The organism is Shewanella psychropiezotolerans, assembly GCF_007197555.1.
Taxonomy (GTDB): Bacteria; Pseudomonadota; Gammaproteobacteria; order Enterobacterales; family Shewanellaceae; genus Shewanella; species Shewanella psychropiezotolerans.
In genome coordinates this window covers 2,474,803-2,532,473 of the sequence record NZ_CP041614.1, presented here as the reverse complement: position 1 = coordinate 2,532,473, position 57,671 = coordinate 2,474,803, and the positions used below count along the sequence as shown (strand labels likewise).

At 45.0% G+C, this 57,671-nt stretch carries 46 protein-coding genes and 2 pseudogenes (2 of these 48 only partly in view); 12 read left to right on the top strand and 36 right to left on the bottom strand.

Annotated features, from left to right (window positions below):
* The 3 genes from FM037_RS11250 to FM037_RS11240 all read left to right on the top strand — a co-directional run.
* Window positions 1-700 carry the 3' end of an aldehyde dehydrogenase (NADP(+)) gene (locus FM037_RS11250; RefSeq protein WP_144046077.1) on the top strand. The gene continues 866 nt to the left of window position 1, outside the view, so only the last 700 of its 1,566 coding nucleotides appear in the window; the start codon falls outside the window, past its left edge; it ends in the stop codon at window positions 698-700.
* A gap of 117 nt (window positions 701-817) precedes the next feature.
* The gene (locus tag FM037_RS11245; protein WP_144046076.1) at window positions 818-1,489 is read left to right on the top strand and encodes a GntR family transcriptional regulator; all 672 of its coding nucleotides are present in this window, start codon (window positions 818-820) and stop codon (window positions 1,487-1,489) included.
* A 94-nt stretch (window positions 1,490-1,583) separates the two neighbouring features.
* A complete protein-coding gene (locus FM037_RS11240; RefSeq protein WP_144046075.1) occupies window positions 1,584-2,648 on the top strand; it encodes a ketoacyl-ACP synthase III in 1,065 nt (354 codons plus the stop codon).
* 347 nt (window positions 2,649-2,995) lie between these two features.
* Here the strand turns inward: FM037_RS11240 and FM037_RS11235 are convergent, their stop codons facing one another.
* From FM037_RS11235 to FM037_RS11160, 16 genes are all read right to left on the bottom strand, one after another.
* On the bottom strand, window positions 2,996-3,175 hold the full coding sequence (locus FM037_RS11235) for a hypothetical protein (protein ID WP_144046074.1): 180 nt from the start codon (window positions 3,173-3,175) through the stop codon (window positions 2,996-2,998).
* A 408-nt stretch (window positions 3,176-3,583) separates the two neighbouring features.
* Window positions 3,584-5,614 carry a PhoX family protein gene (locus FM037_RS11230; protein ID WP_144046073.1) on the bottom strand — a complete coding sequence of 677 codons (2,031 nt, stop codon included), beginning with the start codon at window positions 5,612-5,614 and terminating at the stop codon, window positions 3,584-3,586.
* A gap of 274 nt (window positions 5,615-5,888) precedes the next feature.
* The gene (locus FM037_RS11225; RefSeq protein ID WP_144046072.1) at window positions 5,889-6,875 is read right to left on the bottom strand and encodes an XdhC family protein; all 987 of its coding nucleotides are present in this window, start codon (window positions 6,873-6,875) and stop codon (window positions 5,889-5,891) included.
* Window positions 6,862-8,094 carry a c-type cytochrome gene (locus FM037_RS11220; RefSeq protein ID WP_144046071.1) on the bottom strand — a complete coding sequence of 411 codons (1,233 nt, stop codon included), beginning with the start codon at window positions 8,092-8,094 and terminating at the stop codon, window positions 6,862-6,864. Before FM037_RS11220 ends, FM037_RS11225 begins: the two co-directional genes overlap by 14 nt.
* Window positions 8,091-8,624 (bottom strand): (2Fe-2S)-binding protein, encoded by a 534-nt coding sequence (locus tag FM037_RS11215; RefSeq protein ID WP_152831367.1) that lies wholly within the window; start codon window positions 8,622-8,624, stop codon window positions 8,091-8,093. Before FM037_RS11215 ends, FM037_RS11220 begins: the two co-directional genes overlap by 4 nt.
* Window positions 8,621-11,461: a xanthine dehydrogenase family protein molybdopterin-binding subunit gene (locus FM037_RS11210; protein WP_144046069.1), complete on the bottom strand. Its 2,841-nt coding sequence runs from the start codon at window positions 11,459-11,461 to the stop codon at window positions 8,621-8,623. The genes FM037_RS11215 and FM037_RS11210 overlap by 4 nt, the downstream gene beginning before the upstream one ends.
* A 414-nt stretch (window positions 11,462-11,875) precedes the next feature.
* Window positions 11,876-13,276, bottom strand: coding sequence for a Re/Si-specific NAD(P)(+) transhydrogenase subunit beta (gene pntB, locus FM037_RS11205; protein WP_144046068.1), 1,401 nt, complete (start codon window positions 13,274-13,276; stop codon window positions 11,876-11,878).
* A 14-nt stretch (window positions 13,277-13,290) separates the two neighbouring features.
* On the bottom strand, window positions 13,291-14,835 hold the full coding sequence (locus tag FM037_RS11200) for a Re/Si-specific NAD(P)(+) transhydrogenase subunit alpha (protein ID WP_144046067.1): 1,545 nt from the start codon (window positions 14,833-14,835) through the stop codon (window positions 13,291-13,293).
* 467 nt (window positions 14,836-15,302) lie between these two features.
* The gene (locus FM037_RS11195; protein WP_144046066.1) at window positions 15,303-15,878 is read right to left on the bottom strand and encodes a hypothetical protein; all 576 of its coding nucleotides are present in this window, start codon (window positions 15,876-15,878) and stop codon (window positions 15,303-15,305) included.
* 87 nt (window positions 15,879-15,965) lie between these two features.
* On the bottom strand, window positions 15,966-16,649 hold the full coding sequence (locus FM037_RS11190; protein ID WP_144046065.1) for an exonuclease domain-containing protein: 684 nt from the start codon (window positions 16,647-16,649) through the stop codon (window positions 15,966-15,968).
* A gap of 338 nt (window positions 16,650-16,987) precedes the next feature.
* A complete protein-coding gene (locus FM037_RS11185; RefSeq protein ID WP_144046064.1) occupies window positions 16,988-18,835 on the bottom strand; it encodes a DUF294 nucleotidyltransferase-like domain-containing protein in 1,848 nt (615 codons plus the stop codon).
* Between the two features lie 133 nt (window positions 18,836-18,968).
* Window positions 18,969-19,820: a tetratricopeptide repeat protein gene (locus FM037_RS11180; RefSeq protein WP_144046063.1), complete on the bottom strand. Its 852-nt coding sequence runs from the start codon at window positions 19,818-19,820 to the stop codon at window positions 18,969-18,971.
* Window positions 19,821-19,864: 44 nt separating this feature from the next.
* On the bottom strand, window positions 19,865-23,299 hold the full coding sequence (locus FM037_RS11175) for a DNRLRE domain-containing protein (RefSeq protein ID WP_144046062.1): 3,435 nt from the start codon (window positions 23,297-23,299) through the stop codon (window positions 19,865-19,867).
* A gap of 289 nt (window positions 23,300-23,588) precedes the next feature.
* Window positions 23,589-24,230, bottom strand: coding sequence for an amidohydrolase family protein (locus FM037_RS11170; RefSeq protein ID WP_227993405.1), 642 nt, complete (start codon window positions 24,228-24,230; stop codon window positions 23,589-23,591).
* 111 nt (window positions 24,231-24,341) lie between these two features.
* On the bottom strand, window positions 24,342-26,060 hold the full coding sequence (locus FM037_RS11165) for a sodium:solute symporter family protein (protein WP_144046061.1): 1,719 nt from the start codon (window positions 26,058-26,060) through the stop codon (window positions 24,342-24,344).
* A 29-nt stretch (window positions 26,061-26,089) separates the two neighbouring features.
* Window positions 26,090-26,356, bottom strand: a complete 267-nt coding sequence (locus tag FM037_RS11160; protein ID WP_005502042.1) for a DUF4212 domain-containing protein — start codon at window positions 26,354-26,356, stop codon at window positions 26,090-26,092.
* A 983-nt stretch (window positions 26,357-27,339) separates the two neighbouring features.
* Here FM037_RS11160 and FM037_RS11155 point away from each other — a divergent pair.
* A complete protein-coding gene (locus tag FM037_RS11155; protein WP_185977012.1) occupies window positions 27,340-28,125 on the top strand; it encodes an HNH endonuclease in 786 nt (261 codons plus the stop codon).
* Window positions 28,126-28,219: 94 nt separating this feature from the next.
* Complete coding sequence (locus tag FM037_RS11150; protein ID WP_144046059.1) at window positions 28,220-29,251, top strand: hypothetical protein; 1,032 nt, start codon at window positions 28,220-28,222, stop codon at window positions 29,249-29,251.
* 152 nt (window positions 29,252-29,403) lie between these two features.
* Here the strand turns inward: FM037_RS11150 and FM037_RS11145 are convergent, their stop codons facing one another.
* Genes FM037_RS11145 through FM037_RS11135 form a run of 3 tightly spaced genes read right to left on the bottom strand, consistent with a single transcriptional unit; the run spans window position 29,404 to window position 32,932 of the window.
* Complete coding sequence (locus FM037_RS11145) at window positions 29,404-31,905, bottom strand: host specificity factor TipJ family phage tail protein (RefSeq protein WP_144046058.1); 2,502 nt, start codon at window positions 31,903-31,905, stop codon at window positions 29,404-29,406.
* Window positions 31,902-32,309: a hypothetical protein gene (locus FM037_RS11140; RefSeq protein ID WP_144046057.1), complete on the bottom strand. Its 408-nt coding sequence runs from the start codon at window positions 32,307-32,309 to the stop codon at window positions 31,902-31,904. The genes FM037_RS11145 and FM037_RS11140 overlap by 4 nt, the downstream gene beginning before the upstream one ends.
* Complete coding sequence (locus tag FM037_RS11135) at window positions 32,309-32,932, bottom strand: DUF1833 family protein (RefSeq protein ID WP_185977011.1); 624 nt, start codon at window positions 32,930-32,932, stop codon at window positions 32,309-32,311. The genes FM037_RS11140 and FM037_RS11135 overlap by 1 nt, the downstream gene beginning before the upstream one ends.
* Before the next feature lie 371 nt (window positions 32,933-33,303).
* Here FM037_RS11135 and yegS point away from each other — a divergent pair, with 371 nt between their 5' ends.
* Window positions 33,304-34,236 (top strand): lipid kinase YegS, encoded by a 933-nt coding sequence (gene yegS, locus FM037_RS11130; RefSeq protein WP_144046055.1) that lies wholly within the window; start codon window positions 33,304-33,306, stop codon window positions 34,234-34,236.
* A gap of 76 nt (window positions 34,237-34,312) precedes the next feature.
* On the opposite strand, the gene FM037_RS11125 is transcribed toward yegS, so the two are convergent.
* The gene (locus FM037_RS11125; protein WP_144046054.1) at window positions 34,313-36,436 is read right to left on the bottom strand and encodes a phosphocholine-specific phospholipase C; all 2,124 of its coding nucleotides are present in this window, start codon (window positions 36,434-36,436) and stop codon (window positions 34,313-34,315) included.
* Between the two features lie 594 nt (window positions 36,437-37,030).
* On the bottom strand, window positions 37,031-37,354 hold the full coding sequence (locus tag FM037_RS11120; RefSeq protein WP_185977010.1) for a hypothetical protein: 324 nt from the start codon (window positions 37,352-37,354) through the stop codon (window positions 37,031-37,033).
* Between the two features lie 492 nt (window positions 37,355-37,846).
* Here FM037_RS11120 and FM037_RS11115 point away from each other — a divergent pair.
* Window positions 37,847-38,028 (top strand): annotated as a pseudogene (locus tag FM037_RS11115) (IS4 family transposase); the annotation flags it as partial.
* Window positions 38,029-38,102: 74 nt separating this feature from the next.
* A complete protein-coding gene (locus FM037_RS11110; RefSeq protein WP_144046052.1) occupies window positions 38,103-38,813 on the top strand; it encodes an SDR family NAD(P)-dependent oxidoreductase in 711 nt (236 codons plus the stop codon).
* A gap of 36 nt (window positions 38,814-38,849) precedes the next feature.
* Here the strand turns inward: FM037_RS11110 and FM037_RS11105 are convergent, their stop codons facing one another.
* Window positions 38,850-39,365, bottom strand: coding sequence for a chemotaxis protein CheW (locus FM037_RS11105; protein WP_144046051.1), 516 nt, complete (start codon window positions 39,363-39,365; stop codon window positions 38,850-38,852).
* Window positions 39,366-39,750: 385 nt separating this feature from the next.
* Complete coding sequence (locus tag FM037_RS28525) at window positions 39,751-39,921, bottom strand: hypothetical protein (protein WP_185977009.1); 171 nt, start codon at window positions 39,919-39,921, stop codon at window positions 39,751-39,753.
* A 608-nt stretch (window positions 39,922-40,529) separates the two neighbouring features.
* Here FM037_RS28525 and FM037_RS11100 point away from each other — a divergent pair.
* Complete coding sequence (locus FM037_RS11100; protein ID WP_144046050.1) at window positions 40,530-40,751, top strand: hypothetical protein; 222 nt, start codon at window positions 40,530-40,532, stop codon at window positions 40,749-40,751.
* 44 nt (window positions 40,752-40,795) lie between these two features.
* Window positions 40,796-41,206, top strand: coding sequence for a response regulator (locus FM037_RS11095; RefSeq protein WP_144046049.1), 411 nt, complete (start codon window positions 40,796-40,798; stop codon window positions 41,204-41,206).
* A gap of 72 nt (window positions 41,207-41,278) precedes the next feature.
* On the opposite strand, the pseudogene FM037_RS11090 reads toward FM037_RS11095, so the two are convergent.
* A pseudogene (locus FM037_RS11090) lies at window positions 41,279-42,474 on the bottom strand (cation:proton antiporter).
* 117 nt (window positions 42,475-42,591) lie between these two features.
* Here FM037_RS11090 and FM037_RS11085 point away from each other — a divergent pair.
* Window positions 42,592-43,458: a universal stress protein gene (locus tag FM037_RS11085; protein ID WP_144046048.1), complete on the top strand. Its 867-nt coding sequence runs from the start codon at window positions 42,592-42,594 to the stop codon at window positions 43,456-43,458.
* A 46-nt stretch (window positions 43,459-43,504) separates the two neighbouring features.
* Here FM037_RS11085 and FM037_RS11080 read toward each other — a convergent pair whose 3' ends face one another.
* Together FM037_RS11080 and FM037_RS11075 are read right to left on the bottom strand one after the other, a co-directional pair.
* Complete coding sequence (locus tag FM037_RS11080) at window positions 43,505-44,290, bottom strand: 2OG-Fe(II) oxygenase family protein (protein WP_144046047.1); 786 nt, start codon at window positions 44,288-44,290, stop codon at window positions 43,505-43,507.
* A gap of 73 nt (window positions 44,291-44,363) precedes the next feature.
* Window positions 44,364-45,695, bottom strand: coding sequence for an aldehyde dehydrogenase family protein (locus FM037_RS11075; protein ID WP_144046046.1), 1,332 nt, complete (start codon window positions 45,693-45,695; stop codon window positions 44,364-44,366).
* A gap of 115 nt (window positions 45,696-45,810) precedes the next feature.
* Between FM037_RS11075 and FM037_RS11070 the strand changes: the two genes are divergently transcribed.
* A complete protein-coding gene (locus tag FM037_RS11070; protein ID WP_144046045.1) occupies window positions 45,811-46,167 on the top strand; it encodes a winged helix-turn-helix transcriptional regulator in 357 nt (118 codons plus the stop codon).
* A 172-nt stretch (window positions 46,168-46,339) separates the two neighbouring features.
* On the opposite strand, the gene FM037_RS11065 is transcribed toward FM037_RS11070, so the two are convergent.
* From FM037_RS11065 to FM037_RS11020, 10 genes are all read right to left on the bottom strand, one after another.
* The gene (locus FM037_RS11065; protein WP_144046044.1) at window positions 46,340-46,879 is read right to left on the bottom strand and encodes an isochorismatase family protein; all 540 of its coding nucleotides are present in this window, start codon (window positions 46,877-46,879) and stop codon (window positions 46,340-46,342) included.
* A 93-nt stretch (window positions 46,880-46,972) separates the two neighbouring features.
* Window positions 46,973-47,566 carry a thiol:disulfide interchange protein DsbA/DsbL gene (locus FM037_RS11060; RefSeq protein ID WP_144048923.1) on the bottom strand — a complete coding sequence of 198 codons (594 nt, stop codon included), beginning with the start codon at window positions 47,564-47,566 and terminating at the stop codon, window positions 46,973-46,975.
* Window positions 47,567-47,754: 188 nt separating this feature from the next.
* Entirely contained in the window at window positions 47,755-48,609 is an 855-nt protein-coding gene (locus FM037_RS11055) for an SDR family oxidoreductase (RefSeq protein WP_144046043.1), read from the bottom strand.
* A gap of 66 nt (window positions 48,610-48,675) precedes the next feature.
* Window positions 48,676-49,881 carry an HD-GYP domain-containing protein gene (locus FM037_RS11050; RefSeq protein WP_144046042.1) on the bottom strand — a complete coding sequence of 402 codons (1,206 nt, stop codon included), beginning with the start codon at window positions 49,879-49,881 and terminating at the stop codon, window positions 48,676-48,678.
* A 722-nt stretch (window positions 49,882-50,603) separates the two neighbouring features.
* Complete coding sequence (locus tag FM037_RS11045; protein ID WP_144046041.1) at window positions 50,604-51,119, bottom strand: DUF2919 domain-containing protein; 516 nt, start codon at window positions 51,117-51,119, stop codon at window positions 50,604-50,606.
* 130 nt (window positions 51,120-51,249) lie between these two features.
* The gene (gene ligA, locus FM037_RS11040) at window positions 51,250-53,286 is read right to left on the bottom strand and encodes an NAD-dependent DNA ligase LigA (protein WP_152831395.1); all 2,037 of its coding nucleotides are present in this window, start codon (window positions 53,284-53,286) and stop codon (window positions 51,250-51,252) included.
* 241 nt (window positions 53,287-53,527) lie between these two features.
* A complete protein-coding gene (locus FM037_RS11035; protein WP_144046040.1) occupies window positions 53,528-55,102 on the bottom strand; it encodes an EAL domain-containing protein in 1,575 nt (524 codons plus the stop codon).
* A gap of 641 nt (window positions 55,103-55,743) precedes the next feature.
* The gene (locus FM037_RS29380) at window positions 55,744-56,106 is read right to left on the bottom strand and encodes a group II intron maturase-specific domain-containing protein (protein WP_229381160.1); all 363 of its coding nucleotides are present in this window, start codon (window positions 56,104-56,106) and stop codon (window positions 55,744-55,746) included.
* A gap of 2 nt (window positions 56,107-56,108) precedes the next feature.
* Window positions 56,109-56,414 (bottom strand): reverse transcriptase domain-containing protein, encoded by a 306-nt coding sequence (locus FM037_RS29375; protein WP_229381159.1) that lies wholly within the window; start codon window positions 56,412-56,414, stop codon window positions 56,109-56,111.
* A gap of 1,035 nt (window positions 56,415-57,449) precedes the next feature.
* Window positions 57,450-57,671: the 3' end of a beta strand repeat-containing protein gene (locus tag FM037_RS11020; protein WP_144046038.1), read on the bottom strand. 3,906 nt of this gene lie beyond the right edge of the window; the window shows 222 of its 4,128 coding nt (coding positions 3,907-4,128); its start codon lies beyond the right edge, outside the window; its stop codon occupies window positions 57,450-57,452.

The following is a 57,671-nucleotide window of genomic DNA, read 5'->3' as shown; positions in this document are numbered from 1 at the left end:
GATGGCACAGACTCAAGTCCAGTCGATGATGATGGGTCATGGTCAGTTTTGTACCAGCCCAGGCGTTGTGGTCGCAGTAAAAGGTTCAGCACTCGACCGATATATTGCCACTATGTCCGATACAATAGCTGCACTGCCAGCATCAGCGATGCTGACCCCAGGCATTGCCGCAGCCTATCAAGCCCAAGTTGAAGCTTTGCTTAAAGACACCTGTGTGGCGTTAGTTGCACAGGGTCAATCGGCACAAGCGAGTCATTTAACCAGACCAACGACAGTACGAGTCAATGCCGACGATTACCTGACAACGCCTGAACTGCAGCAGGAGATCTTTGGTCCATGTGCAGTAATCGTAGAATGTGAAGATGAGGCGCAGATGCTCAACATAGCAACTGAATTGGAAGGCCAACTCACGGCCACCATTCACGGCCATGAAGCTGAATTAATCCAAAATCAGCAACTGATTGAGGCGGTAGCCTTCAGCGTAGGCCGTATCATCTTCAATCAGATGCCAACGGGAGTCGAAGTCTGTCACTCGATGAATCACGGTGGGCCTTACCCTGCGAGTACGGACAGCCGCACAACGTCCGTAGGCAGTCAGGCCATGAAGCGTTTCGAGCGTCCAATCTGCTATCAGAATATGCCTGCATCCTTGCTTCCCGATGAATTAAAAAGCGGCGCTTCTAAAGTCATCCGCTTTTAATCCTGCTTGAAATGAGAAAATAAATAGAGGGAAACACAGTTTCCCTTTATTTTAACAAGCTTTAACGGTAATCTTAGTCGGATAAAATAGAATAACGAACAGATAAAAACGGGAACTATGAGCCGATCTACACCAATTATCCATAAAACACGAACTCAAGTCGTTGTTGAGGTGCTTAGGGAAAAAATTCTTTCTGGTGATATCGCTGCCGGTGAACCCCTTAGACAAAGTGCACTAGCCGATGAATTAAATGTCAGCCGTATCCCGGTTCGTGAAGCGCTATTGCAACTTGAAGCCGAAGGTTTAGTCAAATTTGAGCCCCATAAAGGTGCTACAGCCACCGAACTTTCTGTCGAGCAAGTCACAGAGTTATTTGAGCTGAGAGCCCTGATTGAAACCGATCTACTGGCTAAAGCGATTCCCAATTTACAAGATGAGCATCTGCTTCAGGCTGAAAAAGTACTCGATGAACTCGAGTCGGCATTCAAACAAGAAGACGCTGTAGCGAGTTGGAGCGAACTCAATACACAATTTCATACCTGCCTGTATCAGGCTGCTGATCGTCCACACACGCTAGAAGTGGTTCACGGACTCAATACCAATTGCGATCGTTATATCCGTTTACAGCTTTTGCTTGCTGGGGGAATACCCCGTGCTGAACAAGATCACCGAGATCTGCTGACCTATTGTAGAAACAAAGATACAGACAAGGCTATCGAGCTTTTACGCGCACATATTTTGCATGCAGCCGAAGCAATACGTGATCTCGTCGCTCAGCAAGTGGAATGAGTCACGGTTGTTAAGCTTAAGATGCACTAAGCTGAGTTAATTTTGTTAGATGAGGCAGAGCTCAGGTTCTGCCTTTTTATTTGAGAGAAAGCACATGCAGTACGCCACGATTACAGGTTGGGGAAAATGCGTTCCACCAGCCACATTAACGAACCATGACCTATCCACTTTCATCGAAACCTCAGACGAGTGGATCAAATCACGTACCGGCATTAGCCAACGTCATATTAGTCACGTGAACACCTCAGAGCTGGCTTCAGTTGCTGCGCAGCATGCACTTGCCGCTGCGGGCATAGAGGGTAGCGAGCTGGATATGATTATTCTTGCTACTGCCAGTCCAGATACCTTGATCCCGAATATTGCCTCTACGGTTCAAGCCAATGTAGGCGCGACCTGTGCTGCTTTTGATATCAATGCCGCATGCAGTGGCTTCTTATATGGCGTAGGCCTGGCGAGTTCTCAGATCAAGAGTGGTCAGTGCAAGAAGGTACTGGTTATCGGTGCCGAGCGCTTGTCATTCTATTTAGATTGGTCACGTCGTGATACCGCCGTGCTGTTCGGTGATGGTGCGGGTGCCGTCGTGTTGGAAGCAACAGATGAAGAAATCGGCGTTTTAGGCTACGAGCTAAGCAACGATCCTGCCGGACGCGATATACTCAAATCAACCTTTGGTACGGCAATGGACAGGTTTGAAGCTTCATCATTGGACTTCTATATTGAGTTTAATGGTCAAGAGATCTTCAAACGTGCTATCGCCGGCATGGGTAAGTTAAGCACTAAGGTACTCGAGAAGTGCGAAATATCTAAAGATGATATCGATTGGGTTATTCCTCATCAGGCCAACGAGCGTATTATCGATACCCTCATCAACCGCATGAAGATCCCGAAAGAGAAGGCCATAGTAAACATAGCTAACTATGGTAATACCTCGGCGGCAACTATCCCTATCGCCATCTGTGATGCTTTAGCACAAGGCAAGATTAAGCCTGGTCAGACGATTTTATCTTGTGCCTTCGGCGCAGGACTCACCTCGGCGGCTGCATTAATCAAATGGGGTGACAGGGTCACGCCTATTAACGAGAGTTATGCCGAGCTTCCCCCTTGTGATAAGACAGGTATCGAACTGGTCAGCAAAGCCGTTAAGCACTTCTGTGGCTAACCGCTAACTTAGCGATCAATAAGCTTCAACGAAAAACACCAGCCTAGGCTGGTGTTTTTGTACAGGGATGTACTTATCCCCGGACACTATGGATGGTGTTAGAGGGGGTTTGTACAAGGCTTCCTTACCTGAAAAGTTATCCCCGGACACTATGGATGGTGTTAGAGGGGGTTTGTACAAGGCTTCCTTACCTGAAAAGTTATCCCCGGACACCATGGTCTCAGCGGTTCCCTACAGCTATAGACATTTCCTCCATCCCTAGAGGTCAGATGGTGCTAGAAGGGGATCAACCGACATCTAGCTCCTAGTTTCCTAGCTCCCGAATCTAATGCCTAGTGAAATGAAGCCTAGTTATAGCCGCGCACATAGTTCCAGGTCACATCGTCGCTCATGTTAGCCTCGATATTATAAGCTTGATATTCTTTCTTACTGGCACTCATCACTGAAAACTCTCCAAAGCCTTCTATCTGGTCATTCAGGTGATTATTTTGATCGTTCTTTAAGATTATTTTTTTTGAATTATTCATAATACATCCTTTATATACCTATATATTTTTCCCACGAAGTCAGCTTGAGGAAGATTTAGCGTTCGCTCTTATACCAATAGATATTAGGTACTAAATAATTCCAACTGATAAAATAATTAGACAGTAAATTCATCTGTTGTTAAATATCTAACATTAAAACTTGAGTTTGAAGACAATAAAACTTAAGTGTTAGTCACAACGAGTGTCTAATCAACAATACATCATAGTATAAAATATTCAACAGTCTATTTTAAGTAGTCTGTAATGGGGAAGGTGATCGAGTGACCCTCTAGGGTCTAGAGAGAATAAGCATAGGCAGATATGAATGAGCAGGAAGGAGAATCGCTAATGGCAGTGGCTAGTTACCAGCACCATTAGCTTTTTACTATTAACGGTTACACTAATGTATTAAACACCAATCTCACCGCCATCATTTTTGCGTATGATCACAGTGGCAGAACGAGGCCTAACAAGCAGCCCCTCAGGGGTCTCAGCAGTGGCATCCATACTATAAGGCCAGTTTCCAGGATGCTGAACATTCAAGAAGCAGTTCTTCTGATCTGGTGTGAAAGTGAGACCCGTGATCTCACAGCCATTTGGCCCGACGAAGAAACGTCGCAATTCGTTTTGATTATCAGTATGGATTATATCGGCTTCGCCACTGGCATCGACCAGATTAGTCGGAATAACCGCCAGCATCTGATCGTTAGTCTTGTCTTTAACTTCCATCGCCCCGCTATTATCGGTTTGTACCCAAAGAATGCCCCGAGCATCGAATGCCAAGCCGTCGGGACAGGCAAATTCATTAGACTCTGTCAGACCAGATAGATTGATATCATCCGCACCATCTGAGGGTGCGCCGAATACAAATATATCCCAGCTAAACTCATTACTATCTTGGCTATCGTTCCAGCGAATGATATGACCGAACTTGTTATCCACCCTAGGGTTGGCCACATTCACTTCATCACGCTTGGTATTATTTGTCAGAGTCAGATAGACGGTGCCGCTGATTGGGTCTACGGTTGTCCACTCGGGACGATCCATAGGAGTTGCACCAACTAAGTCTGCCGCACCAGCCGTATTGAGAATAATCTCAGCCAGAGAGCCGAAATGATCACCCAGAGTACCGCCAGTTTTAGTTTCACCCTCTAAGGTTAGCGCCAGCCAATGGCCTACACCATCTTCACTGAAGCGCGCCACATACAGGGTGCCTTTATCCATGTACTTAGCACCGACAGTTAATCTATCGCTGCGATCTGCATCGGCAGGATCCCACAAGGCTTCCGAGACAAATTTGTAGATATACTCGAAGCGAGCATCATGCCCCGAGTAAAAAGCAATTGGCTTGCCCTCTTCCACCTTGCCATAAGCACAGCCTTCATGGCGAAAACGTCCCAGTGCGGTACGCTTAACGGCGACAGACTGAGGATCGTGAGGGTCTATCTCGACGATAAAGCCGTAACCATTGGCTTCATTTCGATAATCTTCCCGCGAGTTATTCCCTATTGGCGTAATATTGAAGCGGGCAAACTCACTTTCTTGCTCACTTTCATCTCCGGCAAGATCTTCCCAGCCATAACGACCACCACTGGTTGAAATGCCAATTCTTTGTTGTTGCTCAGTTAACTCACCCTTGTTGACGAAATAACCAGGCCAATTTTCTTCACAGGTCAGGTAAGTGCCCCAAGGAGTGAAACCATTGCCACAATTATTAGATGTGCCTCGGGTGCGCTCGCCCGTTGGAGAGAAAGGTGTAACGAGTTCAGCGTGTCCAGATAAAGGTCCTGCAATCATCATTTCTGATGCTGCAGTAAATCGGCGGTTGTGCTCATCGTTTTTAATGACTTGCCAACTGCCATCAATAAGCTGAACGCGAACAACACTTATCCCGTGGGCATTGATCTCTTTTCTGATCTCTTCGACGCTATTTCTTAGACCTGAGGTAGGATCGACACTCGCTCCATTCGGGTGCAGTGCAGCTTGCTGAATATACTCGTGATTAATACACAACAAACCATCTGTAGACGATTCATTTAGCGGGTAAAAGTACATGCCATCATGATTCTGACCGACCGAGTTAGCTTGATCTAATGCAGTATTACTGCCATCACTCTGCCACTCCTGAGCCATATCGTTGAGCGGTGTCCCCCAAGGGGCCAGTACCTGAGCCGAGTATCCATTCGCAATCATGACACTGTCTTTCTTGGCACCTGCGATGGAGTCGAAGCCTAATTTAAGTTCTGGTATTGGATCAGGCTTAGTATCACTGCTGCTAAAACAGCCCGTGAGGCCTATTCCACTAAAGAGTGAAAAACCCGCTGCGCCTAAACCGGTTTTTAGCATGCTTCTTCTTGAGATGTGCTTATCTAAGACCTCAGAAAAGGCTTCATTATTGCTTTTGTTATACACATTTCCATCGTGGGTTGCTTTACTCATAATATCCTCAGTACGACTAATTGCTGACATATTCTGAGCTGAACTCTAATGAGGATAGATGACACTAACATGACGGAAAGAAAACAGATTTATGACGTAAAAATAAGTATGCGCTCTCTTAGTGAGCTTAATAATATGAATTCAGCTTGCAGAGCGCTTAGGCTGTAGACAAAAAATGCCGACCTTGTGGGTCGACATTACATTCAACTAAATATTATTAGCCGCTTTGCTACAAGATAGAGACAGGTAAAACCAATATCGGCTTTAGCTAACCTTAACTAACCTTAGCTAACTTAATACCATTACGTTTAGCTATCACCTCGGCCATGATAGAAATTGCAATCTCCACAGGCGTTTTACTGCCTATGTCCAAGCCTATGGGCGCATGCAAGCGTGAGATATCCTGCTCGCTGTATTCACCGATACGCTTTAAGCGTTCTATTCGCGTCGCCGTGGTGCGTTTGGAGCCCATGGCACCGATATAGAATGCATCAGACTCCAGCGCCGCCATCAAGCCTAAATCATCCACCCTAGGGTCATGTGCTAAAGCAAGAACCACAGAGCAGGAGTTAACATTTTGCTCGACAAATTGATCAGGTGATTGCCAGCTCACATCCACCCCACCATTAACTGAAGCATATTGCCAATCACCGGCAAGATCTTTGCGAATATCACATATCTTGACCGTGTAACCAGCAAGGCGTGCCAGTTGAGCCAGATGCTGACTCACCAGGCTTATCCCCAACAACAAGACATTCCAGGCTTGAGCGTAATGCAATGATACTGATTTATCTTCCACTGACACGGCTTGGTTTGAACATTGACCTTCTGCTTCAATTTGGCTCAAACCTGACTCCAGGTTAACCCGGCGACAATAGCTCAGACACGATTGCTCGGCCTTAAGCCAAACCGACAGCTGATTGATCGAATCTGGGCTCGGCGTCAGCTTCTCTATGAGCAGACGGATAGTGCCACCGCAAGGAAGCTCGAATACACTGCCCTCTTCGTTATGGTGTTTGCCATAGTCAAATAAGCAGGCAGGTCCGGTAAACTCACCTTGATTAATCATCTTAAGGAATGCCTCTTCGAGACATCCCCCAGAGATAGAGCCCGCGCGAGACTGACCGTCGGTCGCAAACAAGGACCCTATGGGTCTTGGTGCAGACCCATAGGTACTCACAACTGTGCAGAGCCATACCTGACGGTGATCAATAAGCCAATCAGATACGGTCTCTAATACCGAGATATCAGTGAGCTGCATCGGCAATGCTGTCCTCTATCTTATCCACCCAGCCCTGGACCTGAGACTCAGTTAAATCCGATGACTGCTTCGTCCATACCTTACGAATGTAGTTAGTCAGCTCGGTTAACTGCTTCACATTCAATGTGTCACGATAAGACGGCATGGCATAAAAACCATGAGTATGACTGTATCTCTGCTCCTCTACGCCATTGAGCATCACAGACAGGGTATTGATTGGCACCACCTTGTCTATGGTGGCATTAGCAATCAATGCAGGGCTCACATTGGGCTTTCCTTCACCATTGATGCCATGACAACCGGCGCAATACCCACTGTAAAGCTTATATCCTGGATCTGATTTATCGTGGCCATTGAAGGTATCACTCTTAGCCGTGACTTCAGCGTCATTATCCAATAAGTAACTGGTCACAGCCGACATATCATCCTCGGTTAGGTGACTAAAACTGTGGAAGACAACGGGATACATGCCGGCAAACACAGTGCCTTTTCTCGAGTAACCTTTACGTAGCACATCGTCAAGGTCTTGCTTAGTCCAACCCTGACGGTTTAACTCTTTCGGGGTAATGTCGGACGCTTCAGCGCCACCAATAAGCTCACCTTCAAAATGCCTGGACTGATCCATAGCAAACATGACATCTCTTGGAGTATGACACTCACCGCAATGGCCTAGGCCATTGACGATGTAGCTGCCTCGATTCCACTTCTCGCTCTTATCAGCATCAGCCTCGAAGACCTTTGAGTCGTGATTCACCAAGTTCCAGGCCTTAAGCCCAAAACGAATATTGGTTGGGAACATCAGGTCATTGTCCCTGTTTTTCTGTTTCACCGGCTTAGTGCTCAAAAAATAGCGGTACAGGGCCTCGATATCTTGGTCCATCAGCAGATGATAAGAAGTGTAAGGCATGGCAGGATAGAGATTCCCCTTAGGTGCTACACCGCCCCGCATCGCATCGGTAAAATCTTCCAAGCTGTAATGGCCTATACCAAACTCTTCATCTGAGCTGATATTGGTGGAATACACTATGCCAAAAGGAGTCGTAAATGGCAGACCGCCACCATTGGCCTGGCCCTCATCTATGGTATGACAGGCGGTACAGTCGCCAAGTTTCGCAAGATACTTGCCCTGCTCGACCAACTCATCCTGCGCGGCATTGACTGTCAGAGGCAAGGCCAGAAACAGCGCCGATAATGTAAATGCATTTAAATTGATCTTCATGAGCGTGTGAGTCCTTCTGTCGATAAGATTAACTCTTTCACCGCTTTGTAGTATTTAACATACCCAGTGCAGCGACAGACGTGATCGCCTAAGGCTTTCTCGATTACGGTTTCAATCTCACTCACACGAATTGGCATCAGCTTTAATCGCTCAACCAAGACAGTCGTCTCATTGACGAAACCTGAGGTACACCAACCGCACTGGAAGGAGAAGTTCTCGATAAAGGTTTCCTGCACCGGAGACAGCTTAATGATCTCACCAAATTCATTCTCCTTGGCGTGACCTTCGATAGTTCTGATCTTCTTGCCATTAAATCTCGACACACCATTGATACAGGTACGCACGGATTCACTGGAGCCATCTTCGTTATCGACGATCACAGTACAGGCATGACAGACACCCACACCACAACCGAATTTGGTCCCTGTCATATTCAGATGCTCATGAAGAAATTCAATCATCATGATATCGTCACTGGTCTCAATTGGACCTATGGCTTTGTTGTTAATACTCAGTGCAATAGTGCTCATGATAATGCCTTCTTAATCTCTTTCTTACTGATAGGTAGATGATAGAAACGCGTCCCTATAGCCTGATAAACCGCTTCCACGATGGCCGGAACGATAGGGATCATCACCACTTCCGCCATGCCTTTGGTCGGATCTGACTCCGACAACGGCGGCAATATGGTATGGGTTAAATTCCACACACCCACATGCTTAGCCAGCGGAACCTGATAACGGTTGAGGTTCCAGGTGCCGTTACCCGCGCCCTCTTCACCCAATGGCAGGTACTCATGCAGCACATGGCCCAGCCCCATCACCAGGCCGCCTTCTATCTGGCCTTCGACTAATTTCTCGACAATTACCCGACCACATTCCAGCCAAGTATGGGTGGCCAATACTTCGACCTCACCGCTGCCTTCTTGCACGGCTATTTCACATAGGGTGGCGCACGGTGCATAGTAAGTCACCATGGCATGATTCATAGCCGTCGCTGGGTAGCTCACTTGGGTTCTATCGAGTAAGTGATAGCCGCTCTTGGCCATCAAGGCTTGCTTACTTTCACTGGCACCACTGCCGTATTGAAGGGCTAAGGCATCGATGGATAACTTGTTACTCTTGCCTTCGATGACAAATTCACTCTCGGCCCAAGACCAACGGTTAAATGCGTGAACCATCACCCCGGTCACGAGTCCCATGGTGTGGGCTTTATGAGCAAGAATATCGATAGACAGTGGTGGGTAACCTGCCGCCGTTAACTTACCGTCAACCCAATGGGCATTGTTAACATCGGTAAAGTCAGGAGCCGCGTGGTCATTATTGAAAAATTGGGTTCGCCAGATCTCAATTGCCGCGGGCCATAAGCCTTGTTCGAAAACAATTTTGGCGGCAATACTTGTGGTGTGACTCTGAAAATATGAAGATTGAGACGCCGAAGAGGCCATCGCGATAGACGGCGTCCAGCGAGGATCTTTCTGCATCTCATCTTGCTTATCTTGCGAGATAAAATAGGGAGAGTCGGTCTCTTTGAGCTTCATCACATCCCAAAGCGTCACTTCACCGAGGAATACCTCATCGGCCATATTACCCAAATACTGCTGAACGAGCGTGCCTTGGGAGGTGTCTGTGCCGGTTCCCATCTCCATCGAAGCGAGACGGATAATAATCTTGCCTTCTTTAGTGATAGAAACTTGGGTCGAAGGTGCATTAGCCCCGGTGCCATAATCTTTGGTGACTATGCCAAAGCCTACACCGTATTTTTTGCCTGGATTTTTCGCTTCAAACTGCTGTTTTTTCTGTTCGCGGTTAACCCAGATATCGTGCTTTTGCGCCAGCTCCAACATCTCCTGATAACGCAGCGCCCCATTGGGAATAGCACCCTGGGTGTTACGATAGCCTGGCTGCATGAGATTGGCGAGCCTGAGCTTGAAGGGGTCAACATTGAGTTTCTCTGCCGACTCGTTGACCATCATCTCCATAGATGACATAGACTGTAAGGTGCCATAACCTCGCATCGAACCACAGTCCGGATTTTGCGATGGATGCGCCACGGCGGTGATGTCATTTTGCGGCAGATAATACACACCTTGCAGTGCACTGGCACCCACCATAGTCACAGAGCCGGTAAAGTTTAAGCGTCCACCACCATCAATCACCATGTCCGAGATTAATGTCTTAAATTTAAGGGTTTTCTTATCGATGGCCAGCTTATGGTGCATCTTAAACGGATGGCGTTTCAGCCCCGATTGGAATTGCTCAAATCTATCGTTGGCGATATGCACAGGTTTGTCAGTGAGCAGAGATGCCATCAGGCCATAATAAGGAAATATGGAATGATCTTTTGCACCGAAGCCGCCGCCAATAAAGGGAGAATGCACCACTAGCTTAGTGATCTGACCTTTATATTGGCTGTGTTCAATCATCTCACCGGCTTGCAGATAAAAATCATGGGGAGATTGAATAGTGAGCACTGTGTGTAGAGTGCCACTGGCACGATCGAACCAGCCATTGAACGCCTCAGGCTCCATCATCATGGGCTCGATAGACTGAGTCTGATAATCTTGCTCGAAGATAAACCAGTCTTCTTCGTCCATCTGTTTCGCCATTGCATTAGCATAATAGATAGCGCGCTGATCCGTTGAACCGGATTTATCACCATCTGTAGGCCAGACCGCCTGATGATCGACATAATTAGGGAAAAACAGACCATCACTCAAGGTGCTGTAATTATCCACGCCATTGGCACCATTTTGCCCTTCAGAGCGAACGATACGCCAACTGGCTAAGGGATCTTTGCTCTCACTGGTTAATGGCGTTTTCTCACCATAAATAACGGCGCTATCGCTAAACTGCAATCTGGTCTTAGCGGCTTTAAAAGAAGCAAAGTTATTGAATATCAGCAGGGCAACGGCGTGACCTAAGTAATCAGGCGTTTGACCTTTAGCTAGCAGCATCTTATCGCCGAAAAAGCCCGGCAATTTAATGCCCGCATCTTTAAGCGTTGCAGAGGTAATGATCAGGCTTGGCTTGGCACTTTCCGGAATAGCGGAAAGATCTATGCCTTCAAAGCGGTGATCCGCTTTATTAGCACGTAAAATAAAGCCATAGTGCTGAATATCTGGCCAGCCATCCATGTCCATGGCGCGATAATCGCGACCATAAATCTTCTGCCCGGTGACTTTGGCGACACCATCTAGGCGAAACTTAGGCTTACCCGTCCCTTTCCACTGCTCCATCAACTCATCAGAAATCATTGCCGCGTTCGCCTTGCCTGCGTTAAACAGCATAGGCGCGCTGTAGACGGCGACTCCGCCCACCACACATTGTTTGATAAACGAGCGACGCGAAAGATCGAATCTAGACATAGTCTTTCCTTTTGTATTGATTTTGTTCAGGCATGCCTAATCCATCGAATGAACTGTAAGTAGTAAATTCAAAAAAGTCTTTAATCGGAAAAGTTCATCATGAAGCTGACGGTTAATTTTCTATAGGATTGGCATAGTAAATATTCGTGCTTAACGTTAGAGATCTAAGTTAGAAAACGTCGAATACCAAGTAAGTATATTGATATAAATCACATTTACCAGTAAAAACACGACATGAAATAGGCGTGATTAACTCAATAAGAATAGGCGATATCTATTGAGTATTGATTTAAATCAATTTTTTAAGGTTCAGTTAATAAAAGATATTGTAAATTTTATTGCAATAAAAAATGCCAGTCATCTCTGACTGGCATTTATCGATTAACACTTAGACTAACAATTAGGCAGAAGCTCTTAGATGCTGGCTAAAATCTTAGACACTGTATCCTTAGCATCGCCAAACAGCATCTCAGTGTTCTCTTTGAAGAATAGCGGGTTCTGGACCCCGGCATAGCCGGTCGCCATAGAGCGCTTGAAAACCACCACGTTATCGGCGTTCCACACTTCGAGTACTGGCATACCGGCAATCGGACTGCCAGGTTCTTTCGCGGCAGGATTTACAGTATCGTTAGCACCAATAACCAGCACCACATCCGTATTGGCGAAGTCATCATTGATCTCGTCCATCTCCATCACTATGTCATAGGGCAGTTTTGCTTCGGCCAACAAGACATTCATGTGACCAGGAAGACGACCCGCGACAGGATGGATGGCAAAACGAACTTTCACACCTAGATCACGCAGTTTCTTGGTTATTTCAGCCACTGGATATTGAGCCTGTGCCACCGCCATGCCATAACCTGGGGCTATGATGACTGTGCGCGCATTCTTGAGCATCTCAGCCACATCTTCAGCCTGAGTTTCACGATGCTCACCTTGCTCACCATCGCCAATAACCACAGTACCACCTTCGGCACCGAAACCACCTAAAATCACCGAGATGAATGAGCGGTTCATCGCCTTACACATGATGTAGGACAGGATGGCGCCCGAACTACCCACTAGGGCACCGGTTATGATCAAGAGATCGTTACCTAACATGAAACCAGCTGAAGCCGCGGCCCAACCCGAATATGAGTTAAGCATGGAGACAACCACTGGCATATCCGCGCCACCAATGGCCGATACCAAGTTATAACCAAATACAAACGAGATAGCCGTCATGATAACCAAAGCAGCTATGGCATCGGTTTGCATGTAATAAATACCAAGAGCAACAGAGGCAACTAACATGGCAAGGTTAAGCCAATGAGCACCAGGAAGAGCTTTAGGGGTACTCTTCACCAAGCCACGAAGTTTGGCAAAGGCGACGATTGAGCCGGTAAAGGTGACACCACCGATAAAGATCCCCAGGAAGACCTCCACATCGTGGATAATCTTAGCCACTGGATCAATTTGCCCCGTGATAGCATCCATCAAAGCGCCGTGATCTATGGTGCTCGAGAAACCCACTAACACTGCCGCCAGACCCACGAAACTGTGTAAGATAGCCACAAGTTCTGGCATCTCGGTCATCTCGACTTTTAACGCTAAACGGATACCAATCACGGCACCGATAGCCATGGCGCCGGTAATGATCCAGCTATTACCGTCAATTTGAGTACTGGCTAGGGTCGCCACTATGGCGATGGCCATGCCGATCATACCCAAGAAGTTACCGCGTTGTGCGGTTTCTTGTTTACTTAAGCCTGCGAGGCTAAAGATAAACAAGACTGCTGCAATAAGATAGGCAGCACTTAATAATCCTATAGACATATCAATCTTTCCCCTTAGTCTTTACGGAACATTTTCAGCATGCGCTGAGTGACGGTGAAACCACCGGCAATGTTGATTGAGGCGATCAATATCGCAATCCCCGACAATACTAAAACAGCGGTATTGTCACTGTTCATCTGCACCAGAGCACCTACGACTATGATGCCACTAATGGCGTTGGTCACACTCATCAGAGGCGTATGCAGCGAATGGCTCACGTTCCACACCACGTAATAACCCACGACGCAGGAGAGCACAAATACACTGAAGTGCTGAATGAAATCAAGCGGTGCCGAGTTGGCAATCAGGCCAAACAGACCCGCAGCGACAACGGCAAGAGCTGGCTTAACCCATGGGTTTTTAGGCTTAGCTTCAACCACTTCTACTACGGCTTCTTCCTTAGCTTTGGGTTGAACGCTGACTTGGATCACAGGTGGCGGAAAGGTGATTTCCCCTTCCTTCACGGCAGTCAAACCACGGATCACTTCATCGTCAAAATTAATCTCATAGTTACCATCTTTCTCAGGCACCATAATTTTAAGTAAGTTAACTAAGTTAGTACCGTATAGCTGACTGGCTTGAGTCGGTAAACGACGGGAGAGCTCGGTGTAACCGATAATGGTCACATTGTTCACCACTGTTACTTCACCCGGTACCGTCAATTCACAGTTGCCGCCATTGGCCGCTGCGAGATCGACAATCACACTGCCGGGCTTCATCAGGTAGACCATGTCCTCAAGAATAAGCTTGGGAGCCGGCTTACCGGGAATGAGTGCCGTGGTGATAATAATATCGACATCTTTGGCCTGCTGACGGAAGAGCTCCATCTCGGCATCGATAAATGCCTTACTCATGACCTTGGCATAACCGTCACCGGATCCAGACTCCTCTTCGAAATCCAGTTCCAGGAACTCGGCGCCCATGGAATTAATCTGCTCTTTCACCTCGGGACGAGTATCGAAGGCTCGCACTATGGCGCCCATACTTCCCGCGGCGCCTAAGGCTGAAAGTCCGGCAACACCAGCACCGATAATTAAGACTTTTGCCGGCGGCACTTTACCCGCCGCTGTGATTTGTCCGGTGAAGAAACGTCCAAAATGGTTCGCAGCTTCGACAACGGCGCGGTAACCATCGACGTTGGCTAAAGAGCTACGGGCATCGAGGGATTGCGCACGTGAAATACGTGGCACCATATCCATAGCGAGTAGGTTAATGCCTTTAGCCTTGAATTTTTCTAGCAGCTCAGGATTCTGAGCCGGCCATACAAAACTTGCTACTGTCGCACCGGATTTTAATAGATCGGCCTCGTCAACGCCCGTATCACTATTGATAGCCGGTGCATTAACTTTCAGTATGAGATCGGCTTGAAATGCATCTTCAAGGCTAACAATCTCGGCGCCAGCTTCTCGATACGCTTCATCTTTGAAGTTAGCTAGTTCTCCGGCACCGCTTTGTACTACAACACTGAAGCCTAATTTCTTAAGCTGTATCACAGTGGCTGGAGTCGCGGCTACCCGGCTCTCCTGCGCGAGGATCTCCCTTGGTATTCCGATTTTCATAGTGTCTTCCTGGTGGCGATAGTGATGTTTTCTAATGCAGATCCCTAAGATGTAAACTCAGTCACGCAATAGCCATTATTTTTAGTTCGTTTAGGTATAACAAAACAACGCATAGGGTCAAATGCAGCCAGTATCAGACTCAAAAAGCACAATAAGGCGTGTTGCTAATGTTCACAAAACCAATCAACAATACCAAGATATTTGGCTTATGGATCAATAAATTTCAAGAATTGGAGCAGAGGTCAAGTAAATAATGAGGAATCTTTGATGGTACGGGGCTGTCAATCGCAATCGGATATTAGTTATTTACAATAGTTATCAATCTCATCCATATGGAAAGAAGAATTTCAAACGAATTTCCCCTTAGTTGACTACATCTACATCAGGAGGAGTGACATTAGGGCAAAATTGTTTCTATATTAGAACAATGGACAATACAATTTAGTCAGCGTTATCGATAAATCATCCTAAAATATCGCTTCATCCCAATAAATACTCTGTCCAAAGTGGACTGACAGGCGTTTATTGAGATCATTAAAGCCCGGTAATGACTCCTCCTTGCCACTGAGACAGGACCAGACGAAACGATGGCAATTGTTATCAAACAAGTCATATTCCCGATAAGTAAAAATAGCCTGCTCTGCTTTGATTAACGCATCTTCATCCACCAGCGGTCGATGATCATGACTGCAGGCGATATAGATCTTACTGCCTGTGCGTCCGGCTAAGAAACGTTGGGTCGATACAGCGCGGATAAGACCATTGCCATGGAGCTCTATCAAGGTATGATCATCGAGCCAGATCCCTGTGTGCTCTATCACGCCATAGACAAAGCAACAGATAATAGTCCCGGGTAAAGGTTTAACCCGCTTATGGCCCGCCTGCCAAAGACTCGGGTGAAGACCCACGTGCTTATTATTACCCTCGGGAACCGGCACTGTGCCGCTGCGCCTCTTCAGCTCCAACTGATGACGTTTCTCTCTTTCATTGGCCAAAAATACCGCGCCCAGCGCACTACCAACCAGGAGAAGAGGTAAAGCCATAAATAAGCCTCTTAGATAAAAACTTAACTCGAGATTAGTCAGTTAACCTAAAGATGTGAATATGAACTTTGTAAGTATGTTTGTGCGTTATTTAATTGCAAGTAACTCGGCAACCGTTAATGGCTCTCCTTGGCCAATAGCTGCAACCTGAGCAAGCAATAACTCACCACATGCTAAGGCATCGACCAAGGCATTATGAGCGGCGTACACAGGTAAACCATACCGAGTACGACACGCACCTAGCCTCAGGGACCCCTCTTTTAATACATCATGCTTTCTCAGTAAACGTCTGCGCTCAACGGTCAGGGTATCTATCGCGCAAAGCTTAACTGACTCTCCGATTGTTTTACTCATGGCGTTTTGCAGGAAATTGATATCTAAAGGTGCATGATGAGCCACCAGCACCTTACCGAGTGTCTTTTCAAGAAACCAGGATATGGCTTCCTCTATGTCTATCGCATCTTGCAAATGTTTATCTAAGATGCCGTGGATCGCCGCGCTCTGACCCACGCCGCCGTCGACTTTGATGAGCTTCTGCTCCGCCTTATCGAGTAGCAGCAAGTTATTTTCAATGGGAATTAAGCCAATACTGAGAATTTGATCATGATTAGGGTCTAGACCTGTCATTTCCAGATCTAGGGCTATTAACTTAGATTGGCTGACATCTTGGCTTATCACGGCCATTAATTCGCGATGATACTGCCTCATCACTTCCGAGCGACAGCGAAAGGCACGCCAACACAACTGAGATTTGAGCAGCAGAGAGATCACGGCTTAAAAACTCCGGGTAAATTTAAGTTTAATGCCGAGTTGAACATCATGAACCACCTCATTAATCACCTTAAAAACTCCGGCTAAATTTAAGTTTAATGCCGAGTTGAACATCATGAACCACCTCATTAATCACCTTAAAAACTCCGGGTAAATTTAAGTTTAATGCCGGACTGAGCATCATGAACCACCTCATTAATCACCTTAAAAACTCCGGGTAAATTTAAGTTTAATGCCGAGTTGAACATCATGAACCACCTCATTAATCACCTTAAAAACTCCGGCTAAATTTAAGTTTAATGCCGAGTTGAACATCATGAACCACCTCATTAATCACCTTAAAAACTCCGGGTAAATTTAATTTTAATGCCGGACTGAGCATCATGAACCACCTTAAAAGCATCCTTGAGTTGATGGCGCACCAGAGAAGACAGATGCTGGGGCTTGAGATAGTTAGTGATCTCCTGTGAGTGCTTATCTTGATAGCCTTGATTGGATAAGCGCATGTGGGCGATAAACTCATGGGCATCGGCCAGATTGAGGGCATCTTTGCGATTGATGATATTGAGCTCCATCAATTCTCGGATCCTTTTTGCCGTATTTACCTCCTTGATCCCGGCCGACAAGGCATAGACCCGGGCAATGTCATTGATAAGCGCGTTGCCCTTATGTTTCAGATCTATACCCTTGACCTCACGGCCATCACGCTCTAAAACAAACTTCTTGAAAAAGCCCAGGGGCGGCGACTCGGTCAGGGCATTTCCTGCCATACCGGCAAGGAAGATATCATTGCCCTTGGTATTTGCCAGCACGGTATCTTGCAGGTCATTAAATAACGAGCTTGGGCCGTAGACAGGACGCATATCGAAGAAAATGCTGGCGTGCATCAGTGCCTTAGGCTCAGGGGTATTGACCCAAGTTTCAAATTTATGCTGCCACTGCTTCAAAGTGAGGCGCCACTGGGGGTTTTGCGCCATGATCTCCCCGGGGCAATAAACATAACCACACAGATCCAGTCCGGCGCAGACCGATTTCGACAAGGCCTCAAAATAAGCCGCCGCCGCTTCATCGGGTTCATGGGCGAGTAACAGACCATTGTCCTGATCGGAACACGCAGCCTGATCTTGTCGCCCCTGAGAACCGAATGCCAGCCAACAAAAAGCCATGGGAGCTTCGCCCAGTAACTGCTGATTCAGCACGATAAGGCGCCTGGTCAGTGCATCAGTCACCGACGTCAGCACCCGGCCAATCTCTTCGGCTCTGGCATCGGCACTGATCAAGTTTTGCAGCAACAAGGGAATCTGCTTACTCACGCTAATAAGACTTTCAACTGTGTCTTGTCTCTCTATTTCACCGATAAGCAATAAAGGTTGGGAGCTTTGGCCACGTAATATATCTGTGCTGGTGATGATACCAATGGGCTTTCCCTCATCTACGATGGGCAGGTGATGAATACTGTGCTCACTCATAAGCAGCATGGCTTCAAATACCAGGGAGCTTGATGTCAATGTCTTCGGCCGGGTCGTCATCGCCTGATGCACGGGCAGATGCCCGTCTAACCCTTCAGCCAGCACGCGATTTCTCAAGTCTCTGTCGGTCAAGATCCCCACCAGCTGATGATTGTCGATAACCAGCACCGAGGAGACCCGCGCCAAACGCATCTTTTGCGCTGCTTCACCAACCGTAGAATTGCTGTCGATCACCAAAGGATGTTTCGACATCAAGGTGTTTACCCGACTCGTGGTAGCCAATTCTTTTGCCTTAAATCGGCCTTGATGGCGAAGCCGTTTCGCGAAAGCGCGATTGAAGAAACGATCGAAGTGGCGATTTTCACCGCGAAGGTAATTGAACGTATCGGGATCTAAGTGATAAACCAGACCATCTTCTAATATCTGTACCCGATTACTGACCTTTTCACCGGACAGCAGCGAGAGAAAACCAAAATAATCCCCCTCACCGAGTCTGTCGACTAACTCGCCATCATCATCTCGCACCTCAAATGCACCGCTGCGCACGATATAAAGCTGAGGATGGGTTTCATCCAGAGGCACTATCGCCGATGCCTTGCTGTAATAGCCGACGGTTAAACTTTTACAACAACGCTCGAGGGCGGCTGCAGTTAAGGTATCAAACGGCGCTTGGGCCTTAATAAATTGAGATATTGGCTGTAGCTCACTTGCATCCATAGACTGTCACCAGAAAACCGGAAGAGACTGATAACAAAACTATACCCAGTTGAACAAGATAAGGGTATTCGACCAATGGCCACAGTGGGCAATTTTTTAAGAAGAGCTCAATCAGGGTAATTTATAACAGCATTTAATTTAAGAATTTAGCTTCAAGCTGGCTTTTTAAATCCTCTATTGCAGGTGTTAAACGCCGATGTTCAGGCATCTGGCTTATACTGTTTAAACCATATTTATAAGCAGTTTCGGCATCAAGATATTGCTTCAGCTCTTGGTAGATATCTCCTTTCTTAAGTTGCCAACGAGGCAAGCTATTAACGTCATGGGGCAACAGCTCGATAACCCTCAACGCCTCTTCGCGCTTATCTTGTTCAAGATAACTGTCGACTAACAAGTCCACTAGACTGACGATAGGGCCTAACTGATTAACAGCTTCATTAAGCCCCTCGATGACCAAGCCCTCCCCATCATTGTCTATCAGCTCTGCCATATTCGCACGTTCTATATATTGATCTGGGGTGGGCCGCTGTAACAGGCTCATAAAAATATCCATCTCATCGACGGCCGCTCTATAATCATTGAGCTCTATATAAGTGCGCGCCAGATTGAGCCTGGCCGACTTATAACTTGGCTCGAGTTTGATCACCTTAGATAGCAAGTTATAGGCCTCGTCTGGCATTCCGGATTGCAACCTCATTCTTCCCATGTAAAACCAGATATCGATACGCAGGTTGGCATCGTCAGTGCTATCCATGGCGCTTTGAAAATCTTGCCAGGCTAAGCCCCAATGATGATTTTCACTATGAAGCTCGCCACGCTGCAGCAATAGGTGGGCATTATTAGTCTGGGAGGCTAATTGGGCATTCAAATCAGGGGCAAGCAAGTCATTCATATGCTGAACCCGAACATCGAGCTGGGCATGGGCACCCGCAAGCCCTGAACAAAATAGGCTGTAACTGAGACATACGCCAATTAATATCTTCATAACTCTTTTCATCGCTAATATTGCCATCACTTCAGCGTTCATCATTAAGGCACAGTCACAGAGCTTGAGGTCATTACGCCATCAAAGCTATCTGAGCCTCGTTCAATATCTGTCACGGTAAAAAAGAAGATGTCGCCACTCTTTGCCGACTCTTTAGTCAGCTTGAGGATTAAGGTTCCAGCTTCACTTGTTGTCCCTGAATCCGCCAGTTTAGGGCCATCGGCTAAGGTCCATTCGCCGCTCACCAAGGCTTGCGATGCAGTATTACCAGAATCATCTTTCACGCTGATTTGTGCGATAACATCATAAGCTCGCCCTTTTCTCTTAAGAGACAAAGACACACCATCGGCTGTTAACACTGTGGGAGGAGAGATAGTCGTTGTCACCTGGACTTCTGCTGACCAATCCGATTCATACATGTCATCACTTGCCGAAACACTGTAGTAATAGCTGGTATTAAAGCTAATCCCACTGTCTTGATAACTGCTTGTTGATGATTGATCCAAAAGGCTATAGTCATTAGCTGAACTTCCCAAGCGGTAAACGTAGTAATGTGTCGCTTGAGGTACAGGGCTCCAATCAAGTAAGACTTGATTGCCATCGAAACTGCCGGATAATCCCATTGGCGCACTCAGACCATCACCCTGGCCATCACATGGGCTGGCATCTGGGCCAATACAATCACTGGTCTCAAGATTATCACTCTCTTGATAACCGTATCCGGTGAGGCTAACTGAGTTAACCGAGAAGATGAATTGCCCGCTGCTGTTCTTGCTCACATTACTTGAGCCAAAGCTCACCTTACCTCCACTCGTTGTCACCCCAGACACAGATAAGCTAGACAGACCCGACCAAGTGCCTTGAACGCTAGCATTGGCAGCAGGTATGCCCACACTATCTTCCACTAACACCTCGGCCCTTGCCCTGAGCTTTTTCTTGTTAACGGATTCTATCGCCAAGCCAATGTCTTCTATATGAAGTGAAGCAGTCACAGCTTGAGTGGTCACATCCAAGCCGATACTGGGAACTGACTCATTATTGGCACCATCGAACGCGACGACTTTATAAATATAACTTGTCGAAGCCGTTAAGCCGCTGTCATTAAAATTCGTATCAGTCGACGTGGTGAGCATCACATCATCGCGAAAAATTTTATATCCGCTTACAGCCAGATTATCGCTCGCTGCATCCCATGAAATCGACGCGGTATCGGTACCCACAGACATCAACACTAGGTTTTCAACTTGAGTGGGTGGCACAAGATCCCCTTCAGGCTCAGGCATTGAATAGACCAGAGTCAATTTTGGATGAAAACTGCTCGATTCCCTCGAGTAAAAGTCGGCGCCATCGCTGGACGAGGTATTAGCTAAGATTACCCCGTAATTGGTGACCGAGTCATCAAGCCAAGACTGAACCAGTGTAATGCCAGCTTCATTAAAGTTGAGCGTAAACAAGCCTGTCGATGGAGAGATAGTCGCTAAAGCTCCCCAACTGCGATCGCCAAGCCCTTGAGCACCAGCAAGCTGCCAAGACTGAGCTGTGGCATATTGATCCCAAGAAACCTCACCTTCAACCCAAGCTCTGCTAAGCGGGTAAACCTCATATTGACTTGAAGATGGATTAAAAACCTCCAAGGTTATGGCCACAGACTCGATAATTGCATCGGAGGAGATCTGGCTTATATCCCAGCTAAGCAGGCTCGAAAGATCGACACCGGCCCCATCGTCACCGTCGATATAGAGATTGGTGTTCGCACCATAGTTAGTCGTTATATTGAGCTCACTAATATAAGCATCACGGGTGCCACTGTAGCTGAGTTCAGGGCTGACACCATCCTGAAACTCTATGGTGATCAGGTTGATATAGGTAAATTCCTGCTGAGTATTGGCGGCAATAGTATTAAGAGAGATGTCTTGAATGCCATTGATGGTCAAGGTGTAGACTTGTGATGGCACCAGCGCTGATGTGATCAGAGTCACTTGACGCTGATTGGCACTTAATTGCGCCGATATAACACTCGCCCCCTTATCCAGTAGGTAATGGGACATATCTGTCGCACTGGCTTGGGTTAGGTTTTCGGAGAAATTCAGTTTCACTGTCATAGAGTCCATCGCCTGAATTGACGTCACTGTCGGCGGTAGGACATCCGGCCCCTTCGTCAGGGTAAACTCATCTTGAATGGCATTAGTATTGTCAATAAAGGTGGCCGTCAGCTCATTATTCATAACCTCTAAAATAACCGAGCCAAGCAGATTGATCGAAGCGTACATGGCAGGATGATTGAGCGCCCCTCCTGAAATTTTACCCGAGCTGCCCGCAACCAGATACACGGCGCCATTGTTGGCTTGCTGGATCTGAGCCATTTTTTGATAACTGCCATCACCCGCTTTATTGCCATCACCCGCGTCTAGCTGCATCGCTTCTGTGAAGCTAGACGAATGACCATAGTGACTGTCGATAAGGTATGAACGCTCATAGGAATGACTGTGTCCCGATAGCACCAGGTCGACGCCATATGATTCCAAAATTGGCAGTGCATTTTCCCGCATCTCGATTAAACGGCTTTCTGAGTCAGAATCATGAGAGCCTTTGGTATATGGCGGGTGATGCCAGTAAGCGACTATCCAGGGCTGACTGGTGGCTTCTAAGTCATTAACTAACCAGGTCAACATGGCGCCGCTAGCGGATCTGTTGGTCTCATATGACTCTAAACAGACAAAGTGAATTTGACCATAATCGAACGAGTAATAGGCCTCGGTGCCCGACGGTACACCGCCCGCCTCACCGTTTGTTGGCAAGGTAAAAATATCATAGTAGGGCCCTTGCTGGCTTGCAGAGTCGGCAGTGGCACCATCGTGATTGCCAAGGGTTGACCAGAGCGGAGATTGCTTTAACAATTCAGGATAAATATCGAACACTGCCACCTGATACTCACTGTCTGTGCCCGTCGAGTAGGCGTTATCCCCCAGCATGATCCACAGATCCGTATAACTGCTGCCTGTGCGGGCCTTATAGGCATCCCGCACGGCTCTGGCATTGCTATTGGCCGTACCTGAATCGCCGATGATCCACACCCGAGTCAGCTCTGTGTTACCGACACTTGGCGAGGTAAAGAAAAAATGTGTGCTGTCGCCACCGGTAAGCACGCCGCCTTGATTATCGAGGACGGCATAATAGTAGCGAGTATTGGGCGCGAGTCCATTGAGAGTGACGCTGTGATCGGTTTCATCTAGACCCGTGGCGTTACCAGCTAAATTACTGAGTTCGGTGCCATATTTGACAGCCGATGGCCCGGTGACATCCGTCCTCCACTTTACCGTCATGCTGTGTTCTGTGCCTAGCTGAAGGTAAGGGCCTCGGGTTAGCGTCTCTGCCATCACAGCAGATGTGAGACTGGTCAGCAGTAAACAGAGGCATATTAGGCCGTTAGCGAAATACCTGTTCACAATAGCCGAAGCAGACAAAAATAAGCCAAACATACCACACCACCAAATCTTGCAGGCTTGTAGCTGTTACTTTCAACTATAAGCAGGAGCAAGCACCATGAGCAATGTGGTAAGTATATGCCTTAATACCAGGCACTGCCTGAGGTTGCGGGGGTTTTAAAACCCGAAACAATCAGATGAGCACGAGGAACTTGAGCAATAAGACGGGGTTATTTGCTGAAGAGTAAAAATAAAAAAGAGCGAAATCGATTTCACTCTTTTCTGTCACTGCCTAGTCTTTTCAAATTAGTTTTTTTCAAAAAGAGACTAGATCTTAGTGTAACTAATGTTTCAGATTAGCCGCCTTATTGATATTGATATCGCCGTGAAAAACCGTGCCTAAGATAGCGATGTCTTTGATCGCCATGGGATCTATTTTAAGCGGGCTGGATTTCAATATAGTGAAGTTAGCCGCCTTACCCTCTTCGATTGAACCTATCTTGGCCTCCAGGTTTAACGTTCTCGCCGCTGTGATGGTAATTGCCTTCATCGCCGTGTATGCATCTATACGTTGATCTTGAGATACCTTGCGATTGTTAGCTGTCACTCGATTTACCGCGGTCCAGGCTAATGTCAGCGGCTCAACCGGAGCCATGGCAAAGTCTGAATGGAAAGACACAGGTATATCTCTATCGACTAACTTTTTCACCGCAACCAGAGAGTCGGCACGCTCGGGGCCGAGTCCATCAGTCGCATACTTATCCGCTAACGCCCATAGATAGAAAGGATTAACCGAAGCTTCCATGCCCAGACTCTTCATCTCATCGGCTTGTTTATCGGTGAAATAGCCCATGTGATGTAAGGTGAAACGATGATCCTTTCTCGGGTAGGCTTGCTGATCCAGCTTGTTAAAGTCCAATACCTGTTGGATACCTAAGTCACCGTTGGAATGGACATGAATTTTATAATTGTTATTCCAACACATGTTTTGGATTAACTTGTTTCATCCATTATTTAAACAAAAAAAGAGCGCCTAAGCGCTCTGTTCATTTATGTCGATACCAGATGTAGATACCTGAGTCAGATAAACATCTAACTAGTGATCTTGCGCCTCACCCGCTCCTTTAGGGAAACGGATAGACTCGACCATACTCACCACCTCTGCAGGTACCGCTGTTGTTACCTTACTTACAGCAAAGGCCACGGCGAAGTTAATCATCATGCCTAGCATACCGATACCTTCAGGAGATATACCCAGGAACCAATGCTCTGCATTGTTGATCTCAGGGTTTATGAACTTGAAGAATGCGATATAGCCTACAGTAAATAGCAGACCGACCACCATACCTGAGATTGCGCCTTCCTTGTTCATGGTCTTAGAGAAGATACCCATGATGATTGCAGGGAAGAGTGACGATGCGGCGAGTCCAAAGGCGATGGCCACCACAGCTGCGACAAATCCGGGAGGATTGATGCCGAAGTAACCCGCCATCACAATACCCAGCGCCGCCGCAATACGGGCAAACATCAACTCCTTCTTATCTGAGATATGTGGCATCAGGTTCTTCTTGAGTAAATCATGAGATACCGATGTCGAGATAACCAACAAGAGACCCGCTGATGTCGAGAGTGCAGCCGCTAAGCCACCCGCAGCAACAAGCGCGATAACCCAAGCTGGTAAGTTAGCAATTTCAGGTGTCGCGAGAACCATGATGTCTCGGTCAATCTTCATCTCATTCTCAGCACCCTTGGCATAATAGATCTTGCCATCTTGGTTCTTATCATCCCACTCAATCAGACCTGTCTTTTCCCAGTTCTTAATCCACTCGGGAGCCGTTTCATAAGCAACACCGGTAGACTCAGGACCGTTAATGGTTTCAATCATGTTCACACGAGAGAACGCCGCGAGTGCAGGAATGGTCGTGTACATAATGGCGATGAAAACAAGCGCCCAACCCGCTGATACTCGTGCATCTTTCACTCTAGGTACGGTAAAGAAGCGCACAATCACATGTGGAAGACCCGCAGTACCAAACATCAGGGCGCCGGTAATGAAGAACACATCGATCATGCTCTTAGAACCTTCGGTATATTGCCCAAATCCGAGTTCTGTGGATAATCCATCGAGTTTATCTAACAGATACACCCCTGTGCCATTACCCGCGGCATCGATAAGCTCAGCGCCGAAACCAATTTGAGGAATGATATGACCCGTCATCATCACAGAGATAAAGATAGCCGGCACCATAAAGGCGAAGATAAGTACACAGTATTGCGCAACCTGAGTGTAGGTAATGCCTTTCATACCACCGAGTACGGCGTAGAAGAAGACCACCGCCATACCTATGTAGACGCCAGTTTCAACTTCGACCTCTAAGAAGCGGGAGAACACCACGCCCACACCGCGCATTTGACCCGCGATATAGGTAAAACAGATGAAGATGGCACAGATAACCGCAACGGTACGTGCGGTCTGTGAGTAGAAACGGTCACCGATAAAATCAGGTACGGTAAATTTACCGAACTTTCTCAGGTAAGGGGCAATACACAATGCCAGCAGCACGTAACCACCCGTCCAACCCATCAGATACACTGAGCCGTCATAGCCAGTAAATGACACTATACCCGCGAGGGAGATAAATGAGGCTGCCGACATCCAATCTGCCGCCGTTGCCATGCCGTTCATTACCGGGTGAACACCACCACCTGCAACATAAAATTCTTTTGTCGAACCGGCTCTCGCCCAGATCGCAATTCCGATATAAAGGGCAAATGTTGTGCCCACAATCAAATAAGTTAACGTTTGTACGTCCATCTCATGACTCCTTATCTAGGTTCGGTTCATTAGTCTTCGTGAACATTGTATTTTTTGTCTAATGCATTGGCTTTCGCCACATAGACAAAAATTAACGCGACGAACACATACATGGCACCTTGTTGTGCAAACCAGAATCCCAACTTGAATCCCATAAAATGAATTTCATTCAGTACATCTACCAGTAAAATGCCGCATCCAAAAGATACTGCAGCCCATATAGCTAATAATTTAAGTACCAGGCGTAAATTCTCGCGCCAATATCCCTCTGCCTTGTCGTTGCTTTCAAAACTCATAGCGACTCCCCTGTGCTGATTTGTTATTTAAAGTCACAGTTAATCTATCAAGGCAGAGCACAACAACAATCGCGACCTTAGTCTAACGCTAACGGCAACCCATCAAGGGTTAACAGTTAAAGAAGTTAAAAAACAGATAGATAGGAGTTTACGCGCGCGTAAACCAGGTGTCATTTCAAGGCTAAACCTTAGACTAAGGTAGGAGAGTTTTTGTTTGAAATTTTGTAGCGCGTCGTGTAGCGCGTCGCTTGGTTTGGGAATTCGTTTCGGATGGTTTGGGAAATGCAGTCAGCTAAAAATCAGATAAATCCACAAAATCTAACGATTTATCAATTCGGATCGTTTGGGAAAAAGATTGTAGCGATAGCACATGGCGAGATGTTGAAAGGAGAGAACTTACTTTCAACATGCCCTACGGGCGTTCAAATCTAGTTTTTGGATAGATTTAAACCCTCTTTAAATCAAGTTTAATCCCTCGTGTTGATTCCGCTTAAAGTGATCACTCTAAGTCTTTTTTGCCCCAAAGTTAGCTAGAACAATTGCTTTTTAGTAAGCCTCTATCTTGCGTTTCCAATATCAAAGTTTATGCGAACTCACTACTCTTCGGTCCACGCTATGGCACTTACTTTTAGTAATAAAGCCAATTCTTACTTAACAAGGTTGACTGCGTTTGGCTGTGATTATGTACAGTTATAATTGAATTTGAGGTTTATTGAATGAAAATATGTTTTGTCGCATCGATATCTCTGAATCATGATTTTATCTTCATTAATATCAATAGGTTGATGATTAATGAGGAGGGTTATGTAAACATATAAAGCAAGCACGCCTCTTTCTATCGGGATAGTTTTAAGTAATCATCTGGACGATAGTCAAAAAATCCATTTGCAGCAATGAGTTAGAGGTGGTAGCTTTGCTGGATTAATCGAGCAGCTGCGAACATTATCATGCCGCTATTGAATGAGACGTTAATGGTATCGAATATGAGTCAGGTATTTTCGAAATGTCATATTTTTAATTTCAGCGAATCGTATGCCTATGCAGATAAAGTACGGAAGGCTATTTTCGAAGACCTTTATGCTATTGAACCAATAGACGTAGCGAGCGATTTGGAAAACCAAATAGCCAAACCGAAAAAATGGACTCTCTTACATGACTACATTGACTATGTTGTTCGTGATGATTTGAACTTCTACTTCCGGGGAGGAGGTTGGGATTACGATGATGTACTGCCGATCATTTCTATGTTGGATTCACATAGAATCCAACATCTAACTTTGGAACAGTATATCGAAGGTTGGTGTCGAGATGATGATACTGGCGAAACAATATCCGTTACGGAAGAGCTCATAGAAAAATATAAATATCAGTATGCATCAGAGTATTTAGAAGATATTGCTTTAGAAAACCTTCCTTCTTTGATTGTGACTGAAGTTTTCACGTTACTTTTCGCTGACCGTGAAGCAATGAAAGCTTTCAATTTAAAGGTTGCTGAGGGGCTAGGAGTCAGAACTCCTAGATGTACTTATTGGCCGAAATGGTTAGAACGAGCTCTATTCTGTAGAGAAAAAGGGCTTTGCGCGATATGTAAGACAGACTTGACATCGTTGCATCATGTAAATGGCAAACTTGCTATTGATCATATAGTTCCAATCGCTCTAGATGGGGTAAACGATCCAACTAATTTACAAATACTTTGCGAAAGCTGTAACGGAAAGAAAAGTGGCTCACAGGTTGTGACATCAAACGCATTACCTGTGTTCTGGTAACTCATTTAACAAGTGCAAACACTCGGATTAATTTTCCGTTTCGCTCCAAATTACCAGATGTTGCGGGCGTTAAGAGGAAGGAGACTATCAAGTAATGGCAAATTTAGCTAATAGATGGGCAGGCCGATTGTACGGCACTAACACAGGAAATGTTTTTCTCGATTTAGTTCAAAAAGACCAAAATGTATCAGGTTGTTTAAGGATAATGGACTCTATCTTTGGTGTATCAATATATGAATACACTGGAACATTTGATGAAGATATTATTCTTAACTGCACTCCATCGCAAGCAATTGAAGGTATTAAAATAGGTGATGTAAAAATCAGAGGACGGTTAACAGCTAAAGGTAATATTAAAGGCGATTGGGAGTCAACAATTGGCACAGCTGGTACCTTCGAGATTTATCCTCATGACATAACTTCAGTCGATCCAGGCGCTGGCGCAAGAGAAATCAACCCCGAGCAAATCTATAACAAAACCATACAGCTAGGTTCGGTGAGGCTTTTCAAAGACGATGTCGTACAGCTGGTGAGCTTCATCAAAAAGGATTTTACTAGCGGAAAGGTAATTGTAACCTACGCGCAACGCGGCAGTGACCTTACTAAGTATGCTGATGATTTTTTCGCTCAGTTAGATGGTATTGAGCAGTTAAATTATCTAAAACTTGTTATCCAAGAGCCTGAAGCATATGGCATTAATAGGATTATCGTAATTGAACTCGTCGCTAATGGGATTAGCGAAATACGAGTATCCGGCATCAATGAGTCATGGGTACTAGGGAAAGCCGAGTCAACTCTTCAAACACTAAAACCAAAACAAAACTCGCTAGTCACCACCTACAGAAAATATAGCCTTAATTTTAATGGGGTAATATTCTTTGCGATGTTAATAGCAATCCCCGATATTGTGGACTGGGAAAGCAGGGCTATATTCGTAGTTACAGTATTTTTATTGCTTAACTTCCTGCTATTTATCCACAACAAATTCATACCGAATACAACTATTTACCTTGAGCAAGCGAAACCCAGTTTCTTCAAGCGTGCTTGGCCAAGTATTTTGTCTTGGGTTATTGCCGCTAGTAGTTCAGTAGTCGCAGCTTATATTTTCTCCATATTAAGGAGCTGAGGCTTTTAACAAGAGCAGTAAAAGCCACCGATAGCGTTACCGTATATGTGATTTCCATACATTTCCTAATCAAAATATCATGAGCTAGAGCTAAATTTCTAGCTCATTTATGTCCAGAAACGTGTTAAAGCAATAGCGATAGCCCACAGGTACTATGTAGGTGGTTCATTATTATCATCTGCATATACCCGTTCATCATAACCCGATGCCACTAATGAGACCTTTTCAGTCCCTGCAGGCTGCATGGTGTTTATCAAGGCTTTCGTCTCTATGTTATCCAATATGCCAAAGCGATATAGCACGTCATCCTGGCTGCCCTGAGAGATGGGGAACGGCGGCAAACTGGACAGCACAAACTCCCTATCTGAGCCTCCTTGGTACACCTCAACAGGCCCCCAAGGAGAACCATCTGGTGCCCTTAAAACCGTGTAATGTTTCTCTCCAGGTATCCACTCGATAATTCCAGACAGCAAGGCGACATTATCGTGGCTATCAAAGTTCACAATACGCCCCTGGAAGTCATCCTCATCGGCAATGCCTACGCACGACAGGCGCTCACAGTTAAAGCCATCAAGCTCGGTATCAAATAGATAAGTGATACGCCGATATTTATACTCTCTGCGTTTGCGCATGCCATAGCGCCATGCTTCTCGCCTCTCCGTTATCCCAAATGCACGTACCTTTTTAGGCTTAGTGCCAGAGTCACCTGGTAATGAACACAAGACCGTTGATGACTTCCAGGTCGTACTGTCCATATACTCCACTTCAACACTATCAAACTCATCATCGATGATAAGCTCTTCGCGTACCCTAAGCGGTGACAGCATGTTATCTGGCTGAAACATCTGCTCCACCACCCGATTAGCATCATCCCTTACCGGCCTTAACTTGCCCCACTCAATACTGGGTATCGCAAACCCCACATCTAACATACGTTTTGCGGCATCAATAAAGGTCAATTGATTATCAAAAACCCCATCAAAGTACTGCCGACGAGAAGCACAGATATCATTGAGGTACTGCAACCGAGAATGGTCTAAATCGGTGAGGTAATCTAAGTTTGATGTACTGAATAGGTGCACCAGGGCGTTGACGGGATTTCGGGTTTTATCCGTCACGAAGCTGCCATCTGGCTGCATAGTCGGTATTACCCGCGTACCAATGCCACTCACCTTGGTTGAAGCCGCTGCCGATAGCGCTGAGGAGGCTTTAAGCTTCATCAGCAAACAGGTGTCGTGTGGATAGTTCACAGGAGACTGCACCTCTGAACGTAGCCCCACCCACATCAAATCATCATGCGCCTTTAAATCATCAAGCTTACTTGTCACCAGTGACAATCTGACCTCTGCACGCATATCGACCTGCATATCGATACGCTGACTAAACCCCAGTTGGTCAAGCGTCTTATCGGTATGCGTAAACATGGCTGCTTGCCAGGCATCAGCACTGCTAATCGCGCGCCATTCCACCCGAAACGTCACGGTTAATTCATCAATAGAACCCCGGTCGTTAAGCTTCCCTAACCCACGCGGGAACTTATAATCAATCCAGATGTAGCGAGCTGATTTTCCGCTCTTACTGGCAGCAAATGGCCCTGACTTTCTGCCATCAACCGAACCCGTTAAATTCACTTGAGCAAAGGCGATTAATCCACTGCCTACAAACCCTGTCCAACTTGGATCATCTATGCCATCGGTATCGAGTTTATTCAATACCAGCACGCGGCGATTATCATTGACCGAGACAATGCTGTAGAAACCATTGTCGTTTGTGCTGCCTTCTATTTCGATGTTCGAGCCACTGGTAAAGGTCACTGGCCATTGTTGTGATATTTCTCGCTCAATCGGCTCGCTGCCTCCAATTAACTCCTGTTTAATCAGCCGTAAACTGCTGGTTGAAGCAGGTTTTAAAAACTTATTAAAGCTCGACGCCACCCCAATCACTAACCCCGCTACCTCAATCTCCACTTCACCATTGGCCACTTCCGGTGCCGTATACATGATTTGATGTGCAGGATGAGCCGTTAAATCAGAACCCGGAGGCGCGATTAAATACTGGCAATCAATCCCTAAACGATCCGCTTCCGTTTCAGCAATGTAGATAAGCTTATCATTGGGGTAATTGAGCCTATCTGGATGGTCAAAATCGATATTCCCCCCGCCCACACACATCAACAGCAGCAACCATTGCTCATTATCCTCAAAGGTTTTATAAGGAGGCGCAATCAAATCGGGGATCACTTTATGCCGTCCTAATAACTCAGGCACAGCACCATTGATCCTGACTCGATTGCCTTGAGAATTGATATCGTAAATAGAGGAGCCTTTCGGCGTCGTGCTGTTGTACGTATCGGGGATATTGTTCATGCTGTAGATTGCGCTGCCAACCGCGAGCACAGCCACCACCGCATAAAAGATAGTAATAGGCTCTTTAGGCTCTATCACGACTTCCACCATATCGCCGTCATTAAGTCGGCACGCTGACCAATGCTCAAACGACAGGGGCTTATCATTAACAAACACCATAAATTGATCGCGTTCAAGCGATGAGCAATAGCCCTCTAACGTACTTAAGAGTGTGCTCGACTGCTCAAGCCCATAAGATGAGTACACGCTTTTATCTAGCTTATTGGGGTACACGATTAACGATATCATTGCCAAAATTCCAGTTGCTGCTGTTGATGTAAAAACAACGGGAGCGGCGTCATTAAGCCCCCTGTTTTCTCGCCCGTGTGAAGCACGATCAGCTGGTTGTTCTCGCTCACCTCGACGACGATGCCAAGGTGCACACAAACACCCTGCTGCAGACAAGCCACCAAGCACCCATCGGCTACCGCATTCGTGCGCGTTAACGTGGTTGTTTCTGCGCGGTAGGCTTTGGTGAGTTGACGTTTATTGGCCGCTAAAATGGTGTCAAATATGGACAGCTCTGAGTAATGATAATGGGTTTGAGCCACATACCGCGCCAGGCCATAACAATCCCAGCCGTTCAGGTCTCGCCCACCATCGACATAAGGCACGGTGCGGTAACGAAGTAAGTGGCTATACGCAATCGCCATTACAGATAATCCAAGCCGGGGTAATCCGACGCGGTATAGATTCTTGCGGGCCACTTTTTATTGATAAACTCAATTTTCCAGCCACACACCAGCGTGATCACCCCCTCTTTTTTCTCATAACTTTTGGCGGTTAATCGCAGCTCTGGGGCAGCAGGGCCAGATTGATAGCCAGAGCTGGTGTACAAACGCAATATCACTTCAATTTTGTCGCCCGCCTCCTTAATGACCCTTAAGCTTCGCGAGACCTCGCCATTCACATTAGGCACCGCGATATTCAACGTGCTATTGCCCTCACCCACTTTCGGGAATTGGATCTCAATACCTGCCGCGTGATATTCAATCAGATTGCCTTGATGATCTTTTGCCGTCAGCGCGTCAAAGCCCCGCACTAAGTACACCTTTCCTGGCGGATGACCTTCAATATTAAGCGTGGGACTGCTCATTTCAACGGTGTAATAAATGCTCTCTCCCGTGGGGGCACTGGCATACACTTGAGCCAATTGATTCGCCACGGTCAGTCCGTTTAACGCTCTGAAAAAATCTTTAGGATAGGACTCTCCCTGATTCTGGTAAATTGCGCCTGTTGTCGCCTCTGGGATATATTCAAAACGGCGAATTTTCATGTACTGCGAACGCCAAGGGGCCCCTCTTCCGGCCCAATGAGTATTGGCGGAGGGAAACCACATCCCCCAACCATAATCGCTGCTGCATAAAAGGAACGTGGCCAAGGAGTCTTCATCTAACAATCCTGGGTGTCTTGGTTATTTTTTTGAGGGCGAAAATGATGAGAATCAGACAGCAGGTTCTGACTCAATAATGAGCAGGATTTAACAGGAGGAGTAATTTTTAACTCATGCTCACAAGAAATATTTAACCTTGCCAGTATCATTAAATGTGGATGGTGCTGTTTATTATTGTGGCCAGACCTCAGTACTGGTCTAAGGTATAGTACATACGCTGAATAATCAGCCAATTTCAGGACTGAACACTCACTATGACGATGTTAATTCTTAACGGCAAGAAAGCAGGTTTGCCACTCATTAGGCAGACTGTTAACTTACTTCGAGAGCAAGGACATAGCATTGAGGTTCGCTGTACGTGGGAAGGCGGGGATGTGGCTCGTTATGTTAAGGAAGCTGCCGCACTTAACATCACCCGTATCATAGCCGGTGGTGGTGATGGAACCGTTAATGAAGTTGCCGATGCGTTAGCTATTTTGGCTAACCCAACCACTTCAGCTCATCCTAATAAGGTAGAGATGGAGCTCGCGATATTACCACTCGGCACGGCCAATGATTTTGCCACTGCATGCCTTATCCCATTAAAAATCGACACTGCCCTGAGCTTTGCTGTGACCGCTACCGCACATCCCATTGATTTAGCTCTGGCGAATGACCGCCATTTTATTAATGTTGCATCGGCCGGATTCGGCGCACAAATCACCGTTGATACCCCTGTTGAACTAAAAAATCTATTAGGCGGGCAAGCCTATTTCATCTCCGGACTTATACAAGCCCTTAACTTTACGCCGTATCAAGGAAAAATCGCAGCAACCTTAGCAGATGGACAGCAGATCCAACTGCAAGGTGCTGGACTATTGGGCGCGATCTGTAATGGCCGATTAGCGGGCGGAGGACAAAACCTTGCGCCCAAAGCCTTATTAAACGATGGATTGCTTGATGTCGTCTTGGTGAAACACTTCCCAAGTTCAGCACTTAAGCAAGTCGTTGATGAACTTAAAGATCCCCATGTTAGCGGTGAATATGTCAATCGAATGCAAGTGACAGAAATCACCTTAACTTCTGACACTCCACTACCAGTAAATTTAGATGGTGAACCCACCTTTCACCTCACGCACCATATCCGTGTGCTCCCTGGTGCTGTCAAGTTAGTTTGCCCTGATGATTCCCCGGTTTTAATGCGCTAACAGTCAATAAGCCTAAAATCGTGCCATATATGGACTGTTTATCGCTGGACGGTTCGATAAAGAACAAGCTCCGTTTTTAACGCAAACCTAACAGCGGATCAGAATAAGTATGAAGGCCTGTTTCAATGCGTCCACAATACCGCCGTAATAATCCAGTATCTTTGCTTGTTACGGTAAAATCGTACCAATTAGCCCACGTTTTTACTGACTGCCTAATTTCCATTTCTGTACCAGCAGTAACCAGATACGTTTGCACATTACTTTTTTCATAAAGACTAAAATCGACAGTTAGTTCATCATCTTTCTCTGTTTGATTTTTTAACGTGATGATAATTGCGGGATCTGTCTTTGTGACGTCATAACAGACTGATATCTCTTGCGTCGCTGCTACTGTCTTATCACAACGCCCCTTAAAACGGCGGTGAAAACCATTGGCAGAAAGCAGCCATAGATCATATTCATTGTTACTCTCATTTGCCAACCACGACGCATTGATGTTTTCTCCACTACCAATCGCGTAGCGACGAGGGATACTGTCCAGCTCATACATGTTGTACACGTGAATAACAACGCCTTGTTCCCCTGTATTGCTCATCTGTAAATTGATGCAAAAATCAGCATTATCAACAGCAGCATTGACATGTAATTCATAAGGCAGCGCGCAAGATGGACGAATCCCACGACCTGTGACGGGAAAGCCTTGTTCGGCTTCAGACGGCGGATCTAATTGAGGCAGTGTCTCTTGATTCTCTCTTATTTGATCCGCGTCATATTTGTTAATAACAGGTAAGGGCATTAAGGATTCAGCATTCGGATCCGTGAAATTTAAAGTCGATTGTAAATCTCCACAAACCGCACGTCTGAAAGGGGTAATATTCTCTTCAATCACACCAAAGCGAGACTCTATAAACTGAATGATAGAGGTATGATCAAAAACTTGAGAGTTCACCCAACCACCTCGACTCCATGGCGAAATAACCAAAGCAGGAACACGCGGCCCCGGACCATAAGGATGATCGTCTGAGTGATATTCTCCAGAAGTGTCTATGGTGCTGTCACCATACTTGATCCCGTTTTCAATCGACGGCGCACACGGTGGCGGCATGTGATCGAAAAACCCGTCGTTTTCATCGAAGTTAACGATAAAGACCGTTTTACTCCACACCTCATGATCTTCCGTTAGAAGATCTAAGACTTGTTGTGTGTACCAGCCACCTTGTACCGGGCTTGATGGCCCCGGGTGTTCCGAATACTCAGCGGGCGAAATAATCCAAGAAACTTCTGGTAGGGTTCCATTGGCAATATCCACTTTCAGGCTGTCTAAAAAGCCATCGTCTGACATGGTGTTGCTAACCCCTTTCAATAGCGGGTTAATCGCATTATCATTTTCTGCCCAAACAGGATATGGCTTGCCATCTAAATCATTGCCTTTTTGTGCGTTAGCCTCTCGGTATTGCCTAAATCCGGCCAGTGGATTGTCTGTAAAATTATCGGGGAGATTTTGATAAACCTTCCATTTTATGCCCGCTTCTTCTAAGCGCTCTGGGTATGTTTTCCACGTATAACCTTCACTTGGCTTGCCTAAATTTGAAAAATCATTGGTAATAGCAGGAACATTTGGATCTGCGGCATGATGATTAATCCCAGTCCAAAGAAAAAGACGGTTTGGATTCGTACCACCATGAAACGAACAGTAATACTCATCACACAGGGTAAAAGCATTCGCGAGAGCGTATTGAAATGGTAACTCCGCCTCAGTGTAATACGCCATCGATTGTTTTTCTTTGTGCGTAGGCCACGCATTCATGCGGCCAAAATCCCAGGCATCTTGCGCATCTGGATAAATATGTGGTGTACCATTTACTCGCTGTGCATTACCTAATCGAGCATCTAAGTGATACGGATAAATTAATCTATCCGTAAATTTCTGTTGCCAAATATTGCCGTAACTCGTCGGTACAGGATGACGTTCAGCAAATCCCCTCACCCCTGCTAGCTTACCGAAATAATGATCAAATGAACGATTCTCTTGCATCAAAATAACGATGTGTTCTACATCTCGAATATCGCCATGTTTGGTATTCGCAGAGATGGATAGTGCTTTTGCAATGGAAGCGGGGATCATGGCGGATACCGCTACACTTGCAGATCCAACACTGGCATTTTTTAGAAATTTACGACGACTCATACAAAGTGACATAGGTAGATCCCTTATTTCTGTTGAGGTGGACAGTGAATATTTACTGACGTTTTATCGTCATCATTGTTACGATCACACCCCATCACTAAGATGGCTAAAAATAGACTCACAACCCATATACGCATTTTTATCAAGGTAATTACCTCGTTGAAAATAGAGATGAAGCAGAGCACTATAATAAAGAAATAAGTCAGTATGACTACATCGAGGTCATCTTTTACCTTGGTATCAAAGGGGGCTAACTCAGGGAAAGAACAGGAGCATTTATTTTCCCCAATAAAACTGGACCATATATTCGGAGCTAAAAAAGTGTTAGGAATGGGTATTTAGGGACGAAAACGATGAAATTCAAACAGCAGGTTCTGACTCAATTTATTATGAACTGGCTTTAACAAGAGGAGTGATTGAAACACTTAGCCGACTTGAAAACACTGACAGTATTGAACACTAAAATTATGCCATATATGTCTAAGTTAGTCTTCTAAGCTAAGAGGGGAAATACAGTTTGGCTAAAAATAGTGAACGAAGTGAACACAAGCAACTGTATTTATTCCCGCTTAACCGCCTTGCTATACATAATTAATAACCAAACAGTTAAAAACGCTCATATTGCTTTGATGTAATGGATACAACTCTATTATTTTCAATGGTTACAACAACAAGGTAGAAGCCCCCAATAGAGCCTTTTAGCTTATAAGTTAACACTTCCCGCTTTACTGAGTCACCATCTTGACCCTTGTCTATTGCTACTTTTTCAACATCTGCAGAAATTGGCGAACCTGCGAGCATTATGATTTCAGACTTACTTTTACCTATAGTTAACAGCTTGCCATTTTCTAGACGAAAACTGCTATTAGCAGTCGCTGCCAAAGAGAAAAACAAAGTAAATAAAAGTACTGATAAATTCAATTTTTTCATATAAAGGTACTCCATACCTAAAAATGTGTGTAGCGCCCTAATAATGGACAATAAATTTCTTACTAAAATGTTGAGGAACGAAAAAAAACATTCATTTCGTTTGATAATGCCGAATAAATTTAGCAAGTTCATCGCTACAGTTTAATATCATTTCATTACCCAAACTAGGTTTTTTAACCAAAGCCAACCTAAATACTCTTCTAAGGTTACAGGCGTTTCGTTTGGGCAGAATTCTTGACTCCTATAATGTTAGGAAACTAGCAAGCTAACATCCTAATTTAGTCACTAGAATAAGCGACGAAGGTTTAAAACCAAACTGCACTTTATTCATATTAAACAGAACCACCTTTGCCTTTGCCTTTGCCTTTGCCTTTGCCTTTCATACGTATACTGATCATTACTGTCTTTCTTTACGCCAAAAACAAACCAGATAACAACACCATCCGCGATACTAAAATACGACACGATTAACTCGCAGAACAATGCCCTCAAATTCATAAGGAACGCTTTAATTCTCTTATGGTTGCAACAGAGTCTCTGCTCGATGGTAATCAGCCGCCACTGACTCAGTAAGGCCGCAACATTTAAGGAGAAGTGAGGGCTAAACACAGCATCAAACGTATGATAGATGGTTGGGTAACACACATCTTATAACCGCTAGACTCGATATTTATAACAATATTTCAACTTTGTGAAAGTCCTAAAAAAAATGTATATTGCCAAAAACTAATGATAAAGGTCACCACTCATGTCCAAATTTGCGTTAATCACAGGAGCTAGTCGTGGTATTGGAAAAGCTATCTCTCACTACTTTGCTCAGCAAGGTTACTCGCTTATTTTAGTTTCCCGAAATAAGGACAACCTTAACCAGACAAAATTGGAGCTGGAATCACTGTATACAACAAACAATATAGAAACCATTACGGTAGATTTCAACAAGCCCACTGAAGTTGAATCAGCGATTAAATCCATTATAGCGCGCCACGACACGATTGATGTTTTGGTCAATAGTGCCGGTATTTTAATGGCTGGACACACCAACCTAACTCTCGATCAGCTTTCTGAGTTGATAAACGTAAACCTAGTCTCGACTATCATGACATGTAATTTGGTGGTCGAAAAAATGAAGTTACAAGGTTACGGTGAAGTCTATAACCTAGGTTCTACCTCTGGTTTAGAGCCCGTAGCAAAAATTGCGGCTTACTCAGCCACAAAAGCGGCTATCGTTAGCTATAGTCAATCTCTTTATCAGGAACTTCTTCCTGATAACATTCAAGTTTGCTGTTTATGTCCAAGTGTCGTAGATACTGATATGACTAATGATGGACGTATCGCGAATGACCTAAAAATTGAACCACAAGATCTGATAAAAGCCATCGATTTCGTCCGTAGCTTATCCTCAGGTGCCAGCATGCCAACGCTACCGATACGCTGCAAAGTTATTGATTTAGAAAAATAAAAAATCTAGACATGTTCAGCAACAATTCTCTCGAATTCAACATTTCAGAGTTTCGTAATCGACGAGGTCCACCAGTATTTTCTCAAGATCTATGATGAAAACAGGATCGATTCTCCCCATTCTCTCTACGTTCATAATGGTAGATATCCCGGTTAAGTATTTATCGGAGCGAACAACCTTAGATATCGATGAGATATCCCGTCTGGATATTTCAACGACTCTTAAAAACTCACCCACCTTAAATCCCTGAACACTGCCATTATACTCAGTGATGATCATATTATTTTCATGCTCACCAATGACATCCCTATACCCCATCAAACCTCTGAGGTCGATCGCCGAAATCGATGTGCCACGTATACTCGTTTCAACGTTGATGCAGCGATGTGGCGTCTGCAGAGCTCTAAACAGAGGTTGCTTAACCACTTCTCTGACTTTTTGAGTATCTATGCCAAAAATTTGTGTCGCATTTAGCCTAAACAATAACAGTTCCAATTCATTCTCACGGACTGATTGAGTGCGATGAGCGAAAGAGTTAAGTACTTTTTCCATAATTAAACTCCAAATATAATAACGAGCCCTTTCGTTGAATATTTAAACTGAAAAACAAGATTAACGTAACTAGCCTTACGGACAGCTACACAACCAAGTAATTGAAACTTAAGTTAAAAACCCTACCCGCCCATTGCTAATCAATAACATACTGAGTCTATAGCTGGTTAAATGTTCTACTTGGCGATAAAACTAATCGAACAAGTCTATGTTTTATTCGAAACGAAGAAAGTGTTAGGGGTGTAAATGGTGAAATTCAGACAGCAGGTTCTGACTCAATTTATAATGAGCCAGCTTTAACAGGAGGAGTGATTGAAACCCTTAGCCAGCTTGAAAATACTGGCAGTGTTGAGAGAAGTGCTGTCGTTTACCCAAATGTTCACAGTCACTCGACATTCTCACTAGCTATATTTCTGACATTGAGGATTGCCCTAAGTGGGGTAAAACCCATGATAAAATATTCCTTCCAATCAGCCAAAGACTCCCAACCCTCAGCAGAATCCGAGTGCTTTTCGATCAATAATCTTACCTTAGCTCTCCAAATCAGATACTTCATCTTTCGCTCCTATTTTACAACCACCACAAACTAAATGAGATACAACTAATCATCTCCAAACCTGATTACTTCTATTTTAAAATGACTCGAAATCAAAAACCTCAACACCTTAAAAACCTATTCTTACTTACCTTTACCACTAGCTATATTACAAAATAATTTTACGTTAACAAGTAATATTTCTTAACTGACAACCTACTTGATCAATAATATTAAATTTGATGTCATCGGCCCTAACCAACATATTATTGACTTCATTCATCACTGTAAATACAACACCTATGAACTATCCTTCGGCTTCATTCACAATGAAGCTATCCAGTTTCTCCTCACAAAACATTTTAGTGAAATAGATTTTCTCTCCAGAATAATCATTTAAAAATAACGTATTAAAGACCCATTCTAAATAGCAGTTAAAAACACCAAAAAACAACAAAGCAAACACCTACACGCTCAAATGAATCAAAACGTCACAATAAACTTTTGATTGACATCGCTTCCACTTAGGTATTAATTAATGTTCAAGATCTAATTTAGATTTTGTCATTTCAAATATACACACGATAAACAGATATACTGATTAATCTATTTATTGTTAAGGAGGTTTTATGGATGAAAATTCACGAGAGTCAGTATTTTGTTCAGCTTGCTTTCGTATCGTTCCCAATGGAAGACGTGTTTGCCTCAATTGCAGCGAACCTCTTCTACCAGATAAGGCAACGGCTAAACATAGAAAAACAAGAATGCAATGGTTGTTTAGGTTTGGTGTGGCCTTATTGATAACAGCTTTTTTATTCGATGAAGCGATGGTATTTTTCGGATTTTCATAGTTAACGTTCAGAATGTTGAAAAAAGTTATAAGAATAAGGAATTCATGATGAGAGTTTTGATTGCTGATGATGACCCCGTAGGTGTTGAAGTTAACAAAAGGCTCATATATTCTTATGTTAATTCTAATTCAATAGATAACATCTATATAAAAACAGTATCGAACGGGTATGAAGCTGTTGATAGTTTCAGGGAGTCACTCATAGCCGGAGAACCTTTTGATTTAATTATGCTAGATCGCGGAATGCCATACTTTAACGGAGAATATGCATTAAATAAAATACGTCAATTAGAGCAACGTTCTAGCTATAGAGTAAAGCCCTGCCATATCATTATCGTGACATCCAGAAGTCCAAGCGGGGATATTTTAACCATCAAAAACCATTGTGATTCATACCTTTTGAAACCCGTCTCAGTTCCAGCTATTTACAAAATACTCGCCACTAAAACTGAGTGAACATTCAGTTTTAGTGGCATTGGAGAACCCATGCTTATTTTCCCTCACTCGACTCGTACCAGTCTCCATTTGCTAATGATGAGCGTACTTTTTTAAACTCCACTTTAGCAGTAGCGGGCCAATGAGAGTCGTGACCGCTATGATCACCACTAATTCAGTAAACAGTTTGCTGTCGATAATCCCCATTTTCAGTCCCAACTCGGCAAACACTAAACCGACCTCCCCTCTGGGTACCATGGCACTGCCTACTACCGCTTTGGTCTGCCATTGCCCACCAGCTAGCCAACCCGCCAACAGTTTACTGACAATGGCCAGCAAAGATAACCACAGCAATAGTAAGATCCCGCTAGCACTGTAATCCAACTGACTTAAATCTAAACTGATACCAACATAAACAAAAAAGATCGGCGCAAACACGTCCACTAACGCTTTTGTTGATAATTCCATTTTGTGGGTAAAGGCAAAGGGGTTAACTAAGTAACGGTTAAAAGGCGAAACAAACTGCCGACTGAGTGCTAAACCGACAGCGAAGCCACCGAGTAGTGCAGGTGCGCCAAACAAGTGGGCAAGCCAAGCAAAAAAGCAGACTAAAATCATGGTAATGATGACTTCATAGCCGGAATTATCATCAACAGGTTTGAGAGCTCGTGCAAGATACAGCAGCGCCCGTGCAACTGGTGGTGTGAACAATAAAAACAACAGCACTTTGACTATAAGCAATATAGCACTGCCAGCATCGAGGCCCCCTGGCTGGCAAAGTTAAATAATACACTGAGTAAAATCACACCCGCGATATCATCGATAACCGCTGCGCCTAAGATAATATTACCCACTGGAGTTTGGGCTTGTTGAGTTTGTGCTAACACGCGCAATGAAATACCTATGCTTGTGGCAGTTAATGCACAACCAAGATAGAGCGCGGTAAAGGTCGAATCAGTGAGATAGTAGGCACTGCTAAGGCCGATCACAATCACGGGGACAATGATCCCTAGCGCAGCAACACTTACTGCGCGGCTTCCTGCTAGATATAACCGTTTAATAGATGTTTCGCAGCCGATGGAAAATAACAGCAAGATCACCCCTAACTCGGCCAGTACAGCTAAGGTCGGGTGGGGGGCAATATAATTAAGCAATGTAGGTCCTAACAATAGGCCTGCGAGTATTTCACCCACCACTGCAGGTAGGCCAAAGCGTTCGAACAAACTTCCGAAAAGTTTACCGCAAAATAAGATCAAGCATAACGAGATAATAAACTGCTCTACCGCCATACATCCCTCGTAACCACAGCGAGAACTGAGTGAATACTGAGCGTTTTAATGATGAAGATCAAGGTGTAAATTACACCATTTGCTATGTTCAAATTAAGGTCAAGGAAGGAGTAGCTCATGGATAAATTATTTATCATTTCACAACGTAATCAGCAGCAAACCGATGCGATCAGTGCAGGGATTTTATTAGCCAATCAGTTGGGCTTACTTCCTGAAATTATGGCCTACAGCTATGAGTCCTTTAGTGGAGATGCTTACTATAATCCCCGCATCGCGGGCGCTGCGCGCGTGCAAATTTTGGCCGATGACAAAACACGAGTGCAGCTCCTGCTGGGTGAGCTCGATGCCAATGATGTCCCTTTTACCAATATCTGGTGTAAAACCTTGTCCGAACATGCCTGCGAACATGTTCATCCAGATGAGTATGCCATGATGCTTAAATCGATTCATGAGTCGGCACATTTTCTTCCTATGGATTGGCAACTTATCCGCCATACCAAGGTGCCACTCATGTTACTGAGTAATAACCCTCTCAATCGGACAAAGTCGATTTTGATGGCGGTAGACCTGGGGAGTAATAAGCCATCAAAGCAAGCACTCAATCAAGCTGTCATTACACAAGCACATAAACTTGCAGCCTCTACGGGTCATGACTTACATCTAGGTTTTGTGATCCGCTTACCTAAAATATTGCGGGATATGGATCTAGTGAACAGTCGTACCTTGATTAAAGATGCCTATCAACAACATCGACAAGTCATTGAGGAAATAGGCCTGGATAAAAACCATGTGCATATTATGGCTGGAGACGCTGACATGTGCCTTTTTGAATTAAGTTGCCGTTTAAAAGCGCAGTATTTAGTCATAGGTGCACGTCAACGCCAAGGTCTGCTTGGCCATGTAATAGGTAATACTGCCGAGTCAATTTTAGCTCGGATCCGTAGTAATGTGTTGGTGGTTCCTCATCATGATGAAAATCAATAAGGTAACTCGCGTGACTCATTATTTCGGTTAGTCACGCCTGTCCTGCTTACACCTCAAACAATACATCACTGCGGATAATGTATTTAACCCCTCCAGTAATCGCAACTGAGCTGTGTATACAGTGCAATGGATGCATACCATGAGGAAAACACAATATACTACCCGCAGGAGTTCGAACGTCGACATTTGCAACGGGATCTCCTGCTTTTGCAGGTCGACTTGTATCCCTGGCATTCACTAGAAAACGAGTAGCGCCGCCTTGAAAGTCTTCACTGAGCAGGATTAACAAGGTCATTTGACTATATCGGTCGGGGAAAGCGTCAGCAATAAGCTCATTATCTATGATCCGGCTACCTGGCCAAGAACCATCCGAGTGTGGTTTGAAAAAGTCATCTTGGCTATAACGATAGAACCGAAAACGGGCGTTTATGCCTAAAGCTTTGCTGCCGCCAAAAATCCCCTGCCTATCATCCATTAAATGAGCAATACGCTGCCAAATAGTGCCATCTGTTTTTTCGTCTACGATCCAAGTTAGGCTGTCGTTATGGCGTACACTGCGGGGCAAGGACACCGCAGCATCGGGCAGGAAGCCAAGTTGCTCACTGATGTTTATTAGTCTTTTGCATTCCGCTTTAGACAAGACGTTTAATAACTGAAATGCACCAGGTACTCGCGCTAACTCACGGCGCTCAATCTGGCCAATATCGACATCATGACTCAAATTTGCAGGGTTAGGCTCATGGTTACCCCAGGCTGGTAATGAGGGGTGCTCGGCTCCAGGTTCTAACGCCGCAACAAAAAAATTAGCGTTCGTGTCGTTATCTTGATTCATAGTTATCTCTTCTTGATAGTTCTTTAACTCACGTGACTGCGTGAAGCCAGTCCACTTGAATTGATGAGTGGCCTTATTTGCTGATAACGCGTACCTGAGAAAATTGTCGATGTCCCGCGGCGGTGCCATGAAAGCCAAAACCACTTTGCTTAGCACCTACCCAAGGCCCCTCCCCACCTGCACCTTGGTTAACTCCCACCATACCGGCTTCCATTTGTTCGGCAACGGCAGGGGCACCTGCGCCACCAAATACCGTCGCACCTAAGCCATATTGGCTAGCATTAGCACGCTCGATCGCCTCTGATATATGCTTATAACGACTAATCGCGACTATGGGGCCAAAGGTTTCGTCACGCTCTAAGCACATGTCAGGTGTGATATCGGCAACGACAGTTGGCTGTATAAAAGGCGGCTCATAGTCTGCTGTGCCTAACAGGAATCTAGCACCTTTAGCCTCTGCATCTTTAAGCTGATTAATGACACTTAGATGCTGTTTCTGATTCACAATAGGACCAATATTAACGTTGTTTTGGTCCCACGTGCCGACTCGATAACGACTGGCAAGCGCGACTACCTTTTGTTCAAACTCATCTGCTACGCGTGCATCGACATATACCCGCTCAGTTGAAGTGCACATCTGGCCTGCATTTTCGAACGAACTGGCTACGGCAAACTGCACCGCTTCATCAATATCTGCGCTGGCCATCACAATCATGGGATCGTTACCCCCTAGCTCCATGACTAGCCGTTTTAGCGATGACGCGGCGCTGGCCATTATGTGCTTTCCAGCCGCGAGCGAGCCTGTAAATGCCACCATATTGATATCGGCATTGACGAGCGACTTTCCGGTAACGGCATCACCATGAACAACTTGTAACACCCCTGCAGGCAATACCTCATTGAGTGTTTTGACAAAAAGATCCGCCACCAATGGCGTTTCTTCTGACGGTTTTAACACCACACTGTTACCCGCCATTAATGCCGGAAGCAGTAAATTATTTGCCATTGCTAGCGGATAATTCCAAGGTGAAATAACCGCGACTACACCTAAGGGGCGATATTGCAGTTCAACCCCATGTCCCTTCGGCTCAGGTGCAAGTGCATGTGCTATTTCTTGGCAAAAATAATCGCTATTTTGAATCGTACCACCGACCTCATAACTGGCTCTACGATAGTCTTTTCCCATCTCTTTACTGATCAAAAGCGTAAGCGCCTCTTGGACTTTAACTAGATGTTCATATGCCAAGGTCACTTTCTGTTGACGCTCGTTTAGGGACAAGGCAGCCCATGCCTTTTGGACATTCTTTGCTTGTTTAACCACAGCTGGTATTTTTTCAGCGGTTGTTATCGGCACTTCACCGAGTGCTATTCGATTGATTGGATCGTAAGAGACGAGCATTGACATCTATTGGCTTCCATATAACAAGTTATCATTGGTTGTTGTGTTACATTTTGCTAGAGTGGCGAATTAAAGCAACCAGTATACTTTTAGTAACCAGGCTGACTAGATTGGAATAAATATGGAAAACACTTTAAAAACAAAGAACAATATTAAAAAAATAAATCTAGAAAGTTGCGAAGAACCCTGCCTGATTGAGCGAGGTATGCGAATTTTAGGCGGAAAGTGGAAGGCTTCAATTCTCTGGCACCTGAAAGATGGACCTGTGCGTTTTAATGAATTATCTCGAATGCTAGGTGGTGCGAGTAAGAAAATGGTCGATCAGCGCCTTAAAGAATTAGAAAACCAAGGGCTAGTGATCAGAGAAGTGATCTGTACTCGACCGATTGCAGTCACCTATGAGATCACAGATTTTGGTCGTACCGCATTAGACATACTAGAAAAACTTAAAGATTGGACCGAAGAGAACAACCTCTAAAAACAATACGAGCGAGATAACGAATTCACGCTGCTTACAAAGCTCTTAGATAAGGCCGGGCAATTGGGCAGATATAAGGCTACACCGCCCATATCACCAGTGACCACTGCGTTATACACTTTAGAAAAAATGGTGCACTTAGATGTCGAATTCGGGTATAAAGTTTACCTAACTACTTAATTAAACTGAGTATGTCTTTAAACTCGATTGCTCGACAATCCTTAACTAATTCATATAAGCACATTTCTACCCCCGAAACATCGACGCCTCGATTAACCAGCTTAGTTATTGCTAAATTTTTGTTGGCGAGCGTACGTGAAGAGATGCTGTCACAGACTAATTGCACTTTAAAACCTAATTGTTTCAGATGTAATGATGTTTGATAAACACAAATATGTGCTTCAATACCACAAACCAGCCATGTATCTACATTTGCAGTGCGCACCGCTTGCATAAATTGAGGCTCTTCGCAGGCGTCAAAGGTAAACTTGGGAATGGGATATTGGTCTGCCAACAAAGCACTCAGTTCATCGACCGTCGAACCCAGTTTATCTGGATTTTGTTCAAGCCATATTATCGGTAAACCAAGAACTTGTGCGCCTTTAATCAGCTTTGCACAATTTGAAACCAAAGCGTCACTATCATGAACTAACCGAGCCAATTTTCCTTGTATGTCGGTGATAATTAGACCAGTACTTTCTTTACTTAACATACCATTCTTCCTTAAGTCTGAACCTTATAACCCGCAATGATCGCTCAGCATAGGGGCTTTATAAGTGATTAGTAGGAAGCTACCTAGCCTCCGTTAGCTTTTATCAGCTCCTTCGAGTGCTGACAGGTATTTTACCAACTCGGCCAACTCTTCCGGCGTCCTGGATTTAGAACCAATGAGATATTTACCATTCACTAACAGTGAAGGTACCCCACGGATCCCCGCTAACTGGGCTTGAGTATCATAGTTAGAGATGGCTAACTTTGCATCGACCGAATTCATCGCTTTTTCCACTGCGTTTGCATCGGCGCCTTGCTTAACGAAGAAGTCCTTGAGCTGTTCGGGCCTAGTAAAAGGCCCCTCTTTCTCATGGATACGCTTAAAAAGATTGCCATGGACTTGGCGGGTCATCTTAAATTTCTGCGCAAGATAATAGGCCTCCTGACTTAAGATCCAGCTTGGACGCCCTGCACCTACGGGAGTTCGCTCAAAATCAATGGTATCGCCGAGAAGCTCAACCGTCTCCTCGAAAATGGGGTCTTGGCGATAACAGTGTGGACAGTTATAGGAGAAAAACTCCCGCACTATCGGTGATTTCGCCTCGGGGATCCCGCTCACTTGCACGTAATCCACGCCTTCAACAAAGTCTTTGGCTTCGACTCTGTCGCTTATAACTAAACTCGCCATAACGAAAAACAAGGCGGTAAATGACCACTTGATAGTACCCATTGTCTCTCCTACTCTTTATAAAATTTATGTACAAAATCCAACGAAAAACGCTATTTATAAAATCATTAATTGACTGCAACCATAGCCGATAGTTTGTCTAACACAAAAATATTCAACTAACCTAAGTTAGCACTTATTCAACATGTCTAAGGGGAGTTATGGCGGTAATTAAAGCCTAATTCCTTGGTTATCTTACTGCCATCTATGATTTTTGCTACTTGAAGCTCTTCCCCAAAAATCGGCACCTCTAATGACAAGTGCTGAGCTGCTCGCGTATAAAAGTCTGCTCGACTGGGATGACCCGCTGCACATAGGTTATAGACAGGCGATAAAAGCTCACTAGACAACAAACAGGAAACGGCGCCGATACAATCATCGAGGTGCACTAAATTTACCGGCGCATCCGTTCCTGGCAGATCTTTCTTTCCGGCAAGGAAACGCCCAGGATGCCTAGCAGGGCCTATCAGCCCTGAGAATCTCAATACACAAGTAGGATAATCTTGTGAAAACAGGCTTTCGGCCTGAAGTAAAATTTCGCTTGATGGCGAGTGAGCCGCAGCATCACTCTCAGTCATTGGCTCTCCCGTAGCTGGGTATACCCCAGTGGTACTGATAAATATGACTTGCTGGTATACATGCTTGGCCATCAGCGACTTAAGAAACTTGAGTCGATTGAGATAAGCATGGGGAAGTTTTCTTATGGATGGGGGAATATTGATCACTAGCGCATCAGTATGCAAAGACCCTTGCAACTGTGATTGAAATTCAGATGTTAACTCTACATCGATCTGAGATAATTTATCAACTTCGAAACAGTGTCCATTAAACTCATGATTATCGAGATCTAAGCTAAAACCTCGGATACCATCACTTTGCAGTTTATTGGCAGCCTCACTCTCCCTCTTACTACCACTGACTTGGTAACCCAGTTTAACAAGGTGCTTAGCTAAAGGAAGACCGAACCAACCGCAACCGACAATACTCACTGTGTTAATCTTCAAGCTGTAACCCTATAGTTGAAATCGACTCATCACATCATAGAGTGAACGCAGTAGATTAACTAGTCGTTAGCTGGGAACACCACTGAAATAAAAACTAATCCCCATGTCGGCCTGCAGCGCTTTCATCGCACCTTCCGATAACTCCTCGATCTTTAACACTTTCTCGACTAATACATCTTCCTTAGTCAAAAATCGTAAGGCCGCTTCGCTGCCATCGGGTTTACAGGCCCAAACCTGAGGTTGCTTAACCTCTTTGGTGGTCATCATCACCTTACCTACAGATTGATCAGATAGCTCGACTATAGTGCCTGGCGGATATATTCCCAATATTTTAACCAATACGGCAATTAAAGCCTCGGAATGTTTACCGGCGCGATTCTTAAACAGGTAACCTAAAGCAACTTGAGGGGAGCGAACATTTTCGGCCCAAAGCTGACTGTCATAATCATTCGCTAGGCTCACAACTTGAGTCACCATAGGTATCTTGTTGCCTTTGAGACCATCAGGATAACCTGTGCCATCGATAAACTCATGATGATGAAGCACTATATTCAGCACTGCTTGATCATATAGCCCGGATTTATTCAACATCTCATAGCCAAAGTTAGGGTGTTTTTTCAAAAAGTTGGTTTCATGCTCGGTCAAAGCCCCTTTCTTACGCCGTATAATATCCGGGACTTTTAATTTACCAATGTCGTGATACAAACAGCCTAAGGCGATATCTCGCATATCAGATTTCGACATATCCATCGCCTTGGCTATCATCAAGGCAACTACGGCGACTGAGATCCCATGCTGAGTCACACTAGCATCCGACTCTCCAGCACTCACCAAGGCTAAAAATGGCGTATCGATTTCTAGCATATGGTCCAGCATCTCTTCGACTAGTGTCACCGAACTTCGATAGGCGCCTTCGGGGTCACTGCCTGTTTTACTGAAAGCTGCCCGACTCTCATTCACACATTGAACAAATCTCTGTTGGCTGAGCCGAAGCGATTTACGTACAAGCGCCTTAAGGTCCACCTCTTTTACAACTTGTTTAACTTCTTCCTCGACAACTTCTTCTTCAATTTCTTCGGGCAGTAACTCTTGTCCTGACAACAAGATCACATAGGGAACTCCTAGGCTTTTAATCAGTTCTATTTGGGCTTCTTCTTTAATTTCGACACGATTAAACAGGAAAGGATGATTCTTCCACGAGAGAGGTAACTTAACAGTGAGCCCAATTTGTAACTTAGATAGGGGTAAGTGTATCTGTTCGGCTTTAGCCACCCAATAAAACTCCTTCGCAACGCCTTTCATAACCAAGTATTCCAGCTAAATGGTCATACTCCATTTTAGTTCAGACTAACAAGTTAAGTATAATACGGTTACCGAAAACCCACTGAACTTAATGACATAACTATAGAGCAATAACTAAAAACCTTAAGTAATAAATGAAAAATAATTGTAAAAAAATGAAGTAAATCACTGTCAGGTCCAACTTCCCCCCCAAATTGAAGCTAATACTCGCTAATCACACTGGATGACAAAGCTTTAACCTCCTATTACCTAGTAAACCACAGCTAATGCAATCTGCTAACACTTAAACAAAGAACAAGATTTTACATTAGCAGAGGAATCTCGAAGTTTAGCGACTTATAACCGCAAGAAATAACTTATAACAAATAAACCGAAGTCAGAACATTGTATACAATATTCTTTATGCTATAGTTGAGTCGTTCTTTAGGGACATGTGGACACCCCGATCACATCGACTTAAAGAGTGTTGCTGTCAATTGTCCTTAATGTCAGAGCTGTTATCGAGTCATGCTGTCGATAGATAATAGATTTGAAAAGGTATTTTGTTAACATTCCTGGATCGAAATACAATTTAGTAGTCTGTATTTCTACTCTTACTAAATAGTAAAAGTGAAAGATCTTTAGGCGCTGCACATGCAGCGCCATTTTTTTACTTGAATTTTAGTAGACTGATCGCAGTAAATAGACCGACTCTACTTATTGGAGGGCTTTTCCACTAATTCAGGCTTGTTTTCCTGCTCATCTTCATCCTTGTTCCAATCTGCAAAATAATGGGTTAAGCGCTTAGACTTAAACAGGTAGATCAGGCTCCAAAATAACAGCAAGCCATCCAGCCCGGTGCTCCAGCTATAGAGATAATGAGAGTTAATCGTTCGCTCGAATAGCAAGGCACCGTCTATAACCAGCAACAAGAGTAAGATCCACTTCAGTTGAGCAAACACAGGCATGAGCCAATGAGGTTTACGCTTTCGCTCGGCGATAACGACGCCATAAATGAGTAAGGCACCGAACCCAGCCACTAGCGCCATGATAAAATCTGACTTTTGCGGATAAAACATGGCTACCAGAGCCGCTCTATCGCTGGATTGCGTCAATGATGCGATAAAGATGCACCAACCCCGAGCGATAAATACCAGTATGAAATATAGATACAAGGGGGGCTTGATATGGCCCTTATCGTCGAGCCAGGTAATATTACTGAAGTTCACGCTTTGCCTATTATTGTTCTTTTAGAATATCCTAACACTGATATGGTGCCAAATGAGCCATTTTCAATGTCGGAAATAAAAAACGCCATCAGAGATGGCGTTTAAAACTAAGGATAAAAGCTAACTGACATTATTGCCCGGCGAGTAAGGCGAGTAAGCCCTCTTCGTCCAGTATCTTAATGCCTAAGTCCTGCGCCTTGGTCAGTTTAGAGCCTGCCGCTTCACCAGCAACTAAACAGTCTGTATTCTTAGACACACTCCCCGCTACTTTAGCGCCTAACGCCTGCAGCTGAGCCTTAGCATCGTTGCGATTAAGTTGCGTCAAGGTGCCGGTCAATACCCAGGTCTGTCCCTTCAGCGACAACGACTCTTCTGCGACTTCTTCGATAACGGGCCAGTTTACTCCAGCCTCGATAAGGCTATCGACGACCTCTAAGTTATGAGGCTGAGCGAAGAAGTGGGTCAAATGCTGAGCCACAATAGTGCCGACATCATCAACCTTGATAAACTCCTCAGCATTCGCCGCTTTAAGCTTGTCTAAACTCTTAAAGTAATTAGCTAAGTTAGCCGCGGTTGCTTCACCGACTTCCCGGATCCCCAGTGCATAGAGGAAACAAGAAAAAGTGGTCTTCTTGGCGACTTCGATGGCTGCAACCAGGTTAGTTGCCGATTTAAGCCCCATTCTATCAAGCATAGTGATCGCCGAAGCCGATAACTTAAACAGGTCGGCCGGGCTCTCCACTAATTCTTTATCGATAAGCTGCTCGACAACCTTGTCGCCCATGCCATCGATATCTAAGGCTTTACGAGAAGCAAAATGTTTGATGGCCTCTTTTCGCTGAGCTTCACAAAACAGACCACCGGTACAGCGTGCAACTGCCTCACCTTCGATACGCTCGACTAAACTGTCACACACGGGACATGTTTGAGGAAATTCAATCTCACTAGCATCATCGGGGCGCTTCTCGGCCACGATAGCCACAATCTGCGGGATCACATCGCCGGCGCGGCGAACGATCACAGTATCTTTAATTTTAACGCCCAATCTGGCAATCTCATCGGCATTATGCAGCGTCGCATTCGATACCGTCACTCCGCCGACAAAGATTGGTTTCAATCTGGCCACTGGTGTCACGGCGCCGGTGCGGCCAACCTGGAAATCCACACCTTCGAGTAAGGTCATCTCCTCTTGTGCCGGAAACTTAAACGCTGTGGCCCATCTTGGCGCCTTGGCAACGAAACCTAACTTGAGTTGCTGAGCAATATTGTCGACTTTAATCACCACGCCATCAATCTCATAGGCCAATGCACTGCGACGAGTCATGATATCTGTGTAATAAGCGATAACATCGCTGACGCTATCACATTGCTTCACCTCGGCGCTCACAGGGAAGCCCCAAGATTTAAGTTGCATCAACTGACCATAATGATGATCGGCCAATCCCCAAGTTTCAGGCTCAACCACACCTAGCGCATAGGCGTAAAAACCCAGTGAGCGGCTGGCGGTGATCTTGCTATCTAATTGGCGCAAACTGCCTGCTGCTGCGTTGCGCGGGTTGACGAATTCTTTCTCACCTTTTGCTCTGGCACGCTCATTCAACGAATCAAATGCTTGCTTAGGCATGATCACTTCACCGCGCACTTCCAAAAGCGGCGGAAAGTTATCACCGCGAAGCTTCATTGGAATAGAGCGTATGGTACGGACATTCTCGGTAATGTCTTCGCCGGTTTTACCATCACCTCGTGTCGCCGCCCGCTCGTAAACACCATCACGATATAAGATGCTAACTGCCAGCCCATCGAGTTTTGGCTCACAACAAAATGTCGGTGCAGTTTCAGTTTTGTCATTAATGCGATTATAGAAGGCTTCAAACTCTTCATCGCTAAAGACATTATCCAGGCTAAGCATAGGTTTAAGGTGCGTTATTTGATCGAACTTAGCCAGGGGAACACCCCCTACTCTCTGAGTCGGAGAGTCAGGAAAACAGTATTCAGGGTGCTCAGTTTCCAACGCTTTCAACTGCTTAAGTAGACGGTCATACTCTGCATCAGGAATGCTAGGGGCATCATCGACATAATAGCGATAGTTATGCCCGTTTAAGGTATCGGTAAGCTCGGCAATCTCTAGGGCGACAGCTTGGATATTGAGTGAAGTATCATTTTGCATAAGTAGGTCCGGATAAGCATGAGAAAGGCCGCAAAAGCGGCCTTTTTTACATGCGCACAATCAATAGGTTACAATAAATATCATGTAGTTACCTATAATTAATATAGCCACGTGTGGCAGATTATATCACGTGTTTGGGCGTAATGTGGCCAAAGGATTCTGTGCATAGGTCATTATTTGAATGATTAAAGTGACTCGCAAACGAATGGGTTCTGTCGCAAACTTAGATTAATCGTAGGCACTACCGACGGAGCTTCCTCACAATATTATCGGGCTTTGTCGCTTCTTGATAAAAGCAGATAAAGTCATCCAGCGGCATTGGTTTAGCAAAAAGATACCCTTGTTGCAGGTGCACTCCACGTTGAAGCAGTTCCAGGGCCTGCTTCTTTGTTTCAACCCCTTCAGCTATTAGGGGTAAATTGAGATGCCCTGCCATTAATATTTGCGCATCAAGCGCCGACGAAGCCTTATCAAAATGGAGAGTATCAACAAACATCTTATCGATCTTGATATAGTCGAAGTCAAACTCTTGAAGATACGAAATACCACCATAACCCGTTCCAGCGTCATCCAGTTTCAAGGTTAACCCTAATGCCTTTATGCGGGCAATTTGGATCTTCGCACTTGCGATATCATAAATGGGCTGCCGTTCGGTTATTTCCAGTGACAGACTCTGCACCTGCTCCCCTTGCGCAGCCATGGATTCAAGCGCGTCAAGCAAATGAGGATGCTCTAAATGCTCCGGCACAATATTGACACTGATTTTTAACTCTGGGTCCTGATTTAATATCCCGGATAAATTATCAAGCACCTGCCTTATCAGGCAAAGCGTGACAGGAGTGATCAATGAAGAGCTTTCGAGCTCGTCGATGAAGTAACCTGGGGAGATAATGCTGCCATCTTTCTTTACCCAGCGGATCAATGCCTCTGCTCCGTACATTTCACCCGAGTCCACATTAATAATTGGCTGATAGAAAGAGATGAGCTCTCCGCTCTGCAGGGCATTTTGTAACCTGTTCAACAAAGAGTTTTGTTTTTGTCGGTAACTTAATACGGCGAAAAAAATAGCCAGCCAGAACGCCAGCGCAACCATTCCAGCCCACCAGAGTGAACCGATTGACTTAATTAGTGTGTAGTTGTAATCCAGCTTCACTAATATGCTTAAAGGATAGCGCTCTGAGCGTATTTCAATACTCAGTAACGGGGAGCTAAAGTCACTGCCAAGTTCAATAATAGGGTAACCATTAAATAACTCGCCATACATATAGCGACACTCATTGCAGAAATTTTTGAAGAAAAACTTGCTATCGTCTATGTCTATTTTCATTGCATCAGTACGACCGTTCAGTTTGGTCCCCAAAAATAATCCAGTATGACTAACCCCTTCCAATTTATACTTAAACTCCCCCATACCAAGTTGCTCATGGTTATCCTCAAATTTAATCAATTGGTGAGACGACGTTTTCTGTTCTCCTATCGTAAGCAAGCCAAGGCTGGAGCAGTATTTATACTTAGGAAATGTATCGGGGTGGGAGATGATAAAACCGCTACCAGAGTTTTTCAGTTGAAAGTGCTTGAAGTCACTTAACTCCTCAGCTGAGCAGGTTTTTACCTCTATCTGAGAGAATTTCCTCATTATTAACAGTGCGCGGTCAAACTGAAACTCTAGGTAAGCAAGGCGCTGTGATAAATCGTTTTCCGCTTTGTCTTTGACCAGTGAATACGAATAAATCCAGGAAATACCTATACTGCTACAGGCCGTGAGTAGTAATAGTAGTGCTAATGGTTTCCATGTGAACAAGTTAAACCATCGCATTAAACAATTCTCCCATTGGTTTATTATAATCGCTGTATAGAGAAATAGTGATTCTGTCGCATTTTGAGTAGTCAGGGTTTATCATAGTCATTATTCCCTCCTCCAGCCGAGGTTTTACTGCAATTGCGTGTTAGCGTGAAAAAGATCACTCGATAACGCTGTATCTCAATACCGTTATCAACTTTAAAATAGCAGGGGCTGAACATTAGAGGATCACTCATAGATAAGTCTTGAATGTCCACATGAGCCTTATATAACTCCCTGCCATTCCGCTTTAAGCGGTATTGGGATTCGCTTATTTTGACGTCAAAAAAAGTTGATATCGCTCCAACTTACAGTACGTATTATGAGCAATAGAAATAGAATTAAAACTACACTACATACCAACCTTCGACAGCGAAAAAATCGAGTAGGGTTAGGCGTTACCGCCTCATTCCTCTCACAGAACCGTACATACGGACCTCGTATACGGCTCCTGTAATCTTCTATTTCTTAGCAATAAGGAGCGAGAACCCCTGTCATAACTTTGTCCACCTGATATAAGCCCATTTCCTCGAACCACTTATTTGGCATCGCATAATGCGCTAATAGGCTCCCGGCATTCCGGCAAGAAGGTCATTAGGATATTTTAAAACGGAGGCTTAAAACCCTCGCAGCTTTAGTATGCGGTGAAGTTTTAACACTTTCTTCCACAACTTCAACTGGATAGCGCTTAGCCTTCGTCGTATCCAACCAGTTAACGGTTTCAGTATTTGGCTTATATTCGCTACCTTGAAGTAGTTTACAAATCCCCTGAGCACCGGATTAAGTTCCTCTAGCACCATAGCTAAATTCATTCCGCCATTGCGTCTGGTGATTTGTTTCACCTTTATCTTCAGCATCTTGAGTTTCTTTTCCTGAATGTGCGTATATGTACTGCCTATCACTACACCCAGAAAATTTATCCCCTCATCGCTATGCACTATGCGGGTTTTACGCTCATTTACTTTCAGCTTTAGTGTCACTTCTAAATATCCCTCGCCACCTTTAGCGCTTTCTCTGCGGCTGTTTTCGAGCAACAGAGCATCAAGATATCATCGGCGTATCGCACGATTCGGTGCCCCCGCTTCATCATTTTTTGATCGAATGCATCCAGATAGATGTTCACTAACAACGGGCTAATCACTCCGCCCTGTGGACTTCCCAAATTGTTGCTTTGCAAACTTGAGCCCACCATCACCCCACTTTTTAGAAGCATGTCTATCAGATTTAGGATGCTGCCGTCTATGACCCGCCGTTTCACACTACTGATTATCAGTTCGTGATCAAGCATATCGAAACATTTCGACAAATCCATATCAACAACGTGTTGCCGCCTGTACTTGCGTATAAACAGCGTCGCTTTACCGGTTGCGGTTGATACCGCTTTTCTTGCAGTTCGATTAATAACGGCTTGAGGTTACTTTCCAAATGTTGTGCAACATCATCCACACCCTGACCGTCCATACCGGCAGCACCCTTATACTCCTTCACTCGTTTGAACGCCTCAAAAATCGATAGCAACCGACCATAAAGGCTGTGATATTTATCTACTGTTATTTTTTTCTCACATCAATATCCACTGATTGCCTTAAGTATGGTTAGGTTTATTTCACCACCGCTGTTAAGTGTTCTAGCTTTATGCAATCTGCCTTCATTGCCTCTAATGAAGAGAAATGGTTACTCCCCCAGCCCAGCACCGATACAACTCTTAGCCATCAAGGGTGCCCTGACTTATTAGCCAGTTTGCCATGCTTTTGATGATGGCTAACTCCTTTACACATATTGGCAATGGTCGGCTTGGTTTTGTCCTCAACACCATTACAGGCTTTCACTGGCCTAGCCTTACTCACTACTACGGGTTCATCAGCCACCTAGCACCAACATAGGTTTTGGATTCCCCTCTGGTGTATGATTCCAGCATTTGCTTGGATGTAGTGTCAGGCTTCCCCGGTTACTGCACAGGCTCCCAGTTAAAGATCCCGCCCTTATTACAGCGTTGGTTTGTTTGAGTATTGGGCTTCGTGCTATTGCGGACACTTACCCACCAACACCGCCAATATAGGTTACGGTTAGTTGCCTATGGCTTCCTTCAGACCTCACCGTTGGCCAGTGACGCCCTTGCCATTCGAATAATCTTCCCCTCAGACGGGGCGATTCTGCCTTTTTTCAGGCAGACGGGTTTACCTACTTCGCAGGGCAAACACAAAATGCTCCCCTTCGGGGAGCAAAGATTAAAGGCTAAACATTAAAAACTAAGGAGCTGAAACGCACGAAGCGTAGAAGTTCCCGTCCGGAGTATAGACGGGGTTACCGCCGTAGCCCAAGTTCACGATCTCGTATTTGCCGCTCCCCACCCCAAGGTCGTACTTGACCAATAGGTTGCAGTGGTCGCCCAACCATACCCGCTATACATATCACCTCTATCGCTATACAACCCCAGTAATTCAGCTTGTGACGCCATTCGCCAATCATCCCGTTCATTGAAGCTCATGTCACCAAGGTCCTTACACCAACGGTCATACTGACCGTTTACGCCTTCCGCAGAGAT

Excerpts from the sequence above, each read along its gene's own strand:
- FM037_RS11150 (WP_144046059.1), top strand. The coding sequence starts at position 28,220 with ATGGCAAATTTAGCTAATAGATGGGCAGGCCGATTGTACGGCACTAAC.
- FM037_RS11035 (WP_144046040.1), bottom strand. The coding sequence starts at position 55,102 with ATGCGATGGTTTAACTTGTTCACATGGAAACCATTAGCACTACTATTA.
- yegS (WP_144046055.1), top strand. The coding sequence starts at position 33,304 with ATGACGATGTTAATTCTTAACGGCAAGAAAGCAGGTTTGCCACTCATT.
- FM037_RS11135 (WP_185977011.1), bottom strand. The coding sequence starts at position 32,932 with ATGAAAATTCGCCGTTTTGAATATATCCCAGAGGCGACAACAGGCGCA.
- FM037_RS11160 (WP_005502042.1), bottom strand. The coding sequence starts at position 26,356 with ATGAGTTTTGAAAGCAACGACAAGGCAGAGGGATATTGGCGCGAGAAT.
- FM037_RS11240 (WP_144046075.1), top strand. The coding sequence starts at position 1,584 with ATGCAGTACGCCACGATTACAGGTTGGGGAAAATGCGTTCCACCAGCC.
- FM037_RS11105 (WP_144046051.1), bottom strand. The coding sequence starts at position 39,365 with ATGGAAAAAGTACTTAACTCTTTCGCTCATCGCACTCAATCAGTCCGT.
- FM037_RS11215 (WP_152831367.1), bottom strand. The coding sequence starts at position 8,624 with ATGAGCACTATTGCACTGAGTATTAACAACAAAGCCATAGGTCCAATT.
- FM037_RS11065 (WP_144046044.1), bottom strand. The coding sequence starts at position 46,879 with ATGTTAAGTAAAGAAAGTACTGGTCTAATTATCACCGACATACAAGGA.
- FM037_RS28525 (WP_185977009.1), bottom strand. The coding sequence starts at position 39,921 with ATGAAGTATCTGATTTGGAGAGCTAAGGTAAGATTATTGATCGAAAAG.
- FM037_RS11175 (WP_144046062.1), bottom strand. The coding sequence starts at position 23,299 with ATGTTTGGCTTATTTTTGTCTGCTTCGGCTATTGTGAACAGGTATTTC.
- FM037_RS11245 (WP_144046076.1), top strand. The coding sequence starts at position 818 with ATGAGCCGATCTACACCAATTATCCATAAAACACGAACTCAAGTCGTT.
- FM037_RS11075 (WP_144046046.1), bottom strand. The coding sequence starts at position 45,695 with ATGTCAATGCTCGTCTCTTACGATCCAATCAATCGAATAGCACTCGGT.
- FM037_RS11095 (WP_144046049.1), top strand. The coding sequence starts at position 40,796 with ATGATGAGAGTTTTGATTGCTGATGATGACCCCGTAGGTGTTGAAGTT.
- FM037_RS29375 (WP_229381159.1), bottom strand. The coding sequence starts at position 56,414 with ATGCTTGATCACGAACTGATAATCAGTAGTGTGAAACGGCGGGTCATA.
- FM037_RS11195 (WP_144046066.1), bottom strand. The coding sequence starts at position 15,878 with ATGGCTTTACCTCTTCTCCTGGTTGGTAGTGCGCTGGGCGCGGTATTT.
- FM037_RS11165 (WP_144046061.1), bottom strand. The coding sequence starts at position 26,060 with ATGGACGTACAAACGTTAACTTATTTGATTGTGGGCACAACATTTGCC.
- FM037_RS11225 (WP_144046072.1), bottom strand. The coding sequence starts at position 6,875 with ATGCAGCTCACTGATATCTCGGTATTAGAGACCGTATCTGATTGGCTT.
- FM037_RS11220 (WP_144046071.1), bottom strand. The coding sequence starts at position 8,094 with ATGAAGATCAATTTAAATGCATTTACATTATCGGCGCTGTTTCTGGCC.
- FM037_RS11200 (WP_144046067.1), bottom strand. The coding sequence starts at position 14,835 with ATGAAAATCGGAATACCAAGGGAGATCCTCGCGCAGGAGAGCCGGGTA.
- FM037_RS11230 (WP_144046073.1), bottom strand. The coding sequence starts at position 5,614 with ATGAGTAAAGCAACCCACGATGGAAATGTGTATAACAAAAGCAATAAT.
- FM037_RS11210 (WP_144046069.1), bottom strand. The coding sequence starts at position 11,461 with ATGTCTAGATTCGATCTTTCGCGTCGCTCGTTTATCAAACAATGTGTG.
- FM037_RS11170 (WP_227993405.1), bottom strand. The coding sequence starts at position 24,230 with ATGTGTTGGAATAACAATTATAAAATTCATGTCCATTCCAACGGTGAC.
- FM037_RS11180 (WP_144046063.1), bottom strand. The coding sequence starts at position 19,820 with ATGAAGATATTAATTGGCGTATGTCTCAGTTACAGCCTATTTTGTTCA.
- FM037_RS11070 (WP_144046045.1), top strand. The coding sequence starts at position 45,811 with ATGGAAAACACTTTAAAAACAAAGAACAATATTAAAAAAATAAATCTA.
- FM037_RS11235 (WP_144046074.1), bottom strand. The coding sequence starts at position 3,175 with ATGAATAATTCAAAAAAAATAATCTTAAAGAACGATCAAAATAATCAC.
- FM037_RS11085 (WP_144046048.1), top strand. The coding sequence starts at position 42,592 with ATGGATAAATTATTTATCATTTCACAACGTAATCAGCAGCAAACCGAT.
- FM037_RS11120 (WP_185977010.1), bottom strand. The coding sequence starts at position 37,354 with ATGAAAAAATTGAATTTATCAGTACTTTTATTTACTTTGTTTTTCTCT.
- FM037_RS11140 (WP_144046057.1), bottom strand. The coding sequence starts at position 32,309 with ATGGCGATTGCGTATAGCCACTTACTTCGTTACCGCACCGTGCCTTAT.
- FM037_RS11155 (WP_185977012.1), top strand. The coding sequence starts at position 27,340 with ATGAGTCAGGTATTTTCGAAATGTCATATTTTTAATTTCAGCGAATCG.
- ligA (WP_152831395.1), bottom strand. The coding sequence starts at position 53,286 with ATGCAAAATGATACTTCACTCAATATCCAAGCTGTCGCCCTAGAGATT.
- pntB (WP_144046068.1), bottom strand. The coding sequence starts at position 13,276 with ATGTCTATAGGATTATTAAGTGCTGCCTATCTTATTGCAGCAGTCTTG.
- FM037_RS11125 (WP_144046054.1), bottom strand. The coding sequence starts at position 36,436 with ATGTCACTTTGTATGAGTCGTCGTAAATTTCTAAAAAATGCCAGTGTT.
- FM037_RS11060 (WP_144048923.1), bottom strand. The coding sequence starts at position 47,566 with ATGGCGAGTTTAGTTATAAGCGACAGAGTCGAAGCCAAAGACTTTGTT.
- FM037_RS11185 (WP_144046064.1), bottom strand. The coding sequence starts at position 18,835 with ATGGATGCAAGTGAGCTACAGCCAATATCTCAATTTATTAAGGCCCAA.
- FM037_RS11145 (WP_144046058.1), bottom strand. The coding sequence starts at position 31,905 with ATGATATCGTTAATCGTGTACCCCAATAAGCTAGATAAAAGCGTGTAC.
- FM037_RS11080 (WP_144046047.1), bottom strand. The coding sequence starts at position 44,290 with ATGAATCAAGATAACGACACGAACGCTAATTTTTTTGTTGCGGCGTTA.
- FM037_RS11100 (WP_144046050.1), top strand. The coding sequence starts at position 40,530 with ATGGATGAAAATTCACGAGAGTCAGTATTTTGTTCAGCTTGCTTTCGT.
- FM037_RS11110 (WP_144046052.1), top strand. The coding sequence starts at position 38,103 with ATGTCCAAATTTGCGTTAATCACAGGAGCTAGTCGTGGTATTGGAAAA.